The sequence below is a fragment of the Mesorhizobium sp. WSM4810 genome (genome assembly GCF_055811235.1).
The window spans coordinates 40,369-95,919 of sequence record NZ_JBVVQV010000004.1 but is presented as its reverse complement, the minus strand read 5'-3'; the positions used below and the strand labels follow the sequence as shown (position 1 = coordinate 95,919).

Sequence of the window (55,551 nt, the reverse complement as noted above, 5' to 3'; positions counted from 1 at the left end):
CCAGGCGCTGGGGGTGGCGGCATGAACGCCTTCTCCCGCCGCGGCGCCTGCCCCGCTTTGTCCGCGCCGATGCAGACCGGCGACGGGCTTCTGGTGCGGCTCAACCCGGTCGCTGGAGGACTCTCGCCGAAATGCTTGATCGGGCTCGGTGAATCCGCCTTGCGGCATGGCAACGGCATCATGGAAGTGACCGCGCGTGGCAGCCTGCAGATCCGCGGCCTGACATCGGCAAGCGCCCGGCTGCTGGCAATGGAGGTCGACGCGCTCGGCATCGCAGTGCGCACCGGCGTGCCGGTCGAGACCGGACCGCTGGCCGGGCTGGATCCGCAGGAGATCGCCGACCCGCGCCCGCTGGCGGAGCGGATTCGGGCGGCGATCGAGGAAGCCGGGCTGGCACAACGTCTTGGGCCGAAGATTTCGGTGATTGTCGATGGCGGCGGTCAGTTGGTTATGGATGTGGTGACAGCCGATGTGCGGCTGGCAGCGGTCAGAACCGACGCGCGCGTCCGTTGGCTGGTAGCCGTTGCTGGCAACAGGGAAAATGCGGTGTCGCTCGTCATGGTCGAAGAAGATGCGGCGTGTGATATCGCCGTCGCTATTCTAAGGATGGTTGCCGAACAAGGCCGCGAAGCCCATGCAAGGGATTTGACGGCGAGGCAATTAACGTCCCTCGCAAGTTGGCGCTCCACGGCGCCCCCCTCTGTCCTGCCGGACATCTCCCCCACGAGGGGGGAGATTGCGCCCTCATCGCCGGTTTCGCCAATGTCCAAAGTTGTAGAAAAAGAGCCGGCGGCGAAGCTGCCGATCTTCCCCCAAGTGGGGGAGATGTCCGGCAGGACAGAGGGGGGCGCCGTGGAGCGCCTTCCTGTGGCGGCTCGCTTCCCCATTGGCGTTTTCGATCTGACAGCCGGCACCGCCCTCGGCATCGGCCTGCCCTTCGGCAGCATGCCGGCGCAAAAACTCATCGGCCTCACGCAACACGCCCTCACCCTTGGCGCGGCCGAAATCCGCCTGGCGCCACGACGCGCGCTGCTTTTCATCGGCCTCTCCCCGACCGCCTGCCACGCGCTCCAGCAGGCCGCCGCCACCCTCGGCTTCGTTATTGACGCTGCCGACCCGCGCACAAAAATCGCCGCTTGCCCCGGTGCGCCGGCCTGCGCCTCCGGCCGGATCGCGACGCGCGACATCGCCGAGACCATCGCCGCAGAAAACCGCGACCTTCTCGATGCCTCCGTCACCCTCCATATTTCCGGCTGCGCCAAGGGCTGTGCCCATCCCGGCCGGGCGGCGCTGACACTGGTCGGCGGCGAAAACGGGGCCGGACTTGTCATGGACGGGACGGCGAAGGCCCTTCCCGCCGGATACAGGCCAGGCTATGACGCCGCGCGCGGCGTTGGCCGCATTGCCGCAGCGATCCGCGAAGAACGATTTCGAGGTGAGACCACCGCCGCCTGCCTGACAAGGCTTGGCGCGGCCGGTGTCACCGAACTCTACCGACAGGATTGAACATGCCCGCCCCCTACGACTACATCCATGACGGCACGGCGATCTATGAGCGCTCCTTCGCCATCATTCGCGCCGAGGCCGACCTGTCGCGGTTTTCCGATGCCGAAGCCGATGTTGCCATCCGCATGATCCATGCCTGCGGCCAGGTCGAGGCCGCCAGGCACTTTGCTTTTTCGCAGGATTTTGTTGCCGCCGCCCGCGCGGCACTGGCGGCCGGCGCGCCGATCTTCTGCGACGTCGAGATGGTCTCGCACGGCATCACCCGCGCCCGGCTGCCGGCCGGTAACGAGGTGATCTGCACGCTGCGCGACCCGCGGACGTCCGACATAGCAAAAAAGATCGGCAACACCCGTTCGGCCGCAGCCATCGATCTGTGGGGTGAGCGCATGGCCGGTTCGGTCGTCGCCATCGGCAATGCGCCGACCGCACTTTTCTACCTGCTGGAAAAACTGCGCGACGGTGCGCCGAAACCTGCTGTTATCATCGGCATGCCAGTCGGTTTCGTCGGTGCTGCCGAATCGAAGGACGCGCTTGCCGAGAATTCGTACGGCGTTCCCTACGCGATCGTGCGTGGCAGGCTGGGCGGCAGCGCCATGACCGCCGCCGCCCTCAACGCATTGGCGAGGCCGGGCCTGTGAACGCGATTGTAAAAGGCCGGCTTGTTGGCGTCGGCACCGGTCCCGGCGACCCCGAGCTGCTGACGCTCAAGGCCGTGCGCGCGCTGGCCGAGGCCGACGTGGTGGCGCATTTCGCCAAGCGCGGCAACAACAGCAATGCGCGCGCCATCGTCGGCGCGCATTTTCGTCCTGATTTGATCGAGTTGCCGCTGCTCTATCCCGTGACCACCGAAATCGACAAGGATCACAGCGATTACCGGTCGCAGATAGCGGATTTCTACGAAGAGTCGGCCGAAAAGGTCGCCGAGCATCTCAGCGCCGGCAGGATGGTCGCGGTGCTCTCGGAAGGCGACCCGCTGTTCTACGGCTCCTACATGCACCTGCATGTCAGGCTGGCGCACCGCTTTCCAACAGAGGTCATTCCCGGCGTGACCGCGATGTCCGGCTGCTGGTCGGCGACCGGAACGCCGATCGTCCAGGGCGACGATGTGCTGACCGTGCTGCCGGGCACAATGAGCGAATTCGAGCTGACCCGCCGCCTCGCCGACACCGATGCCGCCGTCATCATGAAGGTTGGCCGCAACCTGCCCAAGATCAGGCGCGCGTTGGCGGCGACCGACAAGCTGGCGCGTGCCGTCTATGTCGAGCGCGGCACCATGCCGGGCGGCGTTTCGATGCGGCTGGCCGACAAGCAGGACGACAACGCACCCTACTTCGCCATCGTGCTGGTCGCCGGCTGGTCCGGCCGGGCTGCCGCATCGGGAGCCGAAGCATGAGTGGCCGCCTGACCGTTGTCGGCCTCGGACCCGGCAATGCCGACCAGGTGACGCCGGAGGCAAGCCGCGCCGTCGCCGAGGCAAGATTCTTCTACGGCTACAAGCCGTATCTCGACCGGCTCGACCTGCGCCCGGACCAGACCCGCGTCGCCTCCGACAATCGCGAGGAGCTGTCCCGCGCCAGGGATGCGCTGGCAATGGCTGCGCAGGGCCACAATGTCGCCGTTGTCTCGGGCGGCGACCCCGGCGTCTTTGCCATGGCGGCAGCCGTCTGCGAGGCGATCGAGGCCGGCCCGGCCGAATGGCGTGCCGTTGACGTTTCGATGCTGCCCGGCATCACCGCAATGCTCGCGGTCGCGGCCCGCATCGGCGCACCGCTCGGCCATGATTTCTGCGCCATCTCGTTGTCCGACAATCTAAAGCCATGGGATCTCATCGAATTGCGGCTGCTGGCTGCGGCCGGCGCTGGCTTCGTCATCGCGCTCTACAATCCGATCAGCAAGGCACGCCCCTGGCAGCTTGGCCGCGCCTTCGAATGCTTGACCGCGATCCTTCCGGGCACCACGCCGGTCGTCTTCGGCCGCGCTGCCGGCCGTCCCGACGAGCGCATCGAGGTTGTTCTGCTGGCGGACGCCGATGCGGAAAAGGCCGACATGGCGACCTGCATCATCATCGGCTCGCCGGAAACCAGGATCATCAAGCGCGGCGAAAGACCGGCGCTGGTCTACACGCCGCGTTCGGCGGCGGGCCCAAGAAAATGACCGACCATCGCGGCAAGGGCTTCGACCGTTTCAGCCGACGCAACGTCCGGCAGCGTCGGCCTGCGGATCATGACCACCTCGACGCCGAGCGCCCGCGCTGCGGCGATCTTGCCGTAGGTCGCCTCGCCGCCGCTGTTCTTGGACACGACGACATCGATGCGGTGTTCCAGAAGCAGTGCACGTTCGTCGGCTTCCCGGAACGGCCCGCGCGCCAGGAGATAGGCCGCGTCGGGCACAGCGAGCCTTGGCTCGACCGGATCGACGCTGCGGATCAGATAATGATGCTGGGGCGCCGCCTCGAAGGCGGCGACCTCCTGCCGGCCAAGCGCCAGGAAAACGCGGCGTGGTGCAGTGGCCAGCGCCGTCACCGCGCTGGCAACGCTGTCGACCAGCCTCCAGCGGTCACCTTCGGCCGGCTCCCAGCCTGGGCGCCTGAGCGCGACGATTGGCACGCCGGCCTCTCGCGCCGCTGCCGCGGCATTGGCGGAGATCTGCGCCGCATAGTGATGCGTGGCGTCGACCAGCAGCTTGATACGGGTGTCGCGAAGAAACGCCGACAGCCCGTCGGCGCCGCCGAAACCGCCTACCCTCGTCGGCACGCCTTGCGCGACAGGATTTTCAGTGCGGCCGGCCAGCGACAATGTGATCGCAAGATCGGCACGCGCGGCCAGCTTTCCCGCCAGTTGCCGGGCTTCGGTGGTTCCGCCGAGGATCAGAATGCGCTTCATTGGCACCACGTCAGGCCACGCCGAGCTGCCCCTCACCCTTACCCTCTCCCCGTGAAGGACGGGGAGAGGGGGACGCCAGCGTTGCGGCCAGGTCCCTTCTCCCCGTCACTATACGGGGAGAAGGTGCCGGCAGGCGGATGAGGGGCGGCGCGGCATGTCAAACAATAAACAGCCAACACCAAAATGGCTCACAATCGTCGGCATCGGCGAGGACGGTGTAGCGGGTCTCGGCGACGAGGCCAAGCGGCTGATCGCCGAGGCCGAATTCGTCTTCGGCGGCACGCGCCACCTTGCGCTCGTCGTGTCGCTCGCCAAAGGCGAAGCCCGTGCCTGGCCGACCCCTTTCGATGCCGAGATGCGCGACGTGCTGGCGCTTTCCGGCAGGCGAGTCTGCGTGCTGGGGTCGGGCGATCCGTTCTTCCATGGCGTCGGCGTCACTCTTGCTCGCAAAATTCCTGCCCAGGAGATGCAGGTGATCCCCGCCGCTTCTGCCCTCTCGTTGGCCGCCGCCCGCCTCAGCTGGGCGCTGCAGGGTATCGAGACCATTTCGCTGCACGGCCGCTCGCTCGACCTGATCCGGCCGTTGCTGCATCCGGGCAGCCGCATCCTTGCGCTGACCTCGGACGGCGATGCGCCAGCGGCGATTGCGCGCCTGCTGGCCGAACTCGGCTTCGGTGCCTCGCAGCTGACGTCACTTGAGGCGCTGGGCGGCCCGAACGAAAGGTTTCGCTCGGCGCGGGCGGACGCCTTCGACCTGCAAAAAATCAATCCGCTCAATGTGCTGGCGGTCGAAGTTGACTCAGCTTTGGAAGCACGCATCCTGCCGCTGACATCGGGCCTTGCCGATCATTTGTTCGAGCATGACGGCCAGATCACCAAGCGCGAAGTGCGCGCCATCACCCTGTCGGCCCTCGCCCCCAGGCGCGGCGAGTTGCTGTGGGACATCGGCGCCGGCTCCGGCTCGATCGGCATCGAATGGATGCTCGCCCATCCGACGATGCGCGCCATTGCCATCGAGGCCGATCCAAGCCGCGCCGCCCGCATCCACCGCAATGCTTCACACTGCGGCGTGCCCGGCCTTGTCGTCGTCGAAGGTTCGGCACCAAAGGCGCTTGCCAAGCTAGGCACGCCCGATGCGATCTTCATCGGCGGCGGCGGCAGCGATACCGGCGTGCTGGGCGCGGCCATCAAGGCCCTGCGTGCTGGCGGCCGGCTGGTCGCCAATGCGGTGACGCTGGAGATGGAGGCGCTGCTTCTCGCCCGTCACGCGTCGCTCGGCGGCGATCTCACCCGCATCGCACTATCCCGCGCTTCGCCGGTTGGCTCGATGCAGGCCTGGCGGCCGGCCATGCCGGTCACCCAATGGAGCTGGGTCAAGCCATGATGGTCGCGGGCATCGGCAGTCGCAAGGGCGTCAGCGCAAGGGATGTGCTTGCCGCCATAGAAACCGCTCTGGAAGCACATGGGCTGGCGATCACGGCGCTTTCGGCGCTCGCCACCGCTTCTCAGAAGCAGGACGAGCAGGCAATCTTCTCTGCGGGCCGCGAACTCGCTCTTCCAGTGATCGTTGTCGAGGACGCTGCGCTCGAGGCCGCGTCGCCGCGCGCAATCAGCCGTTCCGACCTGTCGCAGGCGCGTGCCGGCACGCCGTCGGTTTCCGAAGCTTCGGCGCTTGCTGCCGCGGGCAAAGGCGCAAAACTGCTCGGGCCGCGCACCGTGCTTGGCCCGGTCACCTGCGCCATCGCCATCAGCGGAGACGCCGCATGACCGTCCACTTCATCGGCGCCGGACCGGGCGCGGCCGACCTCATCACCTTGCGCGGCAGCCGGCTGCTGGCAAGCTGCCCGGTCTGCCTCTATGCCGGCTCGATCGTCGCCCCGGAACTGTTGCAGCACTGCGCCCCGGGCACGAAGCTGATCGACACCGCGCCGATGTCGCTCGACGAGATCGAAGCGGAATATGTGGCGGCCCACCAGGCCGGCCACGATGTCTCCCGCCTGCATTCCGGCGACCTGTCGGTGTGGAGCGCCGTCGCCGAGCAGATCCGCCGGCTGGAGAAGCACGGCATCGCCTATACGCTGACGCCGGGCGTGCCCTCCTTCGCGGCTGCCGCGGCAGCGCTCCGCCGCGAACTGACCATTCCCGAAGTCGCGCAAAGCCTGGTGCTGACCCGCATCTCCGGCCGCGCGTCCAAAATGCCGCCCGGCGAGACGCTGGCAGGCTTCGGCCGCACCGGCGCGACGCTCGCCATCCACCTTGCCATCCACGCCATCGACCGCATCGTCGCCGAGCTGACGCCGTTCTATGGCGCCGATTGCCCGGTAGCGGTCGTCTTCCGTGCCTCCTGGCCGGACGAGCGCGTGCTGACCGGCACGCTGGCGACGATCGAGGCGCAACTGGCCGCCGATCCGATGGAGCGCACGGCCATCATCTTCGTCGGCCGCTCGCTGGCAGCGGAAAACTTTGGCGAGAGCTCACTTTACGACGCCCACTACCAGCGGCGTTTTCGCGGACGGGACGGACTGTGAACGACGGCACCGGAAACAACAGCGGAAACACCACGATCGAACAGGCTTTGGCCCGGCTGAACTTCAAGCCGCGCCAGCTTGAGCCGGGCCATGTCTGGCTGGCCGGCGCCGGCCCTGGCGACCCCGGCTGCCTGACGCTGGAAGTGCTGGCCGCACTTGGGCAGTGCGATGCCCTCGTCTACGACGCACTGGTCTCTCCCGATATCGTGGCAGTGGCGTCGGGCGCCGAGCTTTTTTACGCCGGCAAGCGTGGCGGCCAACCGTCGATGAAGCAGGACGACATCACCGCTTTGCTGGTGCGGCTGGCGCGAGAAGGCCGCCGCGTCGTCAGGCTGAAAGGCGGCGACCCTTATATTTTCGGCCGCGGCGGCGAAGAGGCGCTGGCGCTGGCGCGCGAAAACATCCCGTTCCGCGTGCTGTCCGGCCTGACTTCGGGCCTCAGCGCGCTTGCCGGAGCCGGCATCCCGGCCACCATGCGCGGCATCAACAAGGCGGTGATCCTGGCGACCGGCCACGCCGCCGGTACCGACGACGACCTCGACTGGGCGGCAATCGCCCGCACCGGTCAGCCGCTCGTCGTCTATATGGGCATGGCCAATCTGCCGCTGATATCAGCCTCACTGCTTGGCGGCGGCCAGCCGCCTTCGACGCCTGCTGCAGTGATCGTCGCCGCGACGACGCCGCAGGAGCGCATCGTCGTCGCCACCCTTGCCACCATCGCCGATGAGGCGGCCGCCGCCGGGTTGAGCGCGCCGGCGCTGATCGTCGTCGGCGGCATCGTCGCGATGCGCGCGGCATTGGCGGGCGAGCCATGACCCGCGCGATCATCATCGGCGCGCCGCGCTCAGGCTCGGGCAAGACCAGCGTCACCATTGGTATCTTGCGCGCGCTCGCCCGGCGCGGCCTCAAGGTGCGCGGCGCCAAATCCGGCCCCGATTATATCGACCCAGGTTTCCACACCGCCGCGACAGGCCTTTCCGGCGTCAATCTCGACAGCTGGGCGATGCCGCCTGCTTTGCTCAACGCGCTGGCCGGCGACGCAACTGAAGACGCCGATTTCATCTTCCTGGAAAGCGCCATGGGCCTGTTCGACGGGATTCCGGCTGCTCCGGGCCGCACCGGCTCGGCGGCCGATCTCGCACGGCTCTACGGCCTGCCGGTGCTGCTGGTGCTCGACGTTTCCGGACAGTCGACCACGGCGGCAGCCGTCGCCAAGGGGTTTGCCAGCTATGACCCTGATGTACGCATGGCCGGCGTCGTGCTCAACCGGCTGGGCAGCGAGCGCCACCGCCGTCTCTGCAGCGACGCGATCGAGGCGGTCGGCCTGCCGGTGGTCGGCGCGATCCTGCGCGATCCTTCGCTCAACCTGCCGGAGCGGCATCTCGGCCTCGTCCAGGCCGGCGAATATCAGAATTTATTGGCGCATCTCGACCGGTTGGCCGACATGGTCGAACGCTCGCTCGACCTCGACGCCATCATGGCGCTGGCGGCGCCCTTCGCGCCCACTCCCGGCAGTGTCGATGACGCGCTGCCACCGCCCGGACAACGCATCGCACTGGCAGAGGATGCCGCCTTCACCTTCCTCTATCCGCATGTCGCCGCGCATTGGCGCAAGGCCGGGGCTGAGATCATCCGCTTCTCGCCGCTTGCCGACGAAGCGCCCGGCGAAAATTGCGATGTCTGCTGGCTGCCTGGCGGCTATCCCGAGCTTCACGCCGGCCGCCTCGCGGCGGCTGCGACGTTCAGGGCCGGCATCGAGGCGTTTGCGGCAACACGGCCGGTGCATGGCGAGTGCGGCGGCTTCATGGTGCTCGGCAAAGCGCTGGAGGACGCATCGGGCGAGACGCACGCGATGCTCGGCCTGCTCGGCCACTCGACCAGCTTTGCCAAGCGAAAGATGAACCTCGGCTACCGCGAGGCGCGGTTGCGCGCCGATTGTCCGCTGGGAGCCCAAGGCGCGCTGATCCGCGGCCACGAATTCCACTATGCGCAGATGATTGCCACCGGCAGTGACGAACCGCTGGCCGACCTCGCTGACGGCCAAGGCAATCCGCTCGGCGCCTCCGGTTACCGGCGCGGCCATGTCAGCGGCACATTCTTCCATGCCATTGCGAGAGGCGAATGACACTCTCGACTCGGCAAATCCTCGATGACATCGCACTCTGCGTCGTCTTCTTCACCCGGCTGCCGCTGCCGGTCGTCGATTTTCGGGACCGCAGCCTTGCTCCCGCGATCTGGGCAGCGCCGGTTGCCGGCCTTGCCGTCGCGCTGATCGGCGCCCTGGTTTACGCGGTCGGAACCTGGCTCGGCCTTGCCGCCGGCCCGGCAGCGGCCCTTGCCCTTGCCGCGACCTTGCTCGCCACCGGCTGCATGCATGAAGACGGGCTTTCCGATGTCGCCGACGGCTTTGGCGGCGGCAGGACACGCGAGAAAAAACTGGAGATCATGCGCGACAGCCGCATCGGCGCCTACGGCGCCTGCGCGCTCGCCCTGTCGCTGCTTATCCGCTGGAGCGTGCTTTCGGAATTCGCAGGCCCGGCCCAGATGTTCTGGGCTCTGATTGTCGCGCATGCCGCCTCGCGCGGTTTGTTCGGCGCTTTCATGCATCTTTTGCCGGCGGCGCGCAGCGACGGCCTCTCGGCCGATGCAGGCACCGTGTCGGCCGAAACCGCCATTGCCGGCGCCGTGCTCGGCGCCGTCGCGCTGCTGGCGCTAGGGTTCGGTGGCGCGGTCGCCGCATTCATCCTGCTCGGCCTTTTGTTTGCCGCCTTCCGCGAGCTGTGCCGCAACCAGATCGGCGGCCAGACCGGCGATACGGTCGGCGCGCTGCAGCAGCTTGGCGAGATCGCAATCCTGCTCGTCGCTTCCGTTTGGCTTTCCTGACTCTGTTTCGGAGATTTTTCCCCCATGCCTTTCAAATCACTCGATGAATTGCGCGCGGCCTGCCTCGATCTGCCTGCCGGCAGCGAGGCCGCGGCAGATGCTGTCGCCCGCCGCCAGGACACGCTGACCAAGCCGCAAGGCAGCCTTGGCCGATTGGAAGCAATAGCCGCATGGCTGGCCCGCTGGCAGGGCCGCGACATGCCGCAGCTCGATCGCGTAAAAGTCCTGGTTTTTGCCGGCAACCACGGCGTCACCGCACAGGGGGTGTCTGCCTTCCCGTCGGAAGTCACTGTGCAGATGGTGGCGAATTTCGCAGGCGGCGGCGCCGCCATCAACCAGCTTGCCCGCATCGCCGGTGCGGAGCTCGACGTCATTCCGCTCGACCTCGATTATCCGACCGGCGATTTCACGCAAGTGCCGGCAATGGACGGCGAAGCCTTCCTCGCCGCCGTCTCGGCCGGCTACGGCGCGGTGACCAAAGACCTCGACCTCGTCTGTTTCGGCGAAATGGGTATCGGCAACACCACGCCGGCGGCAGCCATCTCGGCCGCCCTTTTTGGCGGCGGCGCGGAAAAATGGGCCGGGCGCGGCACCGGCGTCGACGATGCCGGCCTGGTGCGCAAGATCACTGCCATCGAAGCCGGCCTCAAGCGCCACGCCGAGGCCCTTGCCGACCCGCTGGGGATCGCGGCAGCCCTTGGCGGGCGCGAACTCGCCGCCATTTTCGGTGCGACGCTGGCCGCGCGCCATTCAGGCGTGCCGGTGCTGCTCGACGGCTTCGTCTGCACCGCCGCCGCCGCGCCCTTGGCAAGGTTGGACCCCGCCGGCCTCGCCCACACGCTTGCCGCCCATGTCTCGGCCGAATCCGGCCATCGCCGGCTGCTCGAGGCGCTCGGCCTGCCGCCGCTGCTCGACCTCGGCATGCGGCTCGGCGAAGGCTCCGGCGCCTGCCTCGCCGTCAACATCGTCCGCTCCGCGCTCGAATGCCATGCCCGCATGGCAAGCTTTGCCGAGGCCGGTGTTTCGGAGAAGTAATCTCGTCAAACTGATCAAGTCTTGACCGATTGCTCGATGGATCACGGCAGCATCGGGGAACCTGGCCGGCCCGAGCACGTTGTGGCCGGTCAGCCCGGGTTACGCATGCAACAGCTTTTCCAGGAATTCGGCCATCCGACATACGTCCCGTTCCCCGTTATTGCGGCGAGGCTTCTCTTGGCGTCGATCTTCGGTGCGGCGATCGGCTTCGAACGCGAATGGCGAAATCGGCCTGCCGGGCTTCGCACCCATATCCTGGTCTGCGTGGCGGCGGCTACCTTCGGTATTCTGACGATTGAAATTATTCACGCGCCGATGTTTCAGCAGGATTCCGTAAGGGTCGATCCGATTCGCGTTGTCGAAGCGGTCACCGCCGGCGTCGCGTTCCTTGCTGCCGGAACGATTTTGTTTTCGAAGGGCGAGGTTCACGGGCTGACGACCGGGGCTGGCATGTGGCTCTCCGGGGCAATCGGCGTGGCCTGCGGGCTCGGTCTGTGGCAAGTGGCGGCACTCGGCACGCTTTTGGTGCTGGTCGCGGCAGGCCTTCTCTATAGTTTTGCCCACAAGTCCGGTATTGGCGAGAACGCCGGACCAGAAAAGCCCAAGTCGGAAGAAGACGTGCCCAAGCGGCCCAGAGGCTGAGGCTGCAACTGGAACCGAACGCGAATTGGAAACCAACCGTCAGATTTGGAACCGCTATGTTCGCGACACTCTTTCAGGCAGCGAGAAAGCGAGTAATATCAACGGATTAAATGGTGGGTGCGACAGGGATCGAACCTGTGACCCGCTGATTAAGAGTCAGCTGCTCTACCAACTGAGCTACGCACCCACTCGCCGGTAAAACCAGCGTCGGCGGGCATATAGCCGCCGCCATCCGCCATGTCCAGCCCTGCCGGATTCATTTCCCGACAAATCGCTGAAGTGCCGCACATCGTCAGACGAACAGCTTGCCTTCCGCCACCTTGACGGCATGGCCGCCGATGCGGGCGGCGGCCAGTTTGCCGCCTTCGACATTCAGTTCGAGGCGGATGCGCGAAGGCCGCCCCATCTCCAGCCCTTGTTCGATCCAACGCTGGGAAACACCCTCTCTCGGACCGTCGAAATGCATGATCGCGCCGGCGAAGGCGGCGGCCGCCGAACCGGTCGCCGGATCTTCATAGGATGGATTGCCCGGCACGATCATGCGGACATGGAAGGCGCTGTCGTGGTTCACCGTCTCGCGGCAATAGACATACGGGCTGGCGAGGGCCCAATCGCTCTTGCGGGGCGCCAGTTCCGACCACGCCTGGTTGTCCAGCCTTATCCGGGCCGCCGCCTCCAGATCGGCGACCGGAATGGTCACGTAGGGCACGCCGGCCGACCAGAACGAGACGCGGTGGTTTTCGAAGCCGACTTCGTGCGGCCCCAGGCCAAGTGCCGCCCCGATCGCTTCCGGGTCGGCGGACAATTCCAGCCGCTCCGGCAGCTTGGCCAGGTCGAACTCGGCAAAGATGGCGCCATCGTGCTTGCTGACGGCGCAGCGCACCGGGCCGATGTTTTCCTCCAGCACGAAGATGCCGGCAGTGTCGCCATCGCCAGCCATTTCGGCAAGCGCAATCGCAGCGCCCACCGTCGGATGGCCGGCGAACGGCATCTCATGGTCGGGCGTGAAGATGCGGATGCGGGCGCGGTGCTTGGGATTGTCGGGCGGCAGCACGAAAACGGTTTCCGACAGGTTGAACTCGCTCGCGATAGCCTGCATCGCGGCAGTGTCCAGTCCCTTGCTGTCAAGCACGACGGCCAGCGGATTGCCGCCCAGCCGCTCGGTGGTGAACACGTCGTAAAGTAAGTAATTCCGGGTCAGCATTGTAGAAAGCCTTCTGCCTCAATCCCAACAGGGGCCCAAACATGGGCGAAATTTAATTTGATATTTGAACCATTCGGCCTGATCAGTGCACCGGTTGGGACATCACTGGTATTATAGGGGTCCGGCGTGGACCAGATTGTCAATCTGCCAAAGACGGAATCCACTTCCGACATAAAGACGGCACTCGGGCTCGACCGCCTGGGTCTGAAGAAGAAACGGCGTCGCGGCTGGCTTTATGGCCTGCTTGTGCTGGTCGTCGTCGCCGCAAGCCTGGCGGGGTACCAATGGTATGCCGCGTCTCCCGCCAAGATCGACTATACCACTGTGCCGGCCGCTGTCGCCGACCTCACGGTCGAAGTATCGGCGACCGGCACGCTGCAGCCGCTCACCCAGGTCGACATTTCGAGCGAACTGTCCGGCGTCGTCCGCTCGGTCGCGGTCAACGAGAACCAGCAGGTGAAGAAGGGCGATGTGCTGGCGGCGCTCGATACGGCCAAGCTGGAGGTGCAGATCGAGCGCGCCGAGGCTTCCGCCAAGGCGGCGGCTGCCAATGTCGAGACCGCCACCGTAACCCTCACCGAAAACGAAAGGGCGGTTGCGCGCGCGGCGGCGCTCACCAAGCGCGGCATGGCGACTGACCAGTCGCTTGAAGCGGCGACAGCGACGCGCGACCGCTCAAAGGCAGCGCTCGACAGCGCCAAAGCCAATCTGGCCATCGCCAATGCCGATCTCAAGGCGCAGCAGACGGACTTCGCCAAAAGCACCATCTATGCGCCCATCGACGGCATCGTTCTGACGCGCTCGGTCGATCCCGGCCAGACGGTTGCCTCCTCGCTGCAAGCGCCGGTGCTGTTCGTCATCGCCGCCGACCTGAGGAACATGGAGTTGAAGGCAGCGGTCGACGAGGCCGATATCGGCGCGGTCAAGCCCGGCCAGCATGCCCGCTTCACCGTCGACGCCTTTCCCGAGCGGCCGTTCGATGCCGAGATCCGCGACATCTCCTATGCTTCGGTCACCACCGACGGCGTCGTCACCTACGACGCGCGGTTCGAGGTCGACAACAACGAGCTTCTGTTGCGGCCCGGCATGACTGCCACCGTTTCGGTCGTCACCAGAGAGGCCAAGGGCGTGCTCACCGTGCCGTCGACAGCTTTCCGTTACCGTCCGGCGGCATCTGCTGCCCGAGCGTGGAGCCTGAGCGACCTGTTCACGGGCCGCATGGGCCGTCCACGCGGCAACCGCCAGCGCCAGGCGACGGCGCAGCCCACCGACGGCTCGCGCACGCTCTACGTCCTGGAGAATGGCCGGCCTCGGCCGGTCAACGTCAAAGTCGGCTCCACCGATGGCGAACTGACCGAGATCACCTCCGGTCTCGCAGAAGGTGCGCAAGTCATCACCGCAGCGCAGCAGCGGAGCTGAAATTATGTCAGGCTCGCTGCTCATCACCTTCGACAAGGTCTGGAAGAGCTATGGCCAGGGCGAGGCCACGGTCCATGCGCTGGCTGGCGTCGATCTTGCCATCCGCAGCGGCGAATCCGTCGCCATCATGGGTCCGTCCGGCTCGGGCAAATCGACGGCGATGAACATCATCGGCTGCCTCGACACGCCGACGGCCGGAACCTACAGCTTCATGGGCATCGATGCTGGCCGCCTCGACCGCAACCGCCGCGCCATGCTGCGCAATCTCTATGTCGGCTTCGTCTTCCAGGGCTACAATCTCCTGCCGCGCACCACCGCGGTGGAGAATGTCGAACTGCCGCTGATCTATCGCGGCGTCGCCGCCCGCGAGCGTCACGACCTCGCGATGAAGGCGCTGGCCGAGGTCGGCCTTGTCGGCCGCGAGCACCACACGCCGGCCGAGCTCTCCGGCGGCCAGCAGCAGCGCGTGGCGATCGCGCGCGCCATCGTCACCAGGCCGACCCTGCTCGTCGCCGACGAACCGACCGGCAATCTCGACACCGCCCGCACGCACGAGATCATGGAGCTGCTGACGCGGCTGAACACCGAGCTTGGCCTGACCATCGCCATGGTCACCCACGAGGCCGATGTCGCTGCTTATGCCGAGCGCACAATTCGCTTCCTCGACGGCCACGTCGCCTCCGATGCCATGAACCTTGAGGTGGTGTAACCATGATCTGGGAAACCGTCCGCCTCTCGCTGCTTTCGGTGCGCCGCAACGTGCTGCGCTCGTTTCTGACGCTGCTCGGCATCGTCATCGGCGTTGCGGCCGTCATCGCCATGCTCACCATCGGCTCGGGCACCACTGAAAAGGTAAAGGCCGACATTTCCAAGCTCGGCAGCAATTTGCTCGTTGTCCGTCCCGGCCGCCCGGCCGGGCCCGGCGGACCGGGAGGGCTCGACCAGGCCACACGTCCTCTCGGCAGCAAGGAACTTGCCGCGCTCGTCGCACATTTGAGCGGCGCCCGCGCCATCTCGCCGGCCTCGCAAAAGCAGGTCCGCGTCATCTTCGGCACCGAAAGCCTGACGTCGGGTGTCACCGGCACCGACAGCGCCTATCTCGATGCGCGCGACTGGAAGCTGATCTCGGGCCGATCGTTCAGCGATTCGGAAATCCGCTCGGGCACCGGCGTCTGCCTGATCGGCGAAACCGTGCGCCAGCAGTTCTTCGGCGCCGGCGACCCCGAAGACGAGATCATTCGCGTCAACCGCACCTCGTGCAAGATCATCGGCCTGCTCGAGCCGAAGGGCTATACCGGCTTCGGCCAGGACCAGGACAATGTCGTGCTGATGCCGCTCGCCGCCTACCAGCGCCGCATCGCCGGCAACCGCGACGTCGACTCGATCTACGTCGCCGCCGACGACAGGACGCCGACCACCGAGCTGCTGCCGCGCGTCGAGGACATTTTGCGCGATGCACGCCGCATCCCATCGGACCGCGAAGACGACTTCTCGATACGCGACATGACCCAGATCGCCGACGCCATGGCGAGCGCCACCACGACGATGACCGGCATGCTGGGCGCGGTCGCCGGCGTCAGCCTGTTGGTCGGCGGCATCGGCATCATGAACATCATGCTGGTGTCGGTCACCGAGCGCACCCGCGAGATCGGCATAAGGCTGGCCATCGGCGCGCATGAAAAGCACATCCTCATCCAGTTCCTGGTCGAGGCCACCGTGCTGTCGCTGCTCGGCGGCATCATCGGCATCCTGATCGGCCTGGCGCTGGCCGGCCTCGCCTCGCTGACGCTGGCGATCCCGTTTGCGCCAAGCCCGGCGGTGATCCTGCTCGCCGTCGGCTTCTCGGCGCTGATCGGCATGGTGTTCGGCTTCTTCCCGGCGCTGCGCGGCGCGCGGCTCGATCCGATCGACGCGCTGAGGCATGAATAGCACGACGCAGCGTGCGTCGCCTTCAGATGTCCCCAAAATTTTGGCGCGGCCGTCGCCCTGCCCCTGTCGCGGAACAGCCCGCGGTGCTAGCAATCGCCTTGGGGATATGGGGGAATAGTGGGATGAGGAAGAAAGAGCGAGTGGCTCTGGTGACGGTGATCATCGAGGCCGCATTGGCGGGCTTTTGGTGGTATTTGGCCAGCTATGGCATGGCCAACCCCGATCATGTCACCGCCGATTTCCAGCAGGTTGTCGGTCAGACGATGGGAACGACGATGGGTGCGCTGCTGGGTATCGGCGTCATGCTGTTTTTCGTCGCCGCCCGCAACGACCGTAAAACCATCGAAAACAAAATGCGTCATTAGAGCGACGTGCGTCCACTTGGACGCACAAGTACGCTCTAACACTTCGAAACAGCGACGTGCGTCCACTTGGACGCACAAAGTAGCTCTAACACTTTGAATCTGCGCATCGTGCTTTCCGAAAATCGATTCCAATTTTCGGCCCGATGCGTTAGTCCTTGCCGGCAAAATGCCACTCGATCAGTGGCTTCATGTGCGACATCAACCCGTCCGGCAGGTCATCGGCACTGCGGATGATGACAGGCCCGTCGATCTCAGGCTCTGCCTCGGTGGCGACAAAGGCGCTGATGCGCTGCGCGACCTCGTCGGCGGATGCAGTCTCGCGATAGCGGCGAAAGATCACCGTGCCGGTTGCCGTCGACAGGGCATAGTAACGCTTGCCGCGCATCGCGCCGGCAAGATCGAGGCCGGTTTCTTCCCGCACCTCGCGGATGATGTTGAAGTCGACATCGACAAGGCCGTCGCGGAAATCGGTTGGCTCGAACGAGCCGGCGGCGAAATAGACGCGCCCGGCATTGACGGTGTGCGACGCCATGCGGATCGCCACCAGCGCATTGTCGCCGGCGACCAGCATGGCATGGGCATAGGCGTGCTCGGCCCCCGCCACCTGGCGATTGCCGCGCCAAAGCATGAAGGTCGAGTAGCGCACCGCATGGCAGCGACCGACGAGGCTGTTGTCGCGATAGCGGAGCGCCGAAAGCAGCACCACGGTGCCGTCGAACAGCGCCGGGTTGGCTGCGGTCTCGCGCCGCCAATTCTCGGCGATCGCCTGCGCATTATCGCGTTCGAACGGATGCGGGCCGGGGTCGAGCCTGACATCGACGGCGTCGACCGGAAGGATGATGTTGCGTGGCAGGTCGAAGCTCAACGAAAACGATCCTCAGGTCATTTCAAGGGTGATCGCCACAGGACAGTGGTCCGACGCCTTCGGCCGGTCCCAGCCGCAACGCGGAAACCGGTCCACCTCCTGGCCTGCCGGAAAGATCGTGCGCCAGGGCTGGCCGTTGCGGATGATGTCGGGAACGGCGGTCGCGTTCCTGGCTGCCAGTGCCTTCGACAACAGGATGTAGTCGAGCTGGCATAGATGCCGCTCTTGCGGCCCCCGCGTATGGTACAAGGTCCAACGGTCCATCTCCGGGCGCCGCTCGACCGCATTCTCGCAAAAGCCGCCGGCGGTGAGCACGTTGAGGCAGGACTGGCTCTCGTCGATCACCTCGAAGCGGTAGCCGTCAAAGGCGTCGCCGGAGATCTTCACGCGCTGCCGATAGTCGTTCATGTCGCCGCAGATCGCCCAGTATTTGTCGGCGGCGTGATCCCCACCGAAACGCTCCTCGATGATCCGGCGCACCGCTTGCGCCTCGGCGATGCGCAGCGGCATCGTCGCCTGGCGCCCGTCGAGACCGTTGCGGGGCGCGCCCATCGACTTGAAATGCACCAGATAGAGCGTCAGCGGCACGCCACCGACGGTCAGGTCGATTTCCAGGCAGTCGCGCCTGAAGATGCGCTGGTTGGCCTGATGCCCGAACGCTGCCAGCTCCGGCGTGTGCAGGCCGAACTGCTCGAACGTGACATAGGCGTGGCTTGTCATGCGCACGAATTCGATCGGCTGGCCCTGCGCGGTCTCGTTGCGCATCATCACGGCGACATCGATGCCGCGCGAATCATTGCCGGCTGTGGTGTATTTCTGGCGGTAGCCATGCCCGACCATCTTGAACAGATAGCCGTATTCGAAAGCCTTCAGCGCCTCGATATTGTCGACCTCCTGCATGCAGATGATGTCGGCGCGGGTGGCTGCGATGGCCAGTGCCGTCAGCTGGCGCGTGTCGTCGGAGAGCGCGATCGCCCGCGCCTGTTCCAGCATTTTGTATTCGGCCTCGCTCTGGATATCGAAGAGCGCCAGCGTGCGATCTTCATGGAGCTGGTTGCGGTATCCGGAAAAATCGAACCTGTTCATCAGGTTTTCGACATTGAAGGTGGCGAGGCGCAGGGACATGGCGGTGACCTTTGCCCACAAGCGCAGCCGAAAACAAGGGGGCTGGGCGATGCCCATTCATGGTTGATGGAACGTTTCCGTTCATCTTCCGTTCAGACGCAAAGGTCCATGATTAAGGGTTAGTCTGAGTGGGGCCTGAATTTTCGGAGAGTGAAATGAAACCGCTCTTTTTGACTACCATTCGATCGGGCATGTTGACCTTGGGTCTTGTTTCCGGCCTCTCGGCGCCTTCCATGGCCGGGCCCATTCAGCCTGACGTCCCGCTCCCAACTGCTGCCGCGGCACGCGAAATCGTGCCGGTGCGCGAGAGCTGGGCTGGCGGCAATAATAACGTCTGGATGCGTGGCCGTAATTTCTCCCGGAACTGGAACCGTGGCAATTGGAACCGTGGCAACTGGAACGGTGGGCGGCACTGGCGCCGCAACTGGAACGGTGGGCGGCACTGGCGCCATAATCGTGGCCGGTACTACGGTGGCGGCCATTACGGCCGGTACTACGGTGGCGGCTATTACGGCCGTTACTACGACGACGACGACAACGGCGCCGCCGCGCTTCTCGGTTTGGGCCTTGGGTTCGGCCTTGGCAGCCTGTACCAGGGCTACTACAACCAAGGCTACTACAACCGGGGCTACTACAACAACGGTTACTATGCGCCGCGCCGCTATTATCGTGCCGGGCGGCTTTCCAGCGCTCACGTCCGGTGGTGCTACAATCGTTACCGGTCGTATCGCACCTGGGACAACACGTTCCAACCCTATAACGGCCCGCGCCAGCAATGCTGGTCGCCCTATAGCTGATCGACTGATGCATTCCAGGCGGCGCCGCCCCTCGCGGCGCCGTTTCCGTCTGGCTAAGCCTTCTTCTGAACTGTTCTTTGTCCGGCCAGGGCACCGCGAAATCGTTTCGCCACCGACGATAACGCTATGTTTATCAGGCGGGCCTAATTATCCTGCCGATCGCACCAGGGATTATGCGCGATGGCTGAAGACGAAAACAGGGACAAACGCAGGCAGCGCGTCTTCAAGGGCGCGACGATCCTGACCGGCATCACCAGGTCCGAGGTCACGTGCACGGTGCGCAACATGCATGACGGCGGCGCCGAATTGATGGTCTCGATCGACGCTCGCGTGCCCGACGAGTTCCTGCTCTATGTGCCGACCGACGGCATCGCCTACAAGGCAGTGGTCCGCTGGCGCCGCGAGGACCGCATCGGCGTGATGTTCACCGGCACGGAGCCAAAGCCCCCCTGGCACTACGGCTAAATCCCCTGAACCGCATTCTCCAACCACCCAGCCACACGGCCTTCATGTAAAAGCCGGCGGAGCGCTCCGCCGGCTTTTCCTGTGCAACGATAAAATTGCGGATTTCGGTCAGTTCTTGGCCTTGTCGACCAATTTGTTCTTCGAAATCTCCGCGCGCCCGCAGGGCGAAGCCCGAGGACGCGCAAGGAAACGAACGGGGATTTCGGTCAGTTCTTGGCCTTGTCGACCAGCTTGTTCTTCGAAATCCACGGCATCATCGCGCGCAGCTTGGCGCCGACTTCCTCGATCTGATGGCTGTCATTGTTGCGGCGGATGCCCTTGAAGCGCGACATGCCGGCGCGATACTCCTGCATCCATTCCGAGGTGAACTTGCCGGTCTGGATATCCTTCAGCACGCGCTTCATCTCGGCCTTGGTCTCGGCGGTGATGATGCGCGGGCCCGAAACATATTCGCCCCATTCGGCGGTGTTCGAGATCGAGTAGTTCATGTTGGCGATGCCGCCTTCATAGATCAGGTCGACGATCAGCTTGACCTCGTGCAGGCACTCGAAATAGGCCATTTCCGGTGCGTAGCCGGCTTCCACAAGCGTCTCGAAGCCAGCGCGGATCAGCTCGACCAGACCGCCGCACAGCACCACCTGCTCGCCAAACAGGTCGGTCTCGCATTCCTCGCGGAAATTGGTCTCGATGATGCCCGAACGGCCGCCGCCGACGCCGCAGGCATAGGACAGAGCGAGATCAAGCGCGTTGCCCGAAGGGTCCTGGTTGACCGCGACCAGGCACGGCACGCCGCCGCCCTTCTGGTATTCGCCGCGCACCGTGTGGCCGGGCCCCTTCGGCGCGATCATGACGACGTCGACCGAGGCCTTCGGCTCGATCAGGCCAAAGTGCACGTTGAGGCCGTGGGCAAAGGCGATCGCCGCGCCATCGCGGATGTTCGGCGCGATTTCGGACTTGTAGATGTCGGCCTGCAGCTCGTCCGGCGTCGCCATCATCATCAGGTCGGCCCATTTGGCGGCGTCCGCCACGCTCATCACCTTGAGCCCGTCGGCCTCGACTTTTTGGGCCGTCGCCGAGCCGGCCTTGAGGCCGATGGCGATTTCCCCAACGCCAGAATCCTTGAGATTGAGCGCATGCGCCCGGCCCTGGCTGCCATAGCCGATGATGGCGACCTTCTTGCCCTTGATCAGGTTGAGATCGGCGTCGCGATCGTAATAGACACGCATTTTTCTTCCTTCCCGTTTTTGAATTCAGAGCATAATGCCGAAAAGTGTGAAGCGGTTTTCGGACGACATCATGCTCTATCTCTTACGATTCAGAGCCGGATTCAGATTTCAGGTCGACTTGACCTGAAATCATCCGGCTCTAGGGGCCTTGCGGCCCGGTTTTTGCTCCGTAAAGAGCGAGAAACTGCTGCGTCGCCCGGACGGCATCGCCGCCAATCGCCGCATCAGTCAATTTTAGCCGGTCGCCGAGCAGCAGGCGGATCTGCACGTCGCGGGCGACCAGCCCGAAAAAGGTGCGGAATGCCTCTTCGGCATCCGAGAACTCGAGAAGCCCGGCCTGCCGGCCGGCCTCCAGCACCGGCTTCAGGCGCCGGGCCAGCGCGAAGCGCCCGTTCTCCAGCACGATGGCGCCAAGATCGTCGTTCCCCGACCCGGCACGGCCAATGGCGACGCGGTTCAGCGCGATCGATGTGTCGCTCGAAATCACCTTGAGCCAGTCCGAAGCGAAACGTGCGAGGCTCACCGTCAGCGAAGCAAGGTTAAGCCCCTTGCCGTCGACCGGCACCACCCGCACCTTGGAGGCCTGCCATTGAACAATTGCCGTCAACAGCCCGTCGCGATCGCCGAACCATTTGTAGAGCGTTTCCTTGGAACAGCTTGCCCGCCGCGCCACCGCGGTCATGGTCAACTGATCGCCCTCCTCGACCAGCAGGCGAAGTGCGGCGTCGAGCACGGCTTTCTGCCGCTCGGTCAGCGCTTCGCTGGTGTCGATGTCGACGCTTGCCTGCAACAAACTCTTTTCCTGCTCGATAACGGCGGCGGCCAGGACCGTACCGTACGTTACGGTTCGGCATCTCTATGACGTATTGTCGGACCCGGGGCAAGCCCTATCTCCGCTTTTTGACACTTCCAGGCCGGAACGGCCACCGCTCGAAACGGCGACCGCTCGTACGGCTTATCGCGGAGAGAAAAATGCTCGTCGGCCTGCTTGCATTGACTGTTGCCGCCGCTTTCGCGGGCGCCGCCATCTATATCAGCGTTGCCGAGCAACCGGCGCGGCTTCGCCTCGACGACCGTGCACTGCTGCAGGAATGGCAGCCTTCCTACAAGCGCGGCGCCGCTATGCAGGCGTCGATTGCCGTCGTCGCCTGTGTTCTTGGTGTCGTTGCCTGGTGGCAGACCGGCAGTCTCGCCTATCTCACGGGGGCGGTGCTGATCATCCTGCCATGGCCATGGACGCTGATCGTAATGATGCCGACAAACCGGTTGCTGGAGGCGATGGACGCGGCCGCCGTCAATCTGCAAGCGAGGGCGCTGATCGTCAAATGGGGCAATCTGCATCTGGGTCGCGTCATGCTTGGCGTGCTGGCGGCACTGGCATTCCTCCGGGGAAGTGTCTGACGTCGCTGCAAGCGACCTTCAGCGCCAGCCGGACCACATCACTCCGGCATCGCCGGATGACGCAGCCGCCCGAGCAGAGCCGACAAGGTTTCCAGGTCATCATTGGAGAGCCTGGCGCCGACCAGCTCGGCAATCGATCGCCCGTAGACGGCCCACATCCGGCGGCGCGTCTCGCGCCCCTTCCGCGTAATGCGGACAGTCTGTCCGCGACCGTCATCGGCAACCCTGAGCTTCTCGACCAGCCCGTCCGCTTCGAGCCGCGCCAGCAGCCGCGAGACGTTGTACTGCGCAAACAGCGTGCGCTCGATCAGCTGGAACGGCCGCAAGCCGCCCTCGCCGGCTTCGGCAAGCTCATGCAGCACGTCGTACCAGGCAAGCGGCGGCAAGCCGGCGTCCTTCAGCGCGTCTTCGGCTCTTTCCAGCAGCTGGCGCGAAACGCGCATCAGGCGCGCCCAGGCTTTGATGGCCGCCGGCGAAGGATTCTCCGTCATGATGCAGCATAGGCGATAGATGCAATTGCATCAAGCTTGCCAGTGGATGCAAATGCATCTATATAGATGCAACTGCATTTATATCGGAAGGCCCTGTCATGAAGCATGAAACTTCGGAGATCGCCGACATCCCGGAGACGGGCGGCCTGGTGACCGACAAGCTCGTTCTCGTCAGCCACCACCTTTGTCCCTATGTGCAGCGCGCGGCGATCTCGCTCGCCGAAAAGGACGTGCCGTTCGAACGCCTCACCATCGATCTCGCCAACAAACCGGCCTGGTTCAAGGCGATATCGCCGCTCGGCAAGGTACCGCTGCTGCGTGTGCCGCAGAATGGCGAGGAAGCCGTGATCTTCGAATCGGCGGTCATCCTCGAATTTCTCGAGGAAACGCTGGCCAACCCACTGCATCCTGCCGACCCGCTGGCCCGCGCCCGGCATCGCGCCTGGATCGAGTTCGGCTCGGCCATCCTCAACGCCATTGGTCGGTTCTATTCCGCTCCGACCGAGGCCGCCTTCCTTGCCGAAAGCGAAGCTCTGTCGGCAATGTTCGATCGTCTCGAAGCGGAACTGGCGGCTGGCCGGGCTGGGCCATGGTTTGCTGGCGAGCGCTTTTCACTGGTCGATGCAGTCTATGGGCCAGTCTTCCGCTATTTCGACGCCTTCGATCGGATCGGCGCGTTCGGCATCCTGAGCGGAAAGCCGCGTGTCGAGGCCTGGCGAAAGCGATTGCACGAACGCAAGTCGGTGATGGACGCCGTCACCCCGGACTATCCACAGCGCCTTCATGCATTTCTGCAAGCGAAGGGTTCGCACCTTTCGAAACTCATCCGCCGCAACCAGGCGGCCACCGCGCTTCCTTGATACCGATCCGCCTGAACGGATCGACCACGGTTCCAGCCACCATCGAGGCAAGGATGTTTGGCGCCGGCGGGATTTTTGCCACCGACGCCACCAGCCTGTCGCGGACGAACGGCATCACGGTCGAATCCGACTGGTAGAACGGCGTCAGCATCAGCGACAGCGCCTGAAACACCCGGACATGCCATCGCCGCGCCTGGACATAGACCTCCAGCGCAGTATCGACACGATCCGTTCCTATGAGCGCATAGTTGAGCGCTGCCGCGTCGAGCAGCGCCATGTTCGCCCCTTGCCCGAGCTGCGGGCTGGTCGAATGCGCCGCGTCGCCGATGATCGCCCATCGCCGTCCGGCCGGCACCTTGAGCGTGTGATGGCCGTAACGCGCCAGCGAAAGCTGATCGAAACTGTCGATCTGGCGCGTGAACGCGTCGCATTCGGGCCACAGCCGAACCAGCCTCGCCTTCCAGGTGTCGAGGCCTGTCGCCCTGACCTGCTCTGCATCCGCCGGCTTCAGGCTCCAGAAGAATGCCGCCATCTTCTCGACGCCCGGTTCCGGCCTGCCGATCGGCAGCACGCCGATCATCACGCTCGCTCTGTCGTAGCGCTGCAGCAGCGCGTGCTCGTCGAAACCGTCGCCGCGCCAGCCGAGTGACGCCCAGAACGCGCCATAGGCGAGCGGCCGCGGCTCCCCCGAATTCCCTACGCGCTGCCGCAATTTGGAGCGCGAACCGCTGGCATCGACGACCAGATCGAACGGCCCTATCCTTCGCCCGTTGCCGCAGATCAGCGTTGCCCGTTCGCCGGTTTCCAGCGTCTCGAGCTCGACGCCGGTTTCGATGGCGATCGCCTGGCGCCGGACGGCGCGGAAAAGCACGCCGAACAAGGCCGCCCGGTGCACCGCCAACCCGAAACGACTGCGGCGCTGCGCAGCATAGCGGACGTCGAGCACGGTGCGGCCGGTTTTCGCGTCGGCGCCATGCAGGCGGTCGATGCGGCTGCCCAGCGCCAGGATGTCGTCGAGCACACCAAGATCGGCAAGCACCGTCAGCCCGGTCGGCTGCAGGATCAGCCCGGACCCGACCGGCTTTGGCTCGTCGAAGCGCTCGAAGATGGTGACCCGATGCCCGGCACGTTTCAGATAGAGCGCCGCGGCCAGTCCGGCCGGGCCGGCGCCGGCAATCGCGATGTCCAGAGAAATGCCCATTGCCGCCGAATCGTCTCGCCCAGGCCGGACCATCCTTCAGCGCTATCGGCAAATAAAGCCGTCGCTCTGGTATCTCCTGGTATCGATGCGTCAGGTCTCGGCAGCGTCGAAAGCGTTCCGCGCGGCGCGCACCGCGCCATGATTGAGCTCGGCCCATTGGAGCAGCTGATGCAGGGGCCCGAACATCGAGCGTCCGAGATCGGTCAGACTGTATTCGACGCTCGGCGGTTTGGTCGGGAAGACTTCGCGATGGACATAGCCGTCGCGCTGCAGATCGTGCAGCGTCTGGGTGAGCATGCGCTGTGAAATGTCGGGCACCAGCCGCCGCAATTCGCCGAACCGGTACGGCTTTTCGGCCAGCGCCATCATCAGCAGCGAACTCCATTTGTTGCTGATGCCCTGGATCACGTCGCGCACCGGACAGTCGGCAAGGTTGCCCCCGCCGCTGCACGCTTTGTAAATCTCGAGCTTCGACTTCAGACTGACGACCTTGCTGTCCATCGCTGGTTCCCTGCGCCTGCCTACCTCCCGCAAAACTGCCTTCTTTACGAGGATCGGTCAATTCCTCTTTTAGTGCTGGTCTCTTTTTGAGACTTATACAAGCACCCGCCGCTCCGGCGCAACGACAGGACTTCCCATGACCGATACCCTTCTCGTCACCGGCGCCTCCGGCCAGCTTGGCCGCGGCGTCGTCGATCATCTGCTGGACACGCTCAAGGTTCCGCCCGCACGCATCATCGCCGCCACCCGCAATCCGGAAAACCTCGCCGAGCTGACGGCGCGCGGCGTCATCATCAGGCAAGCCGATTTCGATGACACCGCGTCGCTTGTCGAAGCATTCAAGGGCGCCGACAGGATCCTGATCGTCTCGACCGGCGAGATCGACCTTGGGGGCAAGCGCCTCAAGCAGCACGAAAATGCCGTCGCAGCCGCGCGGCAGGCCGGCGTTTCGCATCTGCTCTACACCTCGATGCCCAATCCTGAGCCGGGATCGCCAGTGCTGTTTGCGGGCGATCACTACGGTACCGAGCAGGCGATCAAGGCGAGCGGCATCCCCTACACGATTTTTCGCAACGGCTGGTATCAGGAGAACCTGTTCATGTCGCTGCCGCACGCCATTGCCTCGGGACACTGGTATACATCCGCAGCTGACGGCCGCATCGCCCATGGCGCTCGCGACGACATGGCCGCGGCGATCGCTGCCGGTCTTGCCTCGGGCGCCACCGAAAGCACGACATACACGCTGACCGGTCCGCAGGCCCATACCGTCGCCGAGATCGCGGCCCTGGTGACCGACGTCACCGGCAAGCCGATCGAGGTCGTCCAGCTTTCGGACGAGGCGTTGACCGAGGGCCTGAAGGCTGCCGGCGTTCCCGAGGGCTTTGCCCCAATCGTCACGTCCTTCGACACCAACACGCGCTCCGGCCGCATCGACATGGTGACCGACGCGATCGAGACGCTTTCAGGCAGGAAGCCGCAATCGCTGAAGCAGTTTCTTGAAGCGAACAAGGCAGCGCTGGCCGGCTGAAGTCGGCCGTGGTCAGGGCATGTCGAGATTCAGGTCAGGCCGAGTCGAGAATGGTGGGTTCCGAGAACCGGAGCGGAGCGTACTTTCGGGTACGTGAGCACCGGAAGCGCAGGAACCCGCCGTTCGCAGGCCGGCCTCACCTGAATATCGGCATGCCCTAAATCGCCACCTGCGTTCCGATCTCGACCACACGTCCGGTCGGGATCTGGAAATACTCCGTCGCATCGGCTGCCGTGCGCGCCAGGCCGATGAACAGCTTGTCCTGCCACACCGGCATGCCGGAATTGGGTGACGCCTTGAGCGAGCGCCGCGACAGGAAGAAGGACGTCGTCATGATGTCGAACTTCCAGCCCTGCTTGCGGCAGATCGCCAGCGCACGCGGGATGTTGGGCTGTTCCATGTAGCCGAAGGTCAGTGTCACCCGCATGAACAGATCGTTGATCGTTTCCATCTTGACCCGGTCGCTGTCGGGCACGACAGGCTGCTGCGCCGTCACCACCGAGAGGATGACGTTCTGTTCGTGCAGCACCTTGTAGTGCTTCAGGCTGTGCATCAGCGCGGTCGGCGCGCTGACCGGATCGCTGGTCAGGAACACGGCCGTGCCGGACACCAGCTGTGGCTTCTTCTTCAACAAATTGGCGGCAAGGAAATCGAGCGGAATCTCGTTCCTGCGCGTCTTGTCGAACAGATAGCGGCTGCCGCGTATCCAGGTCCCCATGATCAGCCCCATGATGCAGGCCACGGCGATTGAAACCCATCCGCCGTCCATGAATTTCACGATGTTTGCCAAGAAGAAGCCGGTGTCTATCGTGCCAAACAGCAGCGCCAGCGCCGCAGCGAGAGCGGTCTGCCATTTCCATTGCCACCGCATCACCACGAACAGCAAGATCGTCGTCATCAGCATCTCGCCTGTCACCGAAATTCCATAGGCGGAAGCCAGCGAACTCGAGCTGCCAAAGCCGACGACCAGCAGCATCACGCCGAGCGCGAGAATGAGGTTCACGCGTGGCATGTAAATCTGGCCAAGCTGCATCTCGGAAGTATGCTGAACTTCGATTCTGGGCAGAAGATTGAGCTGCACCGCTTGCCGGGTCAGCGAAAACGCCCCGGAGATAACGGCTTGACTGGCGATGACAGTCGCTGCTGTTGCGAGCCCGACCATCGGTATCAGTGCCCAATCCGGCAGCATCTGGAAGAACGGATTGTCGGGCACGCCGCCATGGGCAAGAACGAAAGCGCCTTGCCCAAAATAGCTGAGCAGCAGGCAGGGAAAGACGATCCAGAACCAGGCCAGCACGATTGGACGGCGACCGAAATGTCCGAGATCGACGTAAAGCGCTTCGGCACCGGTAACCGCCAGAAAAACCGCGCCGACGGTGAGAAACGCGCCCGCTTTGGCCTCGGCAAGGTAGGCGACGGCATAGTAGGGGTTGATTGCCAAAAGCACCGACGGATCGTCGCTAATGTGCACCAATCCGGCAATGCCGATCGCCAGAAACCAGAGCGCCGTCACCGGCCCGAAAACCGTGGCCACCCTGCCGGTCCCGAAACGCTGCACGGCAAACAGGACGGCAAGAATCACCAATGTAATGGGAACCACATATGGATCGAACGCCGGGGTCACGACGCTCAGCCCTTCCACCGCTGAAAGCACCGAAATGGCCGGCGTTATGATCGCGTCGCCGAAAAACAGTGCGGCTCCGCATAGACCGATGACAAGAATGATGCCGGAGCCAGCCGGATAGGCTTTCCGGGCCAGCGCCATAAGCGACAGGGTACCGCCCTCACCCTTGTTATCCGCCCGAAGCACGAAGGCGACATACTTTATGGTCACGATAATCGTCAGTGCCCAGACGATCAGCGACAGAATGCCCAGAACGGCACTGCGCGGATCGGTGCCCGACGAAGCATGCAATGCTTCGCGAAGCGCATAAATAGGGCTGGTGCCGATATCGCCATAGACCACGCCGAGAGCGCCCAGCATCAGGACCTTGGTGCTGTGCTTTTCGACCTCAGGATGGCTGGATTGTTCGACTGGTTCTGCCTCACTACCACTGTTGGTAAGGGCCATGGACGACACTCCGATAAGCGCGCGGTGCTCTACGCTTGCTGCGATGCAATATCAAGTGCCCCAACGTGATGGCTGCCATGTCCGCAAAGCGAGGCTTCCATCTCTACCACCCACAAGCCTTCAGAAATCTTTTGACCGTACCGGCCATGCCATACTCCAACGCATCGGCTGTCAACCCATGTCCGATCGACACTTCGGCCAATGTCGGGATGCGTTTTGCCAATGCCGGCAGGTTGTTCACCACCAGATCGTGGCCGGCATTGACCTGAAGCCCGGCGGCAAGTGCTGCATCCGCGGTTTTTCCCACTCTTTCCAGCTCATTCGCCGCTTTTGCCGAATCGGAATGAAAGCTGCCATATGGACCCGTGTAGAGCTCGATCCGGTCGGCGCCGGTGTCGCGCGCGGCGTTCATGCCTGACGGATCCGGGTCGGAAAACAACGACACGCGAACGCCCCCTTTCTTCAGCCGTTTGACGATCGGTGTCAGGAACGCCGCCTCGGCGGCAAAGTTCCAGCCATGGTCGGAGGTGGCCTGGGCAGGGTCGTCGGGCACCAGCGTCACCTGCTCCGGCTGGTGCTTTTCCACAAGCGCCAGGAAATCCTCGCTCGGATAGCCCTCGATGTTGAACTCTGCCTTGGGGAATTCGTCGTCGATCAGCGCTCTGATCTGCGGCAGGTCGGAATGCCTGGTGTGCCGCTCGTCGGGCCGCGGATGCACGGTCAGGCCATGCGCGCCCGCGGCCAGCGCCAGGCGCCCGAGCCCGATGAGGCTTGGCCACGGCAGGTCGCGCCGGTTGCGCAGCATGGCGATGGCATTGAGATTGATGGAGAGTTTTGCAGGCATGGCTTCTCGGGTCCGGACATAATCGCGGCCATCTATACCGCCTTTGGCGGGAACAGACAGGGGGTTTCCGGTGTTCCAGAGGGACGTATAATATCCAGCAAGAGGAAGACCCGTGAATTATCTTGAAGACGTGCCGGCGGTTCGCCGCATCGACACCGACCGCGACGACCTGTTCGCCATCGACGTCGTCGGCCGTGTCACGGCGGCCGATGCGGAAAACCTGTTCGGATTGCTGGAGGCGGCCTACGCGCTGCATCCGAAAATAGACGTGCTGGTGCGCCTGATCGACCATGAAGGCGTCGATTGGGCCGATGTGTCGGACGAAACGCTTGAACAGGGCACGGCCCATGCCGTGGAGCATGTCGGCCGCTGCGCTGCGCTCGGCGAGCCGAACTGGGTACCCAACGCACAGAGCGTGCTGCCTGCTTCCTCGCCTGTCGAGCTCAGGCATTTCGAGGCAAAGGACGAAGCATCCGCCTGGGAATGGCTCGGCGCCAGACCGCTGGCCCCACGCTGACGCAGGTCGACCCCGTGCCAGTCCCAGATTCCTGGTCCATGGGGCAACTCGACCGGCCTATCTGACAATCGTCAGCCGTTCCGACGCGCGCGTGATTGCCGTGTAGAGCCAGCGCTGGCGGGTTTCCTTGAACGCCCAGCTTTCGTCGAAAAGCACGATCTCGTTCCACTGCGAGCCTTGCGCCTTGTGCACGGTCAGCGCGTAGCCATAGTCGAAATCGTCGAAGCGTTTTTTCTGCTGCCAGGGAATGTCGGCGTCCGGGTCCTCGAACGCCGCCTTGAGCAGCTTGATCTTGGCGACGCCGCGGTCGGGATCGTCCTCCTCCGGTGAGACCAGCAGATTGATGCCGGGTTTCACCGTCTCGCGCGACGAGGTCATCACCTTCCACAGCGAGCCGTTGAGCAGTCCCTTGGCTGGGTCGTTGCGCAGGCAGACGAGCTTGTCGCCGGCCTGCGGATAGTCGGCATTGAACCCCTTCAGCTCGCGCAGCCGCTGATTATAGCGACGCCGCGTCCTGTTGGTGCCGACCAGCACCTGGTCCGCCTTCAGCACCAGTTCCTGGGTGACATCCTCCTTGCCGATCACCTGCGCCGCGCCATAGTCGCCGCGCATGAACTCGCGGCCCTCGCGCACGTCGAGCGCCAGCCGGATGATCGGGTTGTCGCGTGCCTGCCGGTGGATCTCGGTGAGCAGAATATCCGGCTCATGCTCGGTGAAGAAGCCGCCGCCCGAGATCGGCGGCAACTGGCCGGGATCGCCGAGAACCAGGATCGGCGTGCCGAAACTCAAGAGGTCGCGGCCAAGCTGCTCGTCTACCATCGAACATTCGTCGATGACGACGAGCTTGGCCCGCGAGATCGGGCTTTGCCGGTTGAGCGAAAAGGTCGGCGACATCGAAGCCTTGCCGGTCACCTCGTCCGCCACCGATTCCTCGCCCTTCGGCCGGTAGATCAGCGAATGAATGGTGCGGGCATTGACCGCGCCCTTGGAACGCAGCACCTGCGCCGCCTTGCCGGTGAAGGCGGCGAACTGCACCTGGCCGTCGACATGCTCGGCGAAATAGCGCGCCAGCGTCGTCTTGCCGGTGCCGGCGTAGCCGAACAGCCGGAACAGCTGCGGCTTTCCGGTCTTGAGCCAGGTGGCGACCGCCTTCAGCGCATCGTCCTGTTGAGGAGAGAATTCCATCAGCGCGAGAGACCGGATTCGCGAGGGAAAGACAAGGCGCAACGATATCGGCGGCGGACCGCACCGCTTCCAATGGCGCAAGTCAGGCAGAAGACGGAACCTAAAGAGAACGAAGTCGAGCCGCCACGACCTTGTGGTGAAAACCTGACGCTTAGTACCCGATACAGACTTCGGTTTTAGGTGGAAAGCGGAAGCTGGCCGACAGAGCGGCGAAAGTCTGCTTGGTGCTGCCACGAGCTGCCCTTAATCCGAAGGTAGCTCGTGACGTTTCATCATGCCCTCTCCGCGATTTTGGGGTAGATTGAAGACCTTAGCGTTCTGGTCGCCACGAACCCGGGAGAGGGCCATGGACATTGGCGCGTGGCTGCGCGATCTGGGGCTGGGACAGTACGAACAGGCGTTCCGCGAGAACGACATCGATGGCGGCGTCCTAGCCGACCTCACCGCCGATGATCTGAGCGGACTTGGCGTCGTCTCGATCGGCCACCGCCGCAAGTTGCTCGCCGCCATCGCCGCCGTGCGCGCGGGCTCGCCTCCAGCCATGTCCCCATCCATCCAGCCACAGAGCACGATCTCCGGGACAGTGGCCCTGCCGTCCCCTGAGGCGGAGCGGCGCCAACTTAGTGTGATGTTCGTCGACCTCGTCGGCTCCACGGCGCTCGCCGCGCACCTGGACCCCGAGGACATGCGCGAGGTGATCGGGACCTACCACCGCCGCATTGCCGAGACGGTTGGTCGCTTCGGCGGCTTCGTCGCGAAGTACATGGGCGATGGAGTCCTGGTCTATTTCGGCTGGCCCCAGGCCGACGAGGCCGATGCCGAGCGCGCAGTACGCGCCGCCTTGGCCACGCTGGAAGCGGTTGGCCAGATTGCGCCCGCCGATGAGCGGTTGTCCGCACGCGTCGGCATCGCCAGTGGCCTCGCCGTCGTGGGCGACCTGCTGGGGGCCGGGGCCGCACAGGAGCAGGCTGTAATCGGCGAGACCCCGAACGTTGCCGCGCGGCTACAATCCCTTGCTGATCCTGGATGCGCAGTGATCGACGCAGAAACACGGCGGCGCATCGGCGGCCTGTTCGAGTGCCGCGAGCTTGGTTCGGTTCACCTCAAAGGGCTAACCGGCCCTGTCCGCACCTGGCAGGTGCTTGGCGAGGCCATGGTTCAGAGCCGCTTCGACGCGATGCATCCGGCCGCCCTCACGCCGCTGGTCGGGCGCGATGACGAGCTCGATCTGCTGCTGCGCCGCTGGCGGCAGGCGAAGGGCGGCGAAGGGCAGGTCGTGCTCATCGCCGGCGAGCCCGGCATCGGCAAGTCCCGCCTGATCGCTGCGCTTGAGGAGCACGTAGCTGGAAAGGTGCATCTCAAACTCAAGTACTTCTGCTCGCCCCATCACCGTGAGAGCGCCCTCCAACCGATCATCGCACGCTGGAAGAACGAGGTAGGCTTCGTGGACGGCGAGCCTGCGGAGGCTCGGCTCGTCAAGCTGGAAACCCTGCTACACCCACTCGCCGCCTCGCATGAGCTGGCGCTCATTGCCGAGATGCTCGGCGTGCCGGGTGGCGAGCGGTACCCGCCACTGGCTCTCAGCCCGGAGCGCAAGAAGGAGCAGACCTTCGGGGCACTGCTTCACATCCTCGATGAACGGGCCCGCCGATCCCCCGTGCTGATGCTGTTCGAGGACGTGCATTGGGCCGATCCAAGCTCGCTGGAGCTGTTGGACAGGTTGATCATGCGCTTGGCCTCGCTGCCAGTGCTGGTGGTCATCTCCTTCCGGCCGGAGTTTGAGGCGCCCTGGGTCGGTCTGGCGGGCGTGACCTTGATGGCGCTGAGCCGTCTCAGTCCGCGTCAAGCCGCGACGCTCGCCTCTCAGGTGGTCGTGGGCCAAGCATTACCGGCCGGAATGCTGGATCGGATCGTGGCGCAGACCGACGGTGTGCCCCTGTTCATCGAGGAATTGACCAAAGCCGTGCTGGAGAGTGCCAGCCAGCCCGATGCTGCTGTCTCGGCGCTTCCGATCCCGAGCACTTTGCAGGCTTCACTGACCGCTCGGCTGGATCGGCTGCCGGCCGCCAAGCAGGTGGCGCAGATCGGCGCGGCACTCGGCCGGGAGTTCAACCATGAGCTGCTGGCCGCCGTGGCGGGACTACCCGAGGCAGCGTTGGCGCAGGGACTGGACGAGCTCGTCAATTCTGGTCTCGCGTTCCGGCGCGGCACGCCGCCCGAGGCGACCTACACGTTCAAGCACGCGCTCGTGCAGGACACCGCCTACGTGAGCCTCCTGCGTGGCACACGCCAGAAGTTGCACGCCCGGATCGCCCAGGTACTGGAAGAGCGCTGGCCGGAGGTGGTCGAAACCCAACCTGAGCTGCTGGCCCATCACTTTACCCAGGCGGAACTGACCGAGCGGGCTGCGGACTACTGGCAGCGGGCCGGGGAACGCACCTTCCGGCGCTCGGCCGTTGCGGAAGCCATCGGCCATCTCACCCGGAGCATTGACCTCGTGCGGACCTTGCCCGAGAGCCGCGCCCGGGCAGAGCGCGAACTTCATCTTCAGACTATGCTTGGTCAGGCGTGCATTGCCCGGTACGGCCACGCAGCACCTGAGACCGCCTCCGCTTTCGCCCGGGCGCAGGAGTTGGTAGAGGCCGTAGGCGACGCATCACAACAGTTTCCTGTGCTGTATGGGTTCTGGGCTGTCCAATTCGTACGCATGGCGCTTCCCGAGCAGCAGAAGCTGGCCAGGCAAATTCTCGCCTTGGCCGAGCTGCACCCAGACCCGGAGCGGCTGTGCTTGGCGCACCGAATGTGCGGCGCGACAGATGAGGTGGGGGGCGAGCTGCTCGCCGCCCGCGAGCACCTCGAGTGTGCCGTTGCGCTGTACGACCCGGAACGGCATGGTTCGACGGCCTTTGTTTTTGGCCAGGACCTTGGCGTGTCCGCGCTCGCCCACCTGACCTGGGTGCTGTGGCTGCTGGGCTACCCGGATCAGGCATCCCGCCGACAAGCCGAGGGATTGGCCGTAGCCCACCGGGTCGGCCATAAGAACACCCTCGGGTTTGCCCTGATGTACAGCGCGTTGGTGGGGGCTTTCGGCCGCGACGACAGCGCGGCCGCGGGGCATGCGGCGGCGTTGCTGGAGCTGGCCCGGGAACACAAGTTGGATCTATGGGCCGCCAGCGCGACGGTGGTCCAGGGCTGGGCCATGGCTCGTCACGGTCAGGAGGCCGCCGGGATAGAAGCGATCCAGCGCGGGCTTGCGGATTGGGGGAAGAGCGGCGCGGCGTGGATGCGTCCGTTCTTCCTGGGCCTGCTGGCCGAGGCTTGTGCCCTCTCGGGGGACATGCAACGGGGGCTCGGTGCACTGGATGAGGCTCTGGCAGTGGTCGAGGGGACAGGGGAGCGTTGGCCGGAGGCCGAACTGTATTGCTTGCGCGGGCAGCTTCTGGCAGCCCTACCGGACGGAAGACCAGATGAGGCGAGCGCCGCATTTGAGCACGCGATCGAAATCGCCCGGCGTCAATCCGCGAAGTCCTGGGAGTTGCGTGCGGCCACCGGTCTTGCCCGGCTGTGGCGCGACCAAGGCAAGCCTGCCGATGCCCACACCCTGCTCGTGCCCGTGAATGAGTGGTTCTCCGAGGGCTTCGAGACCCCCGACCTGAGAGAAGCCAAGGCGTTTCTCGACACCCTGAGGTGACTCAAGTCAGCTCGATGTCACTAGGGGTGGAGGCAATATGACTAAATGCCCGCATCGGGCTCAAACCTGTTAAGAGGGGTCGAAACCGGAATTTCGGCTCCGGTGCCAAGCGTCAGATTTTCACCACGTGGATGGAATCTAACACTTGATGCCCACGTTTGACGGCGGCGATGATTTTGTCGGGGTCGGCGGTCCAAGTGAACGGTTTGGGTTGCTGATTGTGTTCTGCGAGGTAGCGGTTGATGGCAGCCCGGAGGTCGACGACAGAGTGGAAGACGCCGCGCTTGAGGCGCCGCTTCCGGTGAAGGATATTCCTGTGCGCATGCGCCAGACTCGCATGCGCTTTCGCCAAAGGGAATCCAAGCCGGACTCTTATGTTAGGCCGATACCACTAGCCGGTCGGGCCGCCACGACCTTCGGTCGGGCTGGGATCGTTCTCGAGCAGGATCGGCTTGCCGTGCGGCGTTGCATGCGCGGCGCGTTCCCAGGCGGCAGCGAGCGCATCGACGTCGCTTTTGCCGGCAACGCCTTTTGCCGACAGCAAATTTTCCAGCACCGCCAGCCAGTGCTCGTAATAATCGTGGCCATCTCTTGCGGCACCAGGCTGCTTGACCTCGGCGGACAAGGCGTCCGCCCATTCGCTCCAGGAGAACAGGCCGTTATCGTGCAGCGCGACCGTCATGGCGAAGGCTTCCGCCTGCCATGGCTCGGCGAATACCGGCGCCTCGACGCCGGCCGGCAGCGTGGCGGTGGCTGACTTCGCCTCACGCCGGTTCAAGATAGCTCTCCCAGGCATCGATCGACACGGTCAGCGTCGGGTCGGCGCCCTCGCCCCAGATCTCGGCGCCGTCGAAAACCACCGTATAGACCCATTGCGGGTTTTCGCCCTGGCCGTGCGCATTCGTATCAGGGAAGACAAAACCGTCGCGCACCGCCTCGACGGCGCCTTGCTTGCCGCGGGCGTAGCGCGGCAGCCTTGTGTGGCCGGTCGGATGGAAATTCTTCGTGCGCACCAGATCGCCTGCCTTGAACCGGGCCGGCGTGGCGATCGGCCGGTCGCATGGGCCGCCCTTGGCCAACACCGCCGGCACGTTTTCGGCCTTCAGCACCCGCTTTGGCGTCGCGGCAGGGTCGACCGCCTTGCCCGCGGCCAGATCGCGGTCACTGACAAAACCATGCCGCTTCAGCAAGGTTTCGAGCGCCTTGACCCAGATCTCATAATAGCTCGAGCCATAATAGTCGGCGGGATGCAGCAATTCCCGCGCATGCCGGCTCTCGTCGATGGTCCAGGCGCCCATGGCGCCCGCGCACAAGGTCACGCCAAGCGCCCGCCTTTCCCAGTCGGCATGGAAACAGGGTTCGTCCTTTTCGGGCGCGACCGGCCCGAACCCCATCTGCCCGCCAAGATCCTGCGGCCCGTTCATGCCGGCTCCCGCGCCAGTCCGGTGCCGATCATCGCGTCGCGCGTCACCAAATCCGCCAGCCGCTCCTCGCTCCAGCTGTCGGTGCCCTTCGGCCGCATCGGCACGACCAGATAACGCAGCTCGGCGGTCGAATCCCACACCCGGATCTTTGTCGTTGCCGGCAAGGTCAGCCCGAATTCCTCGAGCACGCCGCGCGGATCGATTACCGCGCGCGAACGATAGGGCGGCGCCTTGTACCAGACCGGCGGCAGGCCGAGCACCGACCACGGGTAGCAGGAGCACAGCGTGCAGACGACGAGGTTGTGCGTGTCCGCGGTATTGAACACGGCCTGCATGTGCTCGCCCTGCCGGCCGGTGTAGCCGAGCGAACCGATCGCCGCCGTCGCGTCGCGTTTCAGCAAAACGGCAAAGTCCGGCTCGACCCACGCCTTCGCCACCACCTTGGCGCCGTTGCGCGGGCCGATTTTTGTCTCATAGGTGTCGACGATCACGTCGATCGCGGCTGGATCGATCAGCCCTTTCTGGGTGAGGATCGTCTCCAGCGCGCGCACCCGGGCGGCAAAAGGATCAAGCTCGTTGTCGTGATTATGATCGTGGGACATGGCCGTAAATTACGGCTGCATGCGTTCCACCGCAAGCGCCACGGCTTGGGCCAGCCCGTCGGCTTCTATTCGGCCGCCGCCTTGTGCGGCTCGCCCTGCAACACTTCTCCGTTTTCGAACAACGACGGCTGGTCGACGGCTTCGACCGGTGGCTGCTCGTCCCGGCGCTTCGGCCACAGCCCGACAAGCCAGCCCGAAAAATGCTCCATGTAGACATAGATGACCGGCGTGACGAACAGCGTCAGCGCTTGCGAAGCAACGAGGCCGCCGACCACCGCCACGCCGAGCGGCTGGCGCAATTCGGCGCTGGCGCCGGTGCCGAGCGCGATCGGGATCGTGCCCATCAATGCCGCCAGCGTCGTCATCATGATCGGCCGGAAACGCATCAGGCAGGCCTTGTGAATGGACTCGAGCGGCAACATCCCCTCGCGCCTGAGTTCGAGCGCGACGTCGATCATCATGATGCCGTTCTTCTTGACGATGCCGATCAGCATCAGGATACCGATGACCGCAATCACCGACAGGTCCATCCCCGCAAGCCGCACTGCAACAAGCGCGCCGAGCACCGCCGACGGCAGTCCAGTCAGGATGGTGAGCGGATGGATAAAACTCTCGTAGAGGATGCCGAGGACGATATAGATGGTCAGGATCGCGCCGGCGATCAGCAGGCCCTGGTTCGCAAGCGAATCCTGAAAAGTTTTCGCCGTGCCCGAAAAAGTGGTCGAGATCGTCGCCGGCATGCCGATCTTCTCCTTCAGCGCATCGATGCGGCTCACGCTGTCGCCGAGCGCGACGCCCTGCGGCAGGTTGTAGGAAATGGTCACCGCCGGAAGCTGGCCGAGCTGATTGACGGTCAAGGCGCCGGCGGTCCGATCGACGCGGGCAAAGGCGCCGAGCGGCACCAGGCTGCCGCTGGCCGTCCTTACCTTGATCGCCAGCATCCTTTCTGGCGACCACTCGATCCTCGGGTCGAGCTCCATGATCACCTCGTAGCTGTCGGCCGAACCGAAGATAGTCGAGACCTGCTCGGTGCCGAAACCGCCATAGAGGCTGGAGCGCAACGTATCGGTGTCGACGCCGAGCGTCGCCGCCTTGTCGCGGTCGACCACCAGCGACGCCTGCAGGGCGTTGTTCTGCAAGTCATTGGTGACGTCGGTGAAGGCGCTACGGTCGGCGGCCATCACGTCGGTGAGCTTCTGCGCCCAGTTGTCCGCCGCGCCGATGTCGAGGCCCTGCACGACGAGTTGATAGGCGCTGGCCGAAGCGCGCGCGCCGAGCCGCAGGTTCTGCACCGGCTGCATGAAGGTCTCGATGCCGGGGACATTGGCCAGCTGCCGCCGCAGATCCGAGAGCACCTTGTCGATATCGGGGCGCTGGTCCTTGTCCTTCAATTGCACATAGAGCCGGCCCTGGTTGAGTGCGTTGTCGCCGCTGCCCACCGACCACCCAACATGCGAGACATAGGGTGAATGGTAAAGACATCAGCCACTTGCCCCTGCAGCTTCACCATGGCGTCGAACGAGATGTCCTGGCGCGCGGTGGTCGTCACCGAAATCTGGCCGATATCCTCCTGCGGAAAGAAGCCCTTCGGCGAGGTCTGGATCAGCCAGGCCGACAGTGCGGCCGTCCCAATGAAGACGAGAAGAACCAGGAACCTGTGCCGCAGGCAAACTGTCAGCAGCCAGTCATAACCCCGCATGAAGAAATTGTGCCTGTGACCTTCGCCCTGCGCTGCTTCGCGCTCAGCCCTCGAAACCGACAAGAGCCGCGAGCACAGCATCGGCGTCAGCGTCAGCGACACGAACATCGAGGCTAGGATGGCGACCGTCACCACCACCGCGAATTCGTTGAAGATGCGCCCGATCACGCCGCCCATCAAAAGCACGGGGATGAACACCGCGACCAGCGAGATCGAGATCGAAATAATGGTGAAGCCGATTTCGCGCGCACCCTTGAGTGCCGCGTCGAAGGCCGAGAGTCCCTCCTCCTCCATGTGGCGAAAAATGTTCTCCAGCATGACGATCGCGTCGTCGACGACAAGGCCGACCGCCAGCGTCAGCCCCATCAGCGAGATGTTGTCGATGGAAAAGCCGAACAGGAACATGGCGCCGAGCGTGGCGATCAGCGAGATCGGCACCGCCACCGCCGGGATGATCGTCGCCGTTACCCGGCGCAGGAACAGGAAGATCACCATCACCACCAGCGCGATGGTGAGCAGCAGCGTGAACTGCACGTCGTCGACCGCCTCGCGGATCGACGTCGAGCGGTCGTTGAGCAACCGGATGCTGGCCGCCGCCGGCATCTGATCCTGGAAGGACGGCAGCATCGCCTTGACCCGGTCGACAACGTCGACGGTGTTGGCATCGGGCTGACGCTGCACCGCCATAATGATCGCGCGGGTGCCGTCGTACCAGCTTGCCGTCGTCGTGGTCTCGACCGAATCGATGACGCGGGTCACCTCGCCGAGCCGCACCGGACGGCCGTTCCTGGTGGCAATGATGATGTTGGAAAATCCCGCCGCGTTGTTCAACTGCGTGTTGGCGGTGATCGTCAGCTGCTGCTTGTCGTTCTGCAGCACGCCGAGTGGCGTGTTGCTGTTGGCCGAGGCGATCGCCGTCTGCAGCTGGTCGATCGAGATACCGCGTGCAGCGAGCGCCGTCGGATCGATCTGGACGCGCACCGCGTATTTCTGCTGGCCGAAGATCGAGACCTGCGCCACGCCTTCGATCGTCGACAGCGACGGCGAGATCACATTCTCGGCAAAGGCATCGAGATCGGTCAGCGGAACCGTGTCGCTGACCAGCGACATCAGCAGGATCGGCGCATCGGCCGGATTGACCTTGCGATAGCTCGGCGGCTGGTCATCTCGGGCGGCAATTGCCGCTGCGTTCGCGCGATCGCCGCCTGCACGTCGGCCGCGGCCGCATCGATATCGCGGTTGAGCACGAACTGGATGGCGATCGAGGTCGAGCCGAGCGCGTTGGTGGTCGAGATCGAATCGATGCCGGCGATGGTGGTGAACTGCTTGATCAGCGGCGTTGCCACCGAGGTCGCCATGGTTTCCGGCGAGGCGCCGGGCAGCGAGGCCGAGACATTGACCACCGGAAACTCGGCGCTCGGCAGAGCGGCCACCGGCAGGAACTTGTAAGCGAACAGCCCGCCCAGCACGAGCGCAAACGACATGAGCAGGGTGGCGACAGGTCTGCGGATGCAGAATTCGGAGATCATGGCCGCGTCCCGCCCGCCTTGCCAGCCTCGGCAACCCTGGGAGGCGCCCGATCAACGGCATCGCCTTCGCGGACCGGCGCGCCGTCCTTCAGCTTTGCCTGGCCCTCGACGACGACATTTTCGCCGCTTTTCAGCCCCTCGCCGATGGCGCTGTTGTCGCCTTCGGTCAGTGCGATCTGCACGGGCCGCACCTCCACCGTGTTGTCGGGCTTGATCACATAGACGAACGGCCCCTTCTGGCTTGGCTGGACCGCAACCGTGGGAACCGAGGTCATTTGCGGCATGATGCCGGCATCGAGCACGACATTGACATACTGGCCCGGCCACAGCGAAAGATCGGGGTTGGGCACGCTGGCCCGCGCTGCGATCGTGCCGGAGGCGGTGTCGACGCTGGAATCGACGAAATCGAGGGTCCCCTTGCCAATCGGTGTCGGGTCGCCGTCCCTGGTCAGCGTGACTGCGCCTTGCCCTGGCGCCGCCAGCGCCTTGTGCAAAAGGGCAAGATCGCTTTCCGGAAGATTGAAGTTCACCCGCAGCGGGTCCATCTGGGTGATGGTCACCAGCGGGGTCGACGTGCTGCTGCCGCTGTTGGTGGTGACGAGATCGCCGATAGCGACGTTGACCGAACCCAGCCTGCCGGAAATCGGCGCCGTGATCGTGGCAAAGCCGAGTTGGACCTCGTCCGCTTCGATCGTCGCCCTGTCGGCATCGACCGTGGCCGCAGCGGACTTCTGCGCGGCGATCGCCTGGTCATAGGTCTGCTGCGTGCCGGCCTGCCTGGCGACAAGAGCCTTGGCACGCTCAAGATCGGCCGTCGCACTGGCAAGCAGCGCCTGGTCGTTGGCGAGCGTCGCCTGGTCACGAGCCAGTTGCGCCTTCAGCGCGCGGTCGTCCAGCGAGAACAGAAGGTCGCCGGCCTTCACCATCTGCCCGTCCTTGACAGCGATCGATGTGATCTGGCTCGAGGTCCGCGCATTCACGCTGACCACGGCGGGCGAGGATACAAAGCCGATGGCGTAGCGCCGGATCGGGAAGTCGGCCGTCGAAGCGGTGGCGGCAACCACCGCGGTCGCACGTGCGGCATTCGCGGCGGCCGCCGGTTTGTCAGGCGCCGCCTGACCCGCTGACAGCATCTGCCGGAACTTGTCCGTTGCCGCGGGCGAAAGATAGAGCCCAGCCGTGACAAGGCAGACGACCGCAAGCATCGCAAGCACGATCTTTCCACGCATCGTCAAAGACCTTCCATCCGACACGCCGTGGTTCGGTGGTCATGTCTGGTATAACTCGCAGCCTCGTGCTGCGGTTTCACCAAATAGATAGAGGGCGCCGAGGGCAAAAAAGGGCCAAAACCCGGGATTACGAAGATTTAATGTGCAGTGCACAATAAAGCGGCAGCTACCGCAGCATCGGCCACAGTGTCGCTGCCAGCAGCACGCCCATGGCGATGTTGAACCATTTCAGCCGCACCGGGTCCGAGAGAAAACCGCGCAGCGCCGTGCCGAAACCTGCCCACACCGAAACGCTCGGCAGGTTGACGACGGTGAAGGCTATCGAAACCAGCGCCACCGATAGAAACGGATGCTCCGGAACGGCATAGACGGCCATGGCGGTGATCGCCATCACCCACGCCTTGGGATTGACCCACTGGAACGCTGCCGCATCGATGAAGCGCATCGGTCGCGCCTTGGTCTCGCCCTTGCTGCTGAGCGAACGCGACATGGCGATCTTCCAGGCGAGATAGAGCAGATAAGCACTGCCAGCGATCTTCAATGCGGTGTCGAGAACCGGAAACGCGATCAGAACCGCGCCAAGACCGAAGCCGACGGCAAGCAACAGCACGAGGAAGCCGATGCTGATGCCCAGCATGTGCGGAATGGTTTTGGCAAAACCGAAATTCACGCCGGAAGCCAGAAGCATGAAGTTGTTCGGGCCCGGCGTGATCGAAGTCACGAAGGCATAGACCAGCAGGGCAAGGAAGGCATCGATGGTCATTGGCTTCTCCCAGGCAGGTCAGCAATATTGTCCTTTTACCTCAGACGCACAAAGGCCACCTCTCGGCGGCAGCCGGGCCAGAAGGTCAGGATCAAGCAGAATAAATACAGGCGGTGCCAGAGCACTGGGCCCAAAGCGCCGGATGATCACATCCCCTGCGGGCCGCGATTCATCGCCGCCACGCCGGTGCGGCAGATTTCGACCAGGCCGAGCGGTTTCATGATGGCGATGAACTGGTCGATCTTGGAGCCTTTGCCGGTGATCTCGAAGATGAAATGCTCGGTGTTGGCGTCGATGACGCTGGCGCGGAAGGCATCGGCCAGCCTCAGCGCCTCGACGCGGCCCTCGCCGGTGCCGGCCACTTTCACCAGCGCGAGTTCCCGCTCCAGCGGCCGTTCCTGGCCGAGTTCGTGCGAGCGCACGGTGAGGTCGACGACACGGTGCACCGGCACGATGCGCTCGAGCTGGTGCTTGATCTGCTCCAGCACATGCGGCGTGCCGCGCGTCACGATGGTGATGCGCGACAGATGCTTCTCGTGCTCGGTTTCGGAAACGGTCAGGCTCTCGATATTGTAGCCGCGTCCGGAAAACAGGCCGATGACCCGGGCAAGCACGCCCGGCTCATTGTCGACCAGCACGGAAAGCGTGTGGATCTCCGGTCTTTCCGTCTCCTTGGCGATGAAGTAGGCGGAACCGGTGGGTTGAAGGTGCTGTGCGTTCATGACATGAATCTCGATTTCAAACTTTGAGCTGTTTTTCTGTTTCCACACGGCTTCCGACAGCCCTGCCTCGGCTCGGACGACAGGGGTTACACCAGTTCCCTGCCCTTGGCGTCGATGGCATTGGCCACCGCCTCGTCGGTCGCCTCGTCCGGCAGCAGCATCTCGTTATGCGCCTTGCCCGACGGGATCATCGGGAAGCAGTTGGCAAGCGTGGCGACCCGACAGTCGAAGATCACCGGCTTCTTCACCGAGATCATCTCCTTGATGGCGTCGTCCAGTTCGTCCGGCTTCTCGCAGCGGATGCCATGGCCGCCATAGGCTTCGGCGAGCTTGACGAAATCCGGCATCGCTTCGGTGTAGGAATGCGACAGCCGGTTGCCGTGCAGAAGCTGCTGCCACTGCCGCACCATGCCCATGTACTGATTGTTGAGGATGAAGATCTTGATCGGCGCCTCGTGCTGCACCGCGGCGCTCATCTCCTGCATCGTCATCTGCACCGAGGCGTCACCGGCAATGTCGATGACCAGCGCATCCGGGTGCGCAATCTGCACGCCGAGCGCCGCCGGCAGGCCGTAGCCCATCGTGCCGAGCCCGCCGGAGGTCATCCAGCGGTTCGGCTTCTCGAAATGATAGTGCTGCGCCGCCCACATCTGGTGCTGGCCGACCTCGGTGGTGATGTAGGTGTCCATGTCCTTGGTCAGCGCATAGAGCCGTTGGACGGCATATTGCGGCATGATAACGTCGTGGTTCATCTTGTAGGCAAGCGAATCCCGCGCCCGCCATTTCGCGATCTGCTCCCACCACGGGTGCAGCGCCTTCTTGTCGGCCCTGGCGGTGGCCCGCCACAGCCGCACCAGATCCTCCAGAACCCGGCCGACATCGCCGATAATGGGCACATCGGTGTGGACGTTCTTGTTGATCGACGACGGATCGATGTCGATATGGATCTTTTTCGAATTCGGCGAGAACGCGCTGAGCCGGCCGGTGATGCGGTCGTCGAAGCGCGCGCCGATGCAGACCATGACGTCGCAATCATGCATCGCCATGTTTGCTTCATAGGTGCCGTGCATGCCGAGCATGCCCATCCAGTTCTTGCCCGAAGCCGGATAGGCGCCAAGGCCCATCAGCGTCGAGGTTATCGGGAAGCCGGTCAGGTCGACCAGTTCGCGCAGCAAATGGCTGGCTTCCGGGCCGGAATTGATGACACCGCCGCCGGTATAGAGGATCGGCCTTTTCGCGTTGGCCATCAGCTCGACCGCCGCCTTGATCTTATCCAGGTCGCCCTGGACCTTGGGCTGATAGCTCGTGCGCGGCGCCGTCTGCGGCGGCACATAGGTGCCCTTGGCGAACTGCACGTCCTTCGGGATATCGACGACGACCGGACCGGGGCGTCCTGTTGTCGCGACGTGAAAGGCCTCATGGATGATCGCCGCGAGCTCGTTGACATCCTTCACCAGCCAATTGTGCTTGGTGCAGGGCCGCGTGATGCCGATCGTGTCGCACTCCTGGAACGCATCCGAGCCGATCAGCGAGGTCGGCACCTGACCGGTCAGGCAGACCAGCGGGATCGAATCCATCAGCGCATCCTGCAGCGGCGTGACCGCGTTGGTGGCGCCCGGCCCCGATGTCACCAGCATGACGCCGGCCTTGCCGGTCGACCGCGCATAGCCCTCCGCCGCATGACCGGCACCCTGCTCGTGACGGACGAGGATGTGCTCGACCTCGTCCTGTTGGAAGATTTCATCATAGATCGGGAGAACTGCGCCGCCCGGATAGCCGAAGACATGCTTGACGCCGTTGTCCTTCAGCGCCTGCACCACCATTTCGGCTCCGGTCATTTCGCGCCGTTCGTTCTGTCCACTGCTCATCGGTCTGGTCCCGTATTGTCCGCCATCGGGCGATTGCTGGTCGTTTAGTCGTGTTTCGGGCAATAAAAAAGGCCCCCGAGGGAGCCTGTGTCTTGCGCATGGGGGGTTTTCGCCCGGCGGTTACACCGCCTTGCCCACACGCTTTCCTACTACGAGAATGAGTGCCGTTTTCATGGTGGCGGACAATAGAATTGGTTTTGCGCCGCTGTCAACGGCGAATATGAAAGACGCCAGACGGTTCGGGCCAGGCAGCCCGGTTGCACCCATCGCCTCGAACCACCGTTCCGCATGATCGCCGGCAGGATCAGTGTCCGCGATCATCCAGATAAGCCATTGAAACCGCGCCAAACTATTTGACGACGTGACGCGGCACGCCGTTTGCCGCGATACTCCGGTCGACCGGCCTGGGAGGGGCCAGCAAGCCGCGATGACGACCAGCACTTCACGGGAGGAAGTTTGATGCTCGACAAGGCCCCAGCCAAGAAACTATCCGACGTGCTCGACCAATTCAGCGCAGCGCTCGCCGCCGGCGACATCGACCGCTCGGTCGGGTGCTTTCAGGAAGACTGCTACTGGCGCGACCTGGTGACCTTCACCTGGAACATCAAGACCATGGAAGGTCGCGACCAGGTCCGCGATATGCTGATGAGCCAGTTGGCGACGATAAAGCCATCGAACTGGGCGCTTGCGAAAGGCGAAGACGCCACGGAGAGCGATGGGCTGCTCGAAGGCTGGATCAGTTTCGAAACGGAGGTTGCGCGCGGCTTCGGCCATATCAGGCTGAGGAACGGCAAGATCTGGACGCTGCTCACCACCATGGTCGAGCTGAAGGACCACGAGGAACCCGCCGGCTTCGCCCGGCCGATGGGTGCCAAGCACGGTCACGGCAAAAACCGGCCAACCTGGAAGGAGGAGCGCGAGAAGGAAGCCGCCGAACTCGGCTTTGTCAATCAGCCCAACACGCTGATCATCGGCGGCGGCCAGGGCGGCATCGCGCTCGGTGCCCGGCTGAGGCAGCTCGGCGTGCCGACCATTATCGTCGAGAAGAACGAGCGTGCCGGCGATTCATGGCGCAAGCGTTACAAGTCGCTCTGCCTGCACGATCCGGTCTGGTATGACCATCTGCCCTATATCGACTTTCCTCGGAACTGGCCGGTCTTCTCGCCCAAGGACAAGATCGGCGACTGGCTGGAAATGTACACCAAGGTCATGGAGCTGAACTATTGGTCCTCCACGCAGGCCAAGAGCGCCACCTATGACGATCAGAAGAAGGAATGGACGGTCGTCGTCCGTCGCAACGGCAAGGACATCACGCTGAAGCCGAAGCAGCTGGTGCTGGCCACCGGCATGTCGGGCCGGCCCAACATCCCGCAGTTCAAAGGCATGGAGAATTTCAAGGGCGATCAGCACCATTCCTCGAAACATCCCGGTCCAGACAGCTACGCTGGCAAGAAAGTCGTCGTCATCGGGTCGAACAATTCCGCGCATGATATCTGCGCCGCACTCTGGGAAGCCGGCGTCGACGTCACCATGGTGCAGCGATCGACCACGCACATCGTCAGATCCGACACGCTGATGGATATCGGGCTCGGAGCCCTCTATTCGGAGCAGGCCGTGCAAAACGGCATGACCACGGCCAAGGCCGATCTCATCTTCGCCTCGCTGCCCTACAAGATCCTGCACGAATTCCAGATCCCGCTCTACGAGAAGATGAAGGAGCGTGATGCCGCCTTCTACGAGGGCCTGGAAAGAGCTGGCTTCATGCTCGACTGGGGCGACGACGGTTCGGGCCTGTTCATGAAATATCTCAGGCGCGGTTCCGGCTACTATATCGATATCGGCGCCTCCCAGCTGATCATCGACGGCGCCATCAAGCTGAAGAGCGGCGTCGACGTGACCGAGATCAAGGAACATTCGGTCCTGCTCAGCGACGGCACCGAGCTGCCGGCCGATGTCGTCGTCTATGCCACCGGCTACGGTTCGATGAACGGCTGGGCGGCAGAGCTGATCTCGAAAGAGGTCGCCGACAAAGTCGGGAAATGCTGGGGGCTCGGCTCGAACACCACCAAGGATCCCGGTCCCTGGGAGGGCGAGCAGCGCAACATGTGGAAGCCGACGCAACAGGAAGCGCTCTGGTTCCACGGCGGCAATCTGCACCAGTCACGCCACTATTCGCAGTTCCTGTCGCTGCAGTTGAAAGCGCGGCACGAGGGCATCGCGACGCCGGTCTACGGGCTGCAGCAGGTCCATCACACAGGATAGACGATCGAGGCTGTCGCCGGGACTCGCCGCCGGTCGGTTCAATTTTCGCGACCGGCTTAATCGTCCCTACACCATCCGACCTCATCCCCCCTTAACCGCGTCGGCGTAAGGTCGATCGCCTTGGGGAAAATGGAAAAGGGAAATGGGGAACAGCCTGTCCATGTTCGTCGACCGCGACGCCTCCGTTGGAGAGCCGACATTGCAGGAGCGCCGCAAGGCGGAGCAGAGCGACAAGCGCGTTCTGGGCAATGTCGTCCAGTGCGACGGCGCGCGCGCCACCATCAGCGCCCATGCCGCCGACATCCTAGGCACGGTCACCGGCCATTGGAGCGTCGGCAAGATGATCTCCATCAACCTTGGCAACACGCGAACCGTCGGGCTGGTCTACGCGGTCGGCAAGTCGGATCGCGCCTGGCACGATGAGGGCCAGAACCCGATCGAGGTCAGTATCGAGCTCATCGGCGAGGTGCGCGACGGCGCCGAGCCCGGCGCCAAACCGGTTTTCGACCGCGGTATCACCACCTATCCACATATCGGCGCCATTGCCCACCGCATCCGCAGCCGCGACCTGCAGGCGGTCTATGACCTGGCCGGGCGTCACTCGATCACCATCGGCACGCTGTCACAGGATGAGGAGATCGACGCCAACATCGCTATCGACGACACGCTGGCGCGCCATTTCGCCATTGTCGGCACCACCGGCGTCGGCAAATCCACCGCCGTCTCGCTGCTTTTGCGCAAGTCGATCGCCGCTCGACCCGACCTGCGCGTTCTCATCCTCGATCCGCACAACGAGTTCGCCGCGTCCTTGCCAGAGCACTGCGTCAGGGTCGATTCGGCGACGCTGGACCTGCCCTTCTGGATGTTCAAGCTCGAGGAGTTTGCCGAAGTGCTGTTTCGCGGTCGAGAGATCGTGCCGGAAGAGGTGGACGCCTTGCGCGATCTTATTCCCGCGGCCAAAAACCTTTATCGCAACCCGAATTCGGGCACGTATCTCAGGCGCGGCAGCGATGCGCTGACCGCGGACACGCCGGTGCCCTATCGCATTGTCGATCTCATCAAGCAGATCGACGAGCGCATGGGACTGCTGGAAAGCAAGAACGACCGCCCCACCCTCAAATCGCTGAAGACGCGCATCGAATCGGCAGCCTCCGATCCGCGCTACCGCTTCATGTTCAACTCGCGGCTGATCGAGGACACCATCCACGAGACGATCGGCAACATCTTCCGCGTGCCGCATCACGGCCGCCCGGTGACCTGCTTCGAGATGGCAGGCATGCCTTCGGAAGTGGTCAATTCCGTCTGCTCGGTGCTGGCGCGTCTGGCCTTCGACCTGGCGCTGTGGAGCGAAGGCCGGCTGCGGCTGCTTTTGCTGTGCGAGGAAGCGCACCGCTACATGCCGGCCGATCCGCGCCTTGGTTTCGCGCCGACCCGGCACGCGCTGTCGCGCATCGCCAAGGAAGGCCGCAAATATGGTTGTTATCTCGGCATCGTCACACAGCGCCCGGGCGAACTCGACCCCACCATCCTGTCGCAGTGCTCGACCTTTTTTGCGATGCGGCTCGCCAACGAGCAGGACCAGGCGATCATCCGCTCGGCGATCGCCGATTCCTCGGCCTCGACACTGGCGTTCCTGTCTTCGATGGGCCAGCGCGAAGCCATCGCCTTTGGTGAAGGCGTGGCGACGACCATGCGAATGAAATTCGAAAAACTGTCCGATGGCCTGATCCCGGGCACAGCCAAGCGCGAGGAAGCCTTGCCGTCCGAGCTTGGCCATGATGTCGATCTGGTGGCGATCGTCGAAAGGCTTCGCAACGTTCCAAAACCGCAGCAGGCGATGGTCTTCGCCGAAGTCGTGGATTCGAGCCGGCAGGCCGGCGATCCCGACTATCGCAAGCCGCCCGCCCCGACTGTCGCACGCGCCCAGCCGGACGACGATTTCGACATGCGTTATGGCCTGAAACCCGCAACCTTCGGCCTGCGCTCGCAGAACGATTGAGCCGGGCGGCTTTAGCCTGTGAGGCTAAGGCGCTTCCAAAGTTAAAACTATGTCACCCTAGGAAACCAGGGCAAATCCCGGAAGGGAATTCATCAGGCCGGATCGAATGACGTGGCTTTCGAGAACCCGGCGCGGAGTGGACATTTGAGTCCATGAGCACCGGAAGTCGAGAAAGCTGCGTCAGTCGGCCGGCCTCATGAATTCTTCTCCGGGATTTCAGGCGCAGACGCGGTTGCGGCCTTGCCTCTTGGCTTCGTAGAGCTGGCGGTCGGCGCGGCGATAGAACTCTTCGGCGGTTTCCTTGCGGTCCCAGATGGCAAGGCCGACGCTGGTGGTGATCTTCAGCCGGACATTGCCCGATAGTATCGACATGTTGGCGATCGCCTTGCGGATGCGCTCGGCGAACCTGGACAGCAGTTCGGCATCCATGTTGGGCGTGACCACCGCGAACTCCTCACCACCCAGGCGCGCCACCACGTCGTGATAGCGTGTCATGTCCTTGAGACAACTGGCGACCGCCCGCAACACCTGGTCACCGACATCATGGCCGTGGGTGTCGTTGACCTGCTTGAAATGGTCGAGATCAAGGATCATCAGCCCGACCGGCTTGTCGATGCGACGGAATTCCTCGAGATATTCCTTCAGTGCATCGTCGAAATAACGCCGGTTCTGCATGCCGGTCAGGCCGTCGGTCAGCGCCGCATGCTCCAGCGTTTCCGAACGGGCGCTGAGCGAAACCGTCATGGCGCGCAGCTTGCCTTCTTCCGTCGCCTGCTTGCGGATCAGCGGGTAGATGAAGAAAATCCCGAAGAACAGGGCAGTCGCCAAAAGGACGCCGGTCCCAAACAACAGCTTGTTGAGATAAGTGGTCTTCTCAATCGCGGCAGGCGTAGTGATCTCCGCCGCGAGCGCCTGCAGAAGCCCATAGGCGTGAAGCGTCACCAGGCCGGCGGCCAGGATTACGAAGATGAAGACGAAAAAGGCTGATTCCGCCTTGTGAAAACGCATCTGCTCCCCGTTGCAAAACCCTAAAGACGTTATGGCATCGACGGCCTTACGGAGGGTTAATTAGGACAACTTCAACGGGAGGTCTTCCCTTAAAGTCAACTTTTCAGGTTGCACTCGAAAAGGTATCCAAGATCGTGGATTCCACACGATCACCAGGGCGCAATCTCAGCCATTCCGGACCCAACTGATGCCTGAACCAGGTCGCCTGGCGCTTGGCATACTGTCGCGTCGCGATCTTCGCGCGCTCGATCGCTTCGGGAAAACTCAGCTCGCCGGCCATTGCGGCCTGGAGTTCGCGAACGCCGATGGCTTTCATCGCAGGCAAGTCGGGATCGAGGCCAAGATCGGTGATCTGCGTGACCTCGTCGAGGGCGCCCTTCTCCAGCATGCGGTCGAACCGCGCCTCGATCCGCTCCACCAGCTCCGCTCGGTCCGGCTCGATCACAAGGAAGCGCGTGCTGGCTCTGTCGATCAGTGGACGGCCGCGCGCCGCCTGCCATTCCAGGATGGAACGGCCCGATGCGTCGAGCACCTCCAGCGCCCGCACGATGCGCTGGCCGTCGGTCGGCTTCAGCATCATGCCGGCTGCAGAATCCCTGCGCAGCAGGATACGGTGCAGCTTGGCTGCGCCCTGCTCCTGGAGTTCGTAGCGCCAGCGATCACGGATCGACTGCGGAATGTCGGGCATTTCCGAAATGCCCTCCGCAAGCGCCCGGAAATAAAGCCCGGTGCCGCCGACGAAAATCACCGGCCGTTCGAAGAACGTGCCGACCGGACGTTCGACGAACGCGCCGTCGTCGATGAGATTCATCACGTCGCGCAGCCAGGCGCCAGTGGAATAGGCGGTGGAGGGATGGACATGTCCGTAGAGGAAATGCGAGACGCGAGCGAGTTCGGCAGCAGTCGGCCGCGCCGTCAGCACGTCGAGCACCGAATAGACCTGCATCGAATCGGTGTTGACGATGACTCCGCCCTTGCGCTCGGCGAGGGCGAGCGCAAGGGCGGACTTGCCGCTGGCGGTCGGCCCGGCTATCAGGATCGCGTTCTTAACGCGGCCCTCGCTCGCCTGCCCGCCGGAATTTTTTATGCCGCTGATCGCCACGCTTGTATCCCATCCCGCCGGTCGCGCATTGTCGCCGGCGCTTGCGAATATGGCGTCGCGGTCGGTCGGCGCAAGCACTGTTCGCTGGCTGGCCGAAGGCATCGCCTGTGAATTCGCCCTGCCCGAGACGGCCGAAGCCGCTGAAACGACCGCCAGCCTGCGCGCCGTGCTTGCACCCGAACCGGTTGACGTGATCGTTCAGCGGCCCGAGGGCAGGCGAAAGAAAATCCTTATCGCCGATATGGATTCGACTGTTATCGACCAGGAGTGCATCGACGAACTCGCCGACGAGATCGGCGTCAAGGATTACGTCGCCGCCATCACGGCGCGATCGATGAATGGCGAGATCGCTTTCGAGCCGGCCTTGCGCGAGCGGGTGGCGCTGCTGAAAGGCCTCGACACTGCCGTGGTCGACCGCATCATCGCCAATCGCCTGACGCTGGCTTCCGGTGGCCGCGCGCTTGTCCAGACCATGCGGGCCAACGGCGCTTGGACTGCACTCGTGTCGGGTGGCTTCAACGTCTTCACCTCACGCATCGGCGGCATGCTCGGCTTTCAGGAGAATCGCGCCAACCGCCTGATCGAGCAGGATGGCCGCTTCACCGGGCTGGTCGCCGAGCCGATCCTGGGGCGCGCCGCCAAGGCCGATGCGCTGCTCGAGATTTCGGCGCGCCTCGGGCTGACGACCGCCGACGCCATTGCTGTCGGCGATGGCGCCAACGACCTCGACATGATCCGCCTTGCCGGCACCGGTGTCGCGCTTCATGCCAAGCATGTCGTGGCGGCGGAGGCAAAATTCCGCATCGACCATGGCGACCTGACCGCGCTTCTCTATCTGCAGGGCTACCGGCGGGAGGAGTTTGTGGAGTGACGCCAATCCGCACCGAGCGCCTGATCCTGCGCAACTGGGAGGATCGCGACCGCGACCTCTTCTACCGCATCAACTCCGACGAGCGCGTCATGGAGTTCTTTCCGTTTCGCCGCGACCGCGCGCAGGCCGACGCCAAGATGGACGAGTTCCGCGCCTGGATTGCCGAGGATGGCTACGGTTTCGCTGCCGCCGAGATAATTGAAACGCGCCAATGCATCGGCTTCGTCGGCCTCCTCGACACCGATCATTTGCCGTTCCTTCCGGCCGGCACCGTCGAGATCGGCTGGCGGCTGGCGCCCGAATTCTGGGGCCATGGCTATGTCACCGAGGCAGCCGAAGCCTGGCTCGCCTATGGCTTCGAAACGCTTGGCCTCAAGGAAATCGTTTCTTTCGCCGTCAGGGATAACAGCCGGTCCACTGCCGTCATGGAACGCCTGGGCATGACCGCCGACCCGACCAGCGATTTCGACCACCCCGGCATTCCGGACAGCCACGCCAGGCTCAAGCGGCATGTGTTCTACAGGCTGACAGCCAAGGATTGGCAGAAAAATCGGCGCTGATCAGTGCCGACCCTGATCAGCGCTTGTCAAACGGAAGCTCGTCGCCGGGCTGCGGCGCTTTTGCGCCGACCCGATCGAGCACTTTCGCGAAATCGTCGCCCGATGCATCACCAGCCCGTCGGCGCAGGAAATCAGCCGCTGTCTCCATGGCTCCAACCTTTTGCGACACGGCCGACGCGATCCACTGGTTCAGCGACACACCATCAGCACGCGCCTCCGGGACTCAGTCCATCCGGATCGTCACAAACCGCAATTCGCCGCTCTTCGACGCCAGCATCAGCAGCGCATTCTTGCGTCCCTGCTCCTTCAACGCAGCAATCCGGTCCATGACATCCTTGGGCGTGGCGACCGATTCCTGCGCGATCTCGGTGATCACCTCGCCGGCCTGGATGCCGCGTTCGGCAGCGGCTGAATCCTTGGCGACTTCAGTGATGACGACGCCGGAGACTTCGGCGGCAATACCGAATTTCGTCCGCGTCTCGTCGTTGAGGTCGCCAACGGTCATGCCGAGCACGGACGCCGTCGAAACGGCAGGCGCCTCGTCGCCGGTGTCCTTGTCGGTATTGCCGTTCTCGCCGCTGGCAAGCTTTTCGCCATCTTCGAGCCGGCCAAGCGTCACCTTCACGGTCTGCTCGACGCCCTTGCGCACGATGACCACGTCGACAGCCTTGCCGACCGTGCTCTCCGCGACGACGCGTGGCAGGTCGCGCATTTCATTGACGTCCCTGCCGTCGAACTTGATGATGACGTCGCCCGCCAGAATGGTGCCGTTGTCGACAGGCCCGCCCTTGATGACGCCGGCGACCAGCGCGCCCTTGGCGGTCGCCATGCCGAGGCTCTCGGCAATGTCGTCCGTCACCGGCTGGATGCGCACACCGAGCCAGCCGCGCCGCGTCTCGCCGAACTGACGGAGCTGGTCGACGACTCCCAACGCCAGCTGCGAGGGGATGGAAAAGCCGATGCCGATCGAGCCGCCGGACGGCGATATGATCGCCGTGTTGATGCCGATCACCTCGCCGGCGCTGTTGAACAGCGGCCCGCCGGAATTGCCGCGGTTGATCGCGGCATCGGTCTGGATGAAATCGTCATAGGGGCCGGAATTGATGTCGCGGTTGCGGGCCGAGACGATGCCGACCGTCACGGTGCCGCCGAGGCCGAACGGATTGCCGATCGCCATCACCCAGTCACCGACGCGCATCTTGCTGGAATCGCCGAATTTCACCGCCGTCAGCTTGTGCCCTTTCGGATCGACCTTCAGCACCGCCACGTCGGTCTTGGTGTCGGTGCCGACCAGCGTCGCCTTCAGCGTCACGCCGTCGGAGAAATTCACCTCGATGTCGTCGGCATCGGCGATTACGTGGTTATTCGTCACCACGATGCCCTGCTCGGCGTCGACCACGAAGCCTGAGCCCAGCGACTGCACCTTTTGCGAGGGGTTGCCCTGTTCGCCGGGACGGTTCTTGAAGAAATCGTCGAAGAAGTCCTGGAAGGGCGAGCCCTCTGGAAGCTGCGGCATCGGCACCGCGCCGGGGCCTTCCGTGCCCTTGACCCTCTGCGAGGTCGATATATTGACCACGGCGCCGAGCAGGCCCTGCGCCAGATCGGCGACCGAAGCCGGGCCGTCGTCGGCGGCCGCGGGCGCCACCAGCGACGGGACGGTAGCGACGCCGATAAGAAGTGCTGCAGCACCCGCGGTGAATGTCCGCCTCGCCGCGCGCAAAAAGCTGTTGGATGTCATCGAGAAGTCTCCCGGTGTCTCTGAGAAGAAAAGCGCTCGCCGAAAACGCTGCGTCGAGCCATGTTGGCAAGAAATACGGCACGTTTGCGGCTATGGCTATCGGCGGAGGATAAATCCTCCGTTATCCCGAAATCATCGTCATCCACCACGCACCAGCCAGACGAGCCCGACACCAACGGCGATTGCAATCAGCCCGGCGACCCGCAGCGTATTTTCCGGCATCGACAGAACCTCGCCGGCAAGTTTCTTGGCGAGACCGGGAAAGCCGCCATAGACCAGGCCCTCGACACTACAGCGCCGCGCGTCCTTTGGACGCGCAAAGGACGCTGTAGCACTTTGATTTGGCGCATGATCCTTTCCGAAAATCGATTCCGATTTTCGGGGTCATGCGCGAGAACCAGGCCTATTGCCGCCAGAAAGTCCTGCACCGGCCGTTACTGACCGGTGCCTGGCTGCGCTGTCGGTGCAGCGGGTGCACGGGGCACAGCTGCTGGCCCAGGCGCTGCCGGTGCAGCCGGCGCTGCCGGCGTGTCCGCGCCGGCGGGATTGCGGAAGAAACGGAAGAAGTCCGAATTCGGCGACAGCACCATCGTCGTCCCGGTACTGTTCAGCGCCGTGCCGTAGGCATTCATCGACCGGTAAAAGTCGAAGAAGGCTGGATCGCGCTGGTAGGCGTTCGCGAAGGTGGCGCTGCGTTGAGCTTCACCTTCACCGCGCAGGATTTCAGACTCTCTCCGTGCCTCGGCGACGATCTCCACCACTTCGCGGTCGGCGCGCGCCCTGATGCGCTGCGCCGCCTCGTTGCCGCGCGCCCGCAGCCGCTCGGCTTCGGCCAGACGCTCAGCCTTCATGCGGTCATATGTCTGTTGCGAGACTTCCGCCGTCAAATCGGTCCGGCGAATGCGGACATCCTCGATCTGCAGGCCGAGCGACGTGGCGTCGGGCCTCAGCTGATCGCGCACTTCGCGCATCATCACGGCTCGCTCTTCCGAGAGCGCCGCCTCGAAATCGCGCAGACCGTAGACACGGCGCAAGGCGGCGTCGAGACGCGTCCTCAAGCGTGCCTCGGCCAGCTCGATCTGGCCGGACACCGCGGAGCGAAACACGCGCGGATCCGAGATCCGATAGGCGATGAAGGCGTCGACCTCATAAAACTTGCCGCCCGAAACCTGGACGCGGATGTTGTCGAGGTCGAAGCGCAGCACCCTGTTTTCGATCAACTGCACGCTGTCGGCATCGAAGAAGGCGAACGGCGCCTTGAAATAGATGCCCGGCTGGCTCTTGACGTCGACGATCTCGCCGAACCTGAGCACCAGTGCCTGCTGGCGCGCATTGACAACGAAGACCGACGAATAGAGCAGGAACAGGACGACCGCGGCGATGACGGCGATGATGGGAAGACGGTTGGCCATCACTGGTTTCCTCCCAGCACCGGCGCCCGGGGCCGCGCCCGCGCCCGGGGGGGGGAAAGCGGGCCGGGGGGGGATGGTGAACCCCCCCGGGCGGGGGGGTTTT

54 protein-coding genes, 1 tRNA gene and 2 pseudogenes (1 of these 57 only partly in view) are annotated in these 55,551 nt (G+C 64.1%); 28 read left to right on the top strand and 29 right to left on the bottom strand.

Translation table 11 applies throughout. From position 1 onward, the window contains the following. The 5 genes from AC0L3O_RS07710 to AC0L3O_RS07690 all read left to right on the top strand — a co-directional run. Positions 1–25, top strand: part of the annotated coding region (locus tag AC0L3O_RS07710; RefSeq protein ID WP_473615285.1) for a cobaltochelatase subunit CobN (this coding region is incomplete at its 5' end). Its footprint begins 2,030 nt before the window's first position; 25 of its 2,055 annotated nt are in view. Continuing rightward, positions 22–1,506, top strand: a complete 1,485-nt coding sequence (gene cobG / locus AC0L3O_RS07705; RefSeq protein WP_473615284.1) for a precorrin-3B synthase — start codon at positions 22–24, stop codon at positions 1,504–1,506. The genes AC0L3O_RS07710 and cobG, both read left to right, overlap by 4 nt. A 2-nt stretch (positions 1,507–1,508) precedes the next feature. Continuing rightward, positions 1,509–2,144: a precorrin-8X methylmutase gene (locus AC0L3O_RS07700; RefSeq protein WP_473615283.1), complete on the top strand. Its 636-nt coding sequence runs from the start codon at positions 1,509–1,511 to the stop codon at positions 2,142–2,144. Next, entirely contained in the window at positions 2,141–2,899 is a 759-nt protein-coding gene (locus AC0L3O_RS07695) for a precorrin-2 C(20)-methyltransferase (protein ID WP_473615281.1), read from the top strand. Before AC0L3O_RS07700 ends, AC0L3O_RS07695 begins: the two co-directional genes overlap by 4 nt. Continuing rightward, complete coding sequence (locus AC0L3O_RS07690) at positions 2,896–3,660, top strand: precorrin-3B C(17)-methyltransferase (RefSeq protein ID WP_473615280.1); 765 nt, start codon at positions 2,896–2,898, stop codon at positions 3,658–3,660. The genes AC0L3O_RS07695 and AC0L3O_RS07690 overlap by 4 nt, the downstream gene beginning before the upstream one ends. On the opposite strand, the gene AC0L3O_RS07685 is transcribed toward AC0L3O_RS07690, so the two are convergent. Next, positions 3,624–4,388: a cobalt-precorrin-6A reductase gene (locus AC0L3O_RS07685; protein ID WP_473615279.1), complete on the bottom strand. Its 765-nt coding sequence runs from the start codon at positions 4,386–4,388 to the stop codon at positions 3,624–3,626. The two genes, AC0L3O_RS07690 and AC0L3O_RS07685, sit on opposite strands and share 37 nt — an antisense overlap. A 154-nt stretch (positions 4,389–4,542) precedes the next feature. On the opposite strand from AC0L3O_RS07685, the gene cbiE reads away from it, so the two are divergent. The 8 genes from cbiE (at position 4,543) to AC0L3O_RS07645 (ending at position 11,476) form a co-directional block, all read left to right on the top strand. Further along, the gene (gene cbiE / locus AC0L3O_RS07680) at positions 4,543–5,772 is read left to right on the top strand and encodes a precorrin-6y C5,15-methyltransferase (decarboxylating) subunit CbiE (protein ID WP_473615277.1); all 1,230 of its coding nucleotides are present in this window, start codon (positions 4,543–4,545) and stop codon (positions 5,770–5,772) included. Next, positions 5,769–6,155 carry a cobalamin biosynthesis protein gene (locus AC0L3O_RS07675; RefSeq protein WP_473615276.1) on the top strand — a complete coding sequence of 129 codons (387 nt, stop codon included), beginning with the start codon at positions 5,769–5,771 and terminating at the stop codon, positions 6,153–6,155. The genes cbiE and AC0L3O_RS07675 overlap by 4 nt, the downstream gene beginning before the upstream one ends. Then, positions 6,152–6,916, top strand: a complete 765-nt coding sequence (gene cobM, locus AC0L3O_RS07670) for a precorrin-4 C(11)-methyltransferase (RefSeq protein WP_128180434.1) — start codon at positions 6,152–6,154, stop codon at positions 6,914–6,916. The genes AC0L3O_RS07675 and cobM overlap by 4 nt, the downstream gene beginning before the upstream one ends. After that, positions 6,913–7,731, top strand: a complete 819-nt coding sequence (cobA, locus tag AC0L3O_RS07665; protein ID WP_473615275.1) for a uroporphyrinogen-III C-methyltransferase — start codon at positions 6,913–6,915, stop codon at positions 7,729–7,731. The genes cobM and cobA overlap by 4 nt, the downstream gene beginning before the upstream one ends. Next, positions 7,728–9,041, top strand: coding sequence for a cobyrinate a,c-diamide synthase (locus AC0L3O_RS07660; protein ID WP_473615273.1), 1,314 nt, complete (start codon positions 7,728–7,730; stop codon positions 9,039–9,041). The genes cobA and AC0L3O_RS07660 overlap by 4 nt, the downstream gene beginning before the upstream one ends. Next, entirely contained in the window at positions 9,038–9,799 is a 762-nt protein-coding gene (gene cobS / locus AC0L3O_RS07655; RefSeq protein ID WP_473615272.1) for an adenosylcobinamide-GDP ribazoletransferase, read from the top strand. The genes AC0L3O_RS07660 and cobS overlap by 4 nt, the downstream gene beginning before the upstream one ends. Positions 9,800–9,823: 24 nt before the next feature. Beyond that, the gene (gene cobT / locus AC0L3O_RS07650) at positions 9,824–10,834 is read left to right on the top strand and encodes a nicotinate-nucleotide--dimethylbenzimidazole phosphoribosyltransferase (RefSeq protein ID WP_473615271.1); all 1,011 of its coding nucleotides are present in this window, start codon (positions 9,824–9,826) and stop codon (positions 10,832–10,834) included. 105 nt (positions 10,835–10,939) lie between these two features. Continuing rightward, positions 10,940–11,476 (top strand): MgtC/SapB family protein, encoded by a 537-nt coding sequence (locus AC0L3O_RS07645; protein ID WP_023798833.1) that lies wholly within the window; start codon positions 10,940–10,942, stop codon positions 11,474–11,476. 111 nt (positions 11,477–11,587) lie between these two features. Here the strand turns inward: AC0L3O_RS07645 and AC0L3O_RS07640 are convergent. Beyond that, positions 11,588–11,663 (bottom strand) — tRNA-Lys (locus AC0L3O_RS07640). Positions 11,664–11,768: 105 nt separating this feature from the next. Then, positions 11,769–12,680: a PhzF family phenazine biosynthesis protein gene (locus tag AC0L3O_RS07635; RefSeq protein WP_473534238.1), complete on the bottom strand. Its 912-nt coding sequence runs from the start codon at positions 12,678–12,680 to the stop codon at positions 11,769–11,771. Between the two features lie 126 nt (positions 12,681–12,806). On the opposite strand from AC0L3O_RS07635, the gene AC0L3O_RS07630 reads away from it, so the two are divergent. The 4 genes from AC0L3O_RS07630 (at position 12,807) to AC0L3O_RS07615 (ending at position 16,393) form a co-directional block, all read left to right on the top strand. Then, the gene (locus AC0L3O_RS07630) at positions 12,807–14,099 is read left to right on the top strand and encodes an efflux RND transporter periplasmic adaptor subunit (RefSeq protein WP_128180444.1); all 1,293 of its coding nucleotides are present in this window, start codon (positions 12,807–12,809) and stop codon (positions 14,097–14,099) included. 4 nt (positions 14,100–14,103) lie between these two features. Beyond that, on the top strand, positions 14,104–14,808 hold the full coding sequence (locus AC0L3O_RS07625; RefSeq protein WP_031254763.1) for an ABC transporter ATP-binding protein: 705 nt from the start codon (positions 14,104–14,106) through the stop codon (positions 14,806–14,808). A gap of 2 nt (positions 14,809–14,810) precedes the next feature. Continuing rightward, positions 14,811–16,028 (top strand): ABC transporter permease, encoded by a 1,218-nt coding sequence (locus AC0L3O_RS07620; RefSeq protein ID WP_473534239.1) that lies wholly within the window; start codon positions 14,811–14,813, stop codon positions 16,026–16,028. A 122-nt stretch (positions 16,029–16,150) separates the two neighbouring features. After that, positions 16,151–16,393, top strand: a complete 243-nt coding sequence (locus AC0L3O_RS07615) for a hypothetical protein (protein ID WP_473615269.1) — start codon at positions 16,151–16,153, stop codon at positions 16,391–16,393. A gap of 148 nt (positions 16,394–16,541) precedes the next feature. Here the strand turns inward: AC0L3O_RS07615 and AC0L3O_RS07610 are convergent, their stop codons facing one another. Both AC0L3O_RS07610 and AC0L3O_RS07605 read right to left on the bottom strand, forming a co-directional pair. Then, positions 16,542–17,258 (bottom strand): hypothetical protein, encoded by a 717-nt coding sequence (locus AC0L3O_RS07610; protein WP_473534240.1) that lies wholly within the window; start codon positions 17,256–17,258, stop codon positions 16,542–16,544. A 12-nt stretch (positions 17,259–17,270) separates the two neighbouring features. Continuing rightward, positions 17,271–18,383 (bottom strand): endonuclease/exonuclease/phosphatase family protein, encoded by a 1,113-nt coding sequence (locus AC0L3O_RS07605; protein WP_473534241.1) that lies wholly within the window; start codon positions 18,381–18,383, stop codon positions 17,271–17,273. A gap of 155 nt (positions 18,384–18,538) precedes the next feature. Between AC0L3O_RS07605 and AC0L3O_RS07600 the strand changes: the two genes are divergently transcribed. Together AC0L3O_RS07600 and AC0L3O_RS07595 are read left to right on the top strand one after the other, a co-directional pair. Further along, positions 18,539–19,180, top strand: a complete 642-nt coding sequence (locus tag AC0L3O_RS07600) for a BA14K family protein (protein WP_023798826.1) — start codon at positions 18,539–18,541, stop codon at positions 19,178–19,180. 180 nt (positions 19,181–19,360) lie between these two features. After that, on the top strand, positions 19,361–19,645 hold the full coding sequence (locus AC0L3O_RS07595; RefSeq protein WP_023798825.1) for a PilZ domain-containing protein: 285 nt from the start codon (positions 19,361–19,363) through the stop codon (positions 19,643–19,645). A gap of 206 nt (positions 19,646–19,851) precedes the next feature. Here AC0L3O_RS07595 and ilvC read toward each other — a convergent pair whose 3' ends face one another. Together ilvC and AC0L3O_RS07585 are read right to left on the bottom strand one after the other, a co-directional pair. Next, entirely contained in the window at positions 19,852–20,871 is a 1,020-nt protein-coding gene (gene ilvC, locus AC0L3O_RS07590; RefSeq protein ID WP_473615268.1) for a ketol-acid reductoisomerase, read from the bottom strand. Between the two features lie 139 nt (positions 20,872–21,010). Next, positions 21,011–21,664 (bottom strand): TetR/AcrR family transcriptional regulator, encoded by a 654-nt coding sequence (locus AC0L3O_RS07585; RefSeq protein WP_023798822.1) that lies wholly within the window; start codon positions 21,662–21,664, stop codon positions 21,011–21,013. A 179-nt stretch (positions 21,665–21,843) separates the two neighbouring features. On the opposite strand from AC0L3O_RS07585, the gene AC0L3O_RS07580 reads away from it, so the two are divergent. Further along, the gene (locus AC0L3O_RS07580; RefSeq protein WP_023798821.1) at positions 21,844–22,272 is read left to right on the top strand and encodes an anthrone oxygenase family protein; all 429 of its coding nucleotides are present in this window, start codon (positions 21,844–21,846) and stop codon (positions 22,270–22,272) included. Positions 22,273–22,310: 38 nt separating this feature from the next. On the opposite strand, the gene AC0L3O_RS07575 is transcribed toward AC0L3O_RS07580, so the two are convergent. After that, positions 22,311–22,763, bottom strand: a complete 453-nt coding sequence (locus tag AC0L3O_RS07575) for a MarR family winged helix-turn-helix transcriptional regulator (protein ID WP_023798820.1) — start codon at positions 22,761–22,763, stop codon at positions 22,311–22,313. A 98-nt stretch (positions 22,764–22,861) separates the two neighbouring features. On the opposite strand from AC0L3O_RS07575, the gene AC0L3O_RS07570 reads away from it, so the two are divergent. Beyond that, entirely contained in the window at positions 22,862–23,623 is a 762-nt protein-coding gene (locus AC0L3O_RS07570) for a glutathione S-transferase family protein (protein WP_084833688.1), read from the top strand. Here AC0L3O_RS07570 and AC0L3O_RS07565 read toward each other — a convergent pair. Then, the gene (locus AC0L3O_RS07565) at positions 23,586–24,857 is read right to left on the bottom strand and encodes an FAD-dependent oxidoreductase (protein ID WP_023798818.1); all 1,272 of its coding nucleotides are present in this window, start codon (positions 24,855–24,857) and stop codon (positions 23,586–23,588) included. The two genes, AC0L3O_RS07570 and AC0L3O_RS07565, sit on opposite strands and share 38 nt — an antisense overlap. A gap of 57 nt (positions 24,858–24,914) precedes the next feature. After that, positions 24,915–25,325, bottom strand: coding sequence for a winged helix-turn-helix transcriptional regulator (locus tag AC0L3O_RS07560; protein ID WP_023798817.1), 411 nt, complete (start codon positions 25,323–25,325; stop codon positions 24,915–24,917). 136 nt (positions 25,326–25,461) lie between these two features. Between AC0L3O_RS07560 and AC0L3O_RS07555 the strand changes: the two genes are divergently transcribed. After that, positions 25,462–26,352, top strand: coding sequence for an SDR family oxidoreductase (locus tag AC0L3O_RS07555; RefSeq protein ID WP_473534242.1), 891 nt, complete (start codon positions 25,462–25,464; stop codon positions 26,350–26,352). 157 nt (positions 26,353–26,509) lie between these two features. Here AC0L3O_RS07555 and AC0L3O_RS07550 read toward each other — a convergent pair whose 3' ends face one another. Both AC0L3O_RS07550 and AC0L3O_RS07545 read right to left on the bottom strand, forming a co-directional pair. Beyond that, positions 26,510–28,423: a potassium transporter Kup gene (locus tag AC0L3O_RS07550; RefSeq protein WP_236386182.1), complete on the bottom strand. Its 1,914-nt coding sequence runs from the start codon at positions 28,421–28,423 to the stop codon at positions 26,510–26,512. 103 nt (positions 28,424–28,526) lie between these two features. Then, the gene (locus AC0L3O_RS07545) at positions 28,527–29,267 is read right to left on the bottom strand and encodes a pyridoxine 5'-phosphate synthase (protein ID WP_473534243.1); all 741 of its coding nucleotides are present in this window, start codon (positions 29,265–29,267) and stop codon (positions 28,527–28,529) included. A 112-nt stretch (positions 29,268–29,379) separates the two neighbouring features. Between AC0L3O_RS07545 and AC0L3O_RS07540 the strand changes: the two genes are divergently transcribed. Next, a complete protein-coding gene (locus AC0L3O_RS07540; protein WP_473534244.1) occupies positions 29,380–29,784 on the top strand; it encodes a SpoIIAA family protein in 405 nt (134 codons plus the stop codon). A gap of 57 nt (positions 29,785–29,841) precedes the next feature. Here AC0L3O_RS07540 and AC0L3O_RS07535 read toward each other — a convergent pair whose 3' ends face one another. After that, positions 29,842–30,969, bottom strand: a complete 1,128-nt coding sequence (locus AC0L3O_RS07535; RefSeq protein WP_473615267.1) for an ATP-dependent DNA helicase — start codon at positions 30,967–30,969, stop codon at positions 29,842–29,844. Positions 30,970–31,315: 346 nt separating this feature from the next. Between AC0L3O_RS07535 and AC0L3O_RS07530 the strand changes: the two genes are divergently transcribed. Then, the gene (locus tag AC0L3O_RS07530; protein WP_473478206.1) at positions 31,316–34,660 is read left to right on the top strand and encodes an adenylate/guanylate cyclase domain-containing protein; all 3,345 of its coding nucleotides are present in this window, start codon (positions 31,316–31,318) and stop codon (positions 34,658–34,660) included. A 112-nt stretch (positions 34,661–34,772) separates the two neighbouring features. Here the strand turns inward: AC0L3O_RS07530 and AC0L3O_RS07525 are convergent. The 10 genes and pseudogenes from AC0L3O_RS07525 to AC0L3O_RS07480 form a co-directional block, all read right to left on the bottom strand. Further along, positions 34,773–34,958 (bottom strand): annotated as a pseudogene (locus AC0L3O_RS07525) (IS630 family transposase); the annotation flags it as partial. 93 nt (positions 34,959–35,051) lie between these two features. After that, positions 35,052–35,456, bottom strand: a complete 405-nt coding sequence (locus AC0L3O_RS07520) for a nitrile hydratase accessory protein (protein WP_473534247.1) — start codon at positions 35,454–35,456, stop codon at positions 35,052–35,054. Beyond that, positions 35,425–36,084, bottom strand: coding sequence for a nitrile hydratase subunit beta (nthB, locus tag AC0L3O_RS07515; protein ID WP_473534248.1), 660 nt, complete (start codon positions 36,082–36,084; stop codon positions 35,425–35,427). Before nthB ends, AC0L3O_RS07520 begins: the two co-directional genes overlap by 32 nt. Next, complete coding sequence (gene nthA, locus AC0L3O_RS07510; protein ID WP_473534249.1) at positions 36,081–36,686, bottom strand: nitrile hydratase subunit alpha; 606 nt, start codon at positions 36,684–36,686, stop codon at positions 36,081–36,083. The genes nthB and nthA overlap by 4 nt, the downstream gene beginning before the upstream one ends. A 65-nt stretch (positions 36,687–36,751) precedes the next feature. Further along, positions 36,752–39,914 (bottom strand): annotated as a pseudogene (locus tag AC0L3O_RS07505) (efflux RND transporter permease subunit). Beyond that, entirely contained in the window at positions 39,911–41,143 is a 1,233-nt protein-coding gene (locus AC0L3O_RS07500; protein WP_473615265.1) for an efflux RND transporter periplasmic adaptor subunit, read from the bottom strand. Before AC0L3O_RS07500 ends, AC0L3O_RS07505 begins: the two are co-directional and overlap by 4 nt. A gap of 166 nt (positions 41,144–41,309) precedes the next feature. After that, positions 41,310–41,906, bottom strand: coding sequence for a LysE family translocator (locus tag AC0L3O_RS07495; RefSeq protein ID WP_473615263.1), 597 nt, complete (start codon positions 41,904–41,906; stop codon positions 41,310–41,312). Positions 41,907–42,052: 146 nt separating this feature from the next. After that, complete coding sequence (gene ilvN / locus AC0L3O_RS07490) at positions 42,053–42,628, bottom strand: acetolactate synthase small subunit (RefSeq protein WP_091594244.1); 576 nt, start codon at positions 42,626–42,628, stop codon at positions 42,053–42,055. 86 nt (positions 42,629–42,714) lie between these two features. Continuing rightward, positions 42,715–44,496: an acetolactate synthase 3 large subunit gene (locus AC0L3O_RS07485; RefSeq protein ID WP_287290879.1), complete on the bottom strand. Its 1,782-nt coding sequence runs from the start codon at positions 44,494–44,496 to the stop codon at positions 42,715–42,717. Positions 44,497–44,616: 120 nt separating this feature from the next. Then, the gene (locus tag AC0L3O_RS07480) at positions 44,617–44,817 is read right to left on the bottom strand and encodes a hypothetical protein (RefSeq protein ID WP_091594240.1); all 201 of its coding nucleotides are present in this window, start codon (positions 44,815–44,817) and stop codon (positions 44,617–44,619) included. A gap of 138 nt (positions 44,818–44,955) precedes the next feature. On the opposite strand from AC0L3O_RS07480, the gene AC0L3O_RS07475 reads away from it, so the two are divergent. Both AC0L3O_RS07475 and AC0L3O_RS07470 read left to right on the top strand, forming a co-directional pair. Beyond that, positions 44,956–46,758, top strand: coding sequence for an NAD(P)-binding domain-containing protein (locus tag AC0L3O_RS07475; RefSeq protein ID WP_473534252.1), 1,803 nt, complete (start codon positions 44,956–44,958; stop codon positions 46,756–46,758). 160 nt (positions 46,759–46,918) lie between these two features. Then, positions 46,919–48,757, top strand: a complete 1,839-nt coding sequence (locus AC0L3O_RS07470; protein ID WP_473615398.1) for an ATP-binding protein — start codon at positions 46,919–46,921, stop codon at positions 48,755–48,757. A 216-nt stretch (positions 48,758–48,973) separates the two neighbouring features. Here AC0L3O_RS07470 and AC0L3O_RS07465 read toward each other — a convergent pair whose 3' ends face one another. Together AC0L3O_RS07465 and miaA are read right to left on the bottom strand one after the other, a co-directional pair. Beyond that, positions 48,974–49,765, bottom strand: a complete 792-nt coding sequence (locus tag AC0L3O_RS07465; protein WP_023798799.1) for a GGDEF domain-containing protein — start codon at positions 49,763–49,765, stop codon at positions 48,974–48,976. A 103-nt stretch (positions 49,766–49,868) separates the two neighbouring features. Further along, the gene (miaA, locus tag AC0L3O_RS07460; protein WP_473615397.1) at positions 49,869–50,861 is read right to left on the bottom strand and encodes a tRNA (adenosine(37)-N6)-dimethylallyltransferase MiaA; all 993 of its coding nucleotides are present in this window, start codon (positions 50,859–50,861) and stop codon (positions 49,869–49,871) included. Here miaA and serB point away from each other — a divergent pair. Together serB and AC0L3O_RS07450 are read left to right on the top strand one after the other, a co-directional pair. Beyond that, complete coding sequence (gene serB, locus AC0L3O_RS07455; protein WP_287176588.1) at positions 50,851–51,738, top strand: phosphoserine phosphatase SerB; 888 nt, start codon at positions 50,851–50,853, stop codon at positions 51,736–51,738. The genes miaA and serB overlap by 11 nt on opposite strands. After that, a complete protein-coding gene (locus AC0L3O_RS07450) occupies positions 51,735–52,298 on the top strand; it encodes a GNAT family N-acetyltransferase (RefSeq protein WP_287176587.1) in 564 nt (187 codons plus the stop codon). Before serB ends, AC0L3O_RS07450 begins: the two co-directional genes overlap by 4 nt. A gap of 16 nt (positions 52,299–52,314) precedes the next feature. On the opposite strand, the gene AC0L3O_RS07445 is transcribed toward AC0L3O_RS07450, so the two are convergent. From AC0L3O_RS07445 to hflC, 4 genes are all read right to left on the bottom strand, one after another. After that, positions 52,315–52,446: a hypothetical protein gene (locus AC0L3O_RS07445; protein ID WP_280807523.1), complete on the bottom strand. Its 132-nt coding sequence runs from the start codon at positions 52,444–52,446 to the stop codon at positions 52,315–52,317. A 75-nt stretch (positions 52,447–52,521) separates the two neighbouring features. Then, the gene (locus tag AC0L3O_RS07440; protein ID WP_023798795.1) at positions 52,522–54,036 is read right to left on the bottom strand and encodes a DegQ family serine endoprotease; all 1,515 of its coding nucleotides are present in this window, start codon (positions 54,034–54,036) and stop codon (positions 52,522–52,524) included. A gap of 138 nt (positions 54,037–54,174) precedes the next feature. After that, positions 54,175–54,315: a DUF2065 domain-containing protein gene (locus AC0L3O_RS07435; protein WP_236473681.1), complete on the bottom strand. Its 141-nt coding sequence runs from the start codon at positions 54,313–54,315 to the stop codon at positions 54,175–54,177. Positions 54,316–54,470: 155 nt separating this feature from the next. Next, positions 54,471–55,448 (bottom strand): protease modulator HflC, encoded by a 978-nt coding sequence (hflC, locus tag AC0L3O_RS07430; RefSeq protein WP_023798793.1) that lies wholly within the window; start codon positions 55,446–55,448, stop codon positions 54,471–54,473. Between the last annotated feature and the right edge of the window lie 103 nt (positions 55,449–55,551).

What these genes read in the sequence shown, in the direction of transcription:
- cobG (WP_473615284.1), top strand. Translation starts at nt 22, where the DNA reads ATGAACGCCTTCTCCCGCCGCGGCGCCTGCCCCGCTTTGTCCGCGCCG.
- AC0L3O_RS07700 (WP_473615283.1), top strand. Translation starts at nt 1,509, where the DNA reads ATGCCCGCCCCCTACGACTACATCCATGACGGCACGGCGATCTATGAG.
- AC0L3O_RS07690 (WP_473615280.1), top strand. Translation starts at nt 2,896, where the DNA reads ATGAGTGGCCGCCTGACCGTTGTCGGCCTCGGACCCGGCAATGCCGAC.
- AC0L3O_RS07685 (WP_473615279.1), bottom strand. Translation starts at nt 4,388, where the DNA reads ATGAAGCGCATTCTGATCCTCGGCGGAACCACCGAAGCCCGGCAACTG.
- cbiE (WP_473615277.1), top strand. Translation starts at nt 4,543, where the DNA reads ATGTCAAACAATAAACAGCCAACACCAAAATGGCTCACAATCGTCGGC.
- AC0L3O_RS07675 (WP_473615276.1), top strand. Translation starts at nt 5,769, where the DNA reads ATGATGGTCGCGGGCATCGGCAGTCGCAAGGGCGTCAGCGCAAGGGAT.
- cobM (WP_128180434.1), top strand. Translation starts at nt 6,152, where the DNA reads ATGACCGTCCACTTCATCGGCGCCGGACCGGGCGCGGCCGACCTCATC.
- AC0L3O_RS07660 (WP_473615273.1), top strand. Translation starts at nt 7,728, where the DNA reads ATGACCCGCGCGATCATCATCGGCGCGCCGCGCTCAGGCTCGGGCAAG.
- cobS (WP_473615272.1), top strand. Translation starts at nt 9,038, where the DNA reads ATGACACTCTCGACTCGGCAAATCCTCGATGACATCGCACTCTGCGTC.
- cobT (WP_473615271.1), top strand. Translation starts at nt 9,824, where the DNA reads ATGCCTTTCAAATCACTCGATGAATTGCGCGCGGCCTGCCTCGATCTG.
- AC0L3O_RS07645 (WP_023798833.1), top strand. Translation starts at nt 10,940, where the DNA reads ATGCAACAGCTTTTCCAGGAATTCGGCCATCCGACATACGTCCCGTTC.
- AC0L3O_RS07635 (WP_473534238.1), bottom strand. Translation starts at nt 12,680, where the DNA reads ATGCTGACCCGGAATTACTTACTTTACGACGTGTTCACCACCGAGCGG.
- AC0L3O_RS07625 (WP_031254763.1), top strand. Translation starts at nt 14,104, where the DNA reads ATGTCAGGCTCGCTGCTCATCACCTTCGACAAGGTCTGGAAGAGCTAT.
- AC0L3O_RS07620 (WP_473534239.1), top strand. Translation starts at nt 14,811, where the DNA reads ATGATCTGGGAAACCGTCCGCCTCTCGCTGCTTTCGGTGCGCCGCAAC.
- AC0L3O_RS07615 (WP_473615269.1), top strand. Translation starts at nt 16,151, where the DNA reads ATGAGGAAGAAAGAGCGAGTGGCTCTGGTGACGGTGATCATCGAGGCC.
- AC0L3O_RS07605 (WP_473534241.1), bottom strand. Translation starts at nt 18,383, where the DNA reads ATGTCCCTGCGCCTCGCCACCTTCAATGTCGAAAACCTGATGAACAGG.
- AC0L3O_RS07600 (WP_023798826.1), top strand. Translation starts at nt 18,539, where the DNA reads ATGAAACCGCTCTTTTTGACTACCATTCGATCGGGCATGTTGACCTTG.
- AC0L3O_RS07595 (WP_023798825.1), top strand. Translation starts at nt 19,361, where the DNA reads ATGGCTGAAGACGAAAACAGGGACAAACGCAGGCAGCGCGTCTTCAAG.
- ilvC (WP_473615268.1), bottom strand. Translation starts at nt 20,871, where the DNA reads ATGCGTGTCTATTACGATCGCGACGCCGATCTCAACCTGATCAAGGGC.
- AC0L3O_RS07580 (WP_023798821.1), top strand. Translation starts at nt 21,844, where the DNA reads ATGCTCGTCGGCCTGCTTGCATTGACTGTTGCCGCCGCTTTCGCGGGC.
- AC0L3O_RS07575 (WP_023798820.1), bottom strand. Translation starts at nt 22,763, where the DNA reads ATGACGGAGAATCCTTCGCCGGCGGCCATCAAAGCCTGGGCGCGCCTG.
- AC0L3O_RS07570 (WP_084833688.1), top strand. Translation starts at nt 22,862, where the DNA reads ATGAAGCATGAAACTTCGGAGATCGCCGACATCCCGGAGACGGGCGGC.
- AC0L3O_RS07565 (WP_023798818.1), bottom strand. Translation starts at nt 24,857, where the DNA reads ATGGTCCGGCCTGGGCGAGACGATTCGGCGGCAATGGGCATTTCTCTG.
- AC0L3O_RS07560 (WP_023798817.1), bottom strand. Translation starts at nt 25,325, where the DNA reads ATGGACAGCAAGGTCGTCAGTCTGAAGTCGAAGCTCGAGATTTACAAA.
- AC0L3O_RS07555 (WP_473534242.1), top strand. Translation starts at nt 25,462, where the DNA reads ATGACCGATACCCTTCTCGTCACCGGCGCCTCCGGCCAGCTTGGCCGC.
- AC0L3O_RS07550 (WP_236386182.1), bottom strand. Translation starts at nt 28,423, where the DNA reads ATGGCCCTTACCAACAGTGGTAGTGAGGCAGAACCAGTCGAACAATCC.
- AC0L3O_RS07545 (WP_473534243.1), bottom strand. Translation starts at nt 29,267, where the DNA reads ATGCCTGCAAAACTCTCCATCAATCTCAATGCCATCGCCATGCTGCGC.
- AC0L3O_RS07535 (WP_473615267.1), bottom strand. Translation starts at nt 30,969, where the DNA reads ATGGAATTCTCTCCTCAACAGGACGATGCGCTGAAGGCGGTCGCCACC.
- AC0L3O_RS07530 (WP_473478206.1), top strand. Translation starts at nt 31,316, where the DNA reads ATGGACATTGGCGCGTGGCTGCGCGATCTGGGGCTGGGACAGTACGAA.
- AC0L3O_RS07520 (WP_473534247.1), bottom strand. Translation starts at nt 35,456, where the DNA reads ATGCCTGGGAGAGCTATCTTGAACCGGCGTGAGGCGAAGTCAGCCACC.
- nthB (WP_473534248.1), bottom strand. Translation starts at nt 36,084, where the DNA reads ATGAACGGGCCGCAGGATCTTGGCGGGCAGATGGGGTTCGGGCCGGTC.
- nthA (WP_473534249.1), bottom strand. Translation starts at nt 36,686, where the DNA reads ATGTCCCACGATCATAATCACGACAACGAGCTTGATCCTTTTGCCGCC.
- AC0L3O_RS07500 (WP_473615265.1), bottom strand. Translation starts at nt 41,143, where the DNA reads ATGCGTGGAAAGATCGTGCTTGCGATGCTTGCGGTCGTCTGCCTTGTC.
- AC0L3O_RS07495 (WP_473615263.1), bottom strand. Translation starts at nt 41,906, where the DNA reads ATGACCATCGATGCCTTCCTTGCCCTGCTGGTCTATGCCTTCGTGACT.
- ilvN (WP_091594244.1), bottom strand. Translation starts at nt 42,628, where the DNA reads ATGAACGCACAGCACCTTCAACCCACCGGTTCCGCCTACTTCATCGCC.
- AC0L3O_RS07485 (WP_287290879.1), bottom strand. Translation starts at nt 44,496, where the DNA reads ATGAGCAGTGGACAGAACGAACGGCGCGAAATGACCGGAGCCGAAATG.
- AC0L3O_RS07480 (WP_091594240.1), bottom strand. Translation starts at nt 44,817, where the DNA reads ATGATCGCGGACACTGATCCTGCCGGCGATCATGCGGAACGGTGGTTC.
- AC0L3O_RS07475 (WP_473534252.1), top strand. Translation starts at nt 44,956, where the DNA reads ATGCTCGACAAGGCCCCAGCCAAGAAACTATCCGACGTGCTCGACCAA.
- AC0L3O_RS07470 (WP_473615398.1), top strand. Translation starts at nt 46,919, where the DNA reads ATGTTCGTCGACCGCGACGCCTCCGTTGGAGAGCCGACATTGCAGGAG.
- AC0L3O_RS07465 (WP_023798799.1), bottom strand. Translation starts at nt 49,765, where the DNA reads ATGCGTTTTCACAAGGCGGAATCAGCCTTTTTCGTCTTCATCTTCGTA.
- serB (WP_287176588.1), top strand. Translation starts at nt 50,851, where the DNA reads ATGCCGCTGATCGCCACGCTTGTATCCCATCCCGCCGGTCGCGCATTG.
- AC0L3O_RS07445 (WP_280807523.1), bottom strand. Translation starts at nt 52,446, where the DNA reads ATGGAGACAGCGGCTGATTTCCTGCGCCGACGGGCTGGTGATGCATCG.
- AC0L3O_RS07440 (WP_023798795.1), bottom strand. Translation starts at nt 54,036, where the DNA reads ATGACATCCAACAGCTTTTTGCGCGCGGCGAGGCGGACATTCACCGCG.
- hflC (WP_023798793.1), bottom strand. Translation starts at nt 55,448, where the DNA reads ATGGCCAACCGTCTTCCCATCATCGCCGTCATCGCCGCGGTCGTCCTG.